Raw genomic sequence first — 57,671 nt, 5'->3', positions numbered from 1 at the left:
AAAATCATCATCCAGAAGTTTATACCCGTAATCATAAATGAATTTATATTCAGATCCGTTTTTATAAACTTTCAGGTTGGTAAAATAATCGAAATCAAAACCTAAGCCATCCAGTCTGGATTTTGGGACTTTTGTTTTACCGTCGGTATTTATTTCCATCAGGATACGGTAATTTTTGCGAAGCTTGTTATTAACATTCCGCATCAGATTACTGGAATCCTTATTCTGCTTATTGTTATAGGCGTTCCGACAGGCATCGTTGCAGAATTTTTTATCTGATCTTCCGATGATTTTCTCGCCACATTCCAGACAATTCATGATTTTTATTTTAAGTGATGGTTGTGTCTTTTTTTCAGCAGCCTTTTGAACATGCTGTGGGTAGGATAGCTTCTGTTGGGTGTAATATTATTAAAAAATAATGCAACAATCAAAAGAATAATGCATCCGGAAAGAACAGGGGAGAGAACATACCAGTATCCCAATTCCGGAATTTTACCTGTAGAACTTACTGCAATCAGAGCTGTAGCTCCACCCGGTGGATGCAAAGTTTTTGTATACTGCATCAATACTATAGAAAATGATACTGCCAAAGGTGCCGAAAGCCAGATGATATCCGGAACAAACTGATAAACAGTAACACCTACCAATGCCGACAGAACATGTCCGCCGATAAGATTTCTTGGTTGTGCCAGAGGACTCTGTATTGCTCCATAAATAAGAACACTTGATGCTCCAAAAGAACCGATCAGAAATATGTTTTCAGTTTCTGTAAGTGAGTGAGACTGGATAAATGCAATAATCCCAATCCCAAAAAATGCGCCTAAAAATGACCAGAAATGTTCCTTGTAATCAACAAGCGTCTCCTTATAGATCACATATTTTGAAACCCTGAATGTTCTTTTGATTGTCTTCTTCATTTACTCTTCTTTATTTTTTATAATTTGAATTAAGTTATCTACAAATGGACGGGTGTATATTCCGTTTTTATCATAATCAGGATCTAAAATGGTAATCTCTATTCCAAAGCACAAAGGGTTTGCGAACAAAGGTTCCAGCATTTCCCTGAGATCCTCATAACTGATTCCGTCTTCCATCCTGCTGTCTACGGCGGGCATGAATTCATCTTTCAGAATATCTACATCAAAATGAATGAAAAACCCGTCTAACCCTTTATCATTCACCATTTTCAAAAAGTCTTCAGCTGTTTTTCCGAAACCATTTTGTCTCAGACGGTATAAATCAAAATAATGAATCTCGGAGTTGGTAATCTGGTCAACATATTGTTCATCATCAATTTCTGCATTCCCACAGCAAAAGATATTTTCTTCTGACAGATAAGGTTTTAAACCATCAATATCAGTTAGTTTTTCATGTCCGGTACCGGTAATGATGGCGAGATCCATTCCTGCCGCCCCTCCCGTTTCAGAAAGTTCGGGTGGGATGAAGTCTGTGTGCCCGTCAAGATAAAAAAGCCCGAAATTTCCCACTTTTTTCAGAGCCATTGCGTTTCCTATAAGAATGCTGCAATCGCCTCCAAGAATAATATTGAATGAATTCTTTTCGTAATTCCGGAGAATACAATCGGCCTGTTGTTTAGCATATTCGATAATCTGAACTGCATTTCTGACTTTTGATTCCTCATCAAAGTCCATAGAATATTCAGGAGCTTTCAGTCTGAAAACGTTGGCAGGATTAATTCTGCTATGAAAACCAAATTTTCTGAGCCATTCCGGAAGCTTCCGAACTCCGGGTTCTGTCTCATATTCCTTTTTGGTAAGTCCCAAATTGAGAGGAAACTCAAAAATATTGATGTTCCTTTTCATAGATGAATTTTCACAAAGATAAGGATTTATCCGTTTGTAAATGGATAATTGGGAAAATGCCAATCAGTATTACAATATATTTTACAGAAAAGGGATGGTTCATTAACTAAATGAATTTTTAGAACACGACGTCTATGTTTGTTTAATTTTCTATGTTTTGGAAAATACAATATTCATCGGTATTTTAAAAGAAATTATTACTCATAAAGTTATATTGTTGAATATAACTGTCTTATTTTCATATAAATAAATTGATTTTTATTTCACAGTATTGTGTTTTTTTGTAATTTTGATATCAACATTCAAAAAAACAAACCATGAAAAAATCTAATTTATTACTCAGTTTTCTGTTTTGTCCTTTTATTTTTGGACAGGTAGGGATTAATACAACGTCTCCACAAGGAGTTCTAGACGTTACCTCAGCTAATTCAGCAGTTGTACTCTCCAGAAATGCCAATCCTCCAGCTAATGTAACTACACCCACTGCGGGAATGATCATCTATGATTCCACCAATAAAACTTTAAGATATTATAATGGAACCCAATGGAGTACCGTAATTTCTTCAGTAACATTAACAACAGCCAACGAAGGAGTCGTTAAATTAAATAGTGGAGCAGGTGTAAAGCCTTTCTTTGCATTCAAATCTTCAGGAGGAGTTCCTTTGATGACGTATCAGAATATTGTTTATCAGACACCGATGAACATTGTGACAGACTTTGCAGCACCACCTACCACCACATGGCCTGAAAATATTATCAGTCCGGTGCCTGGAGATATATATGATCCGGCAACGGGACGATTTCTGGAAAACCCTATTGCCGGGCAAGTTCATATGTGGAGGGTTATTGTAAGTTATGCCAATAAGAATAATGGTTCTGTGGCCTTTGTAACAGTGAATCTTTCAAATCCTGTTCCTCCTTCAACATTCTCCATAGATCAGACCGCGGTAGCTCCTAATGGGGTAACCTCAGGAGATCTTGTTTTTTATCTTGTGAGTGTTGCCGATCCTTTATCTATTGGTAGCGGATATCTTATTAAAATAAAATCTGATACTTCATTGGATGCCACTATCAATAGTATAACCAGGATTTCTCAAGCTAAAGATTAATCTCATTATTAAGGAGGCAAAAAACAGTATTGAATGTGAAAAAATATAAGTTTCAATTTTATTTTTAGTTGCATGATTAAGTAGGAGGTACTCAACAATTTTGTTGAGTGCCTTTTTTGTTGGATTTTTTTAGATGAAAGCCAGAACAGAAAATTTTCCACATAATTTAAAATTTATATTCTTATTTAATTACAATGAGAAATTGTATTTTATACATATTATATAACATTGCAATTTTTAAATGTGAATATTTTTTTAAAGAAGAAAAAAAAATTATCATAGGTTTTATCTTATTAAATTTTTAATTCATTGGTGGGAGTTAATGTCTTTTAATTCTTATAAATCCTATACAATAAAGAAATCTTTTTATTTTCATATCCGTTTACAAACGACTACAAATGGATTTAAATGGTTTATAACCGACTGTGAATAGAAACCATAGCAATCTTTGCAACAGAGATTTGAGAAAGCAGTGAACGTCTCTTATCTGAATTTAATAATCTTTAAAATATAAAAGTTATGTCACTAAGAAACAAAGTAACATTAATTGGTTACACAGGTAAAGAAGTTGAAATGGTAAACTTCGACAATGGAAACGTAAAAGCAATTGTATCTTTAGCTACCAGCGATCATTACACGAATGCTAAAGGAGAAAAGGTAGAAGAAACACAATGGCACAATTTGATTGCCTTTGGGAAAACAGCAGAAATCTTTGAAAAGTATGTTACCAAAGGAAAAGAAATAGCTGTTGAAGGAAAACTTACCTACAGATCTTATGATGATAAGGATGGGGTTAAGCGGTATATCACGGAAATTCGTGTAGATGAAATCCTTTTACTAGGAGGAAAATAACTTTAAAAACACAAATGATGAGAGTGAAAATTTTTAAAATCAGGCTGCCTGAAGAATTTCTCTACAAAGATCAGAAGATGCTGGATGATTTTCTGGAAGGTAATGAGATCATGAAAGTAGAAACAGCTTTTGTGAGTGAAGAAAAATATTGGTCTGTAATATTGTATTTTGAAGACTTAAAATTGACAAAAAATACAGTAAAAGAGCCTAAGGCAATTAAATATTCTGCAGAGAATGATCTTTTGAATACAGATGAAGAAAAGATTCTGGATGCTCTGAAACTCTGGAGATCAGAAAAAGCCAGAGAACAGAATCTGCCCACCTATTTCATTGCGAGTAATAAAGAATTGATATCTGTAGCCAAGTATAAACCTGCCAGGAAAGAGGAGTTGCTTGAAATCAAAGGGTTTGGAAAGCATAAGATTGAAAATTATGGCGAAGAAATTCTTGAAATTCTTGAAAGCGTATGATTTTTTGGAATAATTGATAATAGTAAAGGAAAAGCTGAGGGAAGTCTTTCTTCAGCTTTTTATACTATGTAAAATTCCTTTCAATTCCTTACTTTTGCATTTATCAAAATGACATACAACAAATGAAGCCAAGTTTAGCAAAAGGGACGAGAGATTTTACGGCACAGGAAGTTTCCAGAAGAAAATATATCATCAATATTTTACAGAATAATTTTGAATTATTCGGGTTTCAACCTTTGGAAACTCCAAGTTTTGAAAACCTTTCTACGTTGACAGGAAAATACGGAGAAGAAGGTGACCGCTTGATTTTTAAAATTTTAAATTCAAGTATCAATGAAGCGAAAGAAGAGAAAAAGAATCAGATGCTTCATGACTTTCAGAAAGCATTAGACAAACCTTTCAGTGCGGAAAGTCTTACAGATAAAGCCCTTCGTTATGACCTTACTGTACCTTTTGCAAGATTCGTAGCAATGCATCATGGTAAACTGACATTTCCCTTCAAACGTTCTCAGATCCAGCCGGTTTGGAGAGCAGACAGACCTCAGAAAGGAAGATTCAGAGAGTTTTATCAGTGTGATGCTGATGTTGTAGGAAGTGAGAGTTTATTACAGGAAGTGGAGCTGGTTCAGTTATATCTGAAGTCTTTTGCTGATCTGAAAGTTCCTGTAACCATTCATATGAACAACAGAAAGATTCTTTCCGGATTGGCAGAATATGCAGGAATCACAGATAAACTGATTGATTTTACTGTAGCATTGGATAAACTGGATAAAATTGGGAAAGACGGAGTGGTAAAAGAATTATTAGAAAGAGAAATCTCTCAGGAATCTATTGATAAACTGGATTTCTTATTCAGCCAGTCAGACGATGCTCTTGAAAACCTTCTTCAGTTGAAAGAAAAATTTGCAGGGAACGAAATCGGCCTGAAAGGAGTAGAAGAACTTGAATTTGTTCTTACACAATCTCTGAACCTTGGTGTTGATATTCAAAACCTGGTCTTCAATATTACCTTGGCAAGAGGCCTGGACTATTACACCGGAGCGATCTTCGAAGTGAAAGCAGATGAAGTTGCTATGGGATCCATCGGAGGCGGCGGTAGATATGATAACCTTACTGAAGTTTTTGGAGTGAAAAATATTCCTGGAATTGGAATTTCATTCGGATTAGACAGAATTTATCTGGTAATGGAAGAATTGAACCTTTTCCCTGAAGAAGCATCAGCTAAAATAGAATATCTGTTTGCTAACTTTGGAGGTGAAGAAATCACTGATGCATTAAAGCTGATCATGAAGCTAAGAGCTAAAGGGATTTCTGCAGAACTATACCCTGAAAATGCAAAGATCAACAAGCAGTTTACCTATGCAGAAAAGAAAGGCATAAAGAATCTGGTTTTCCTGGGTGAAGAAGAAATTAAAAATAATACCGTTACTTTTAAAGATATTGAAGCCGGAATACAGAAAACGGTTTCTTTAGAAGAGTTTTTAGGAGAATAATACGATACATCTATAAAAAATAAAACAACCGCAAAAGTAATTTTGTGGTTGTTTTGTTTGATGGATGCTAAGATTTAAATACTTTTGATCTTTACAATCGGTTCAGAATTTGTAATTTGGAGTCGACGTTAAGACAGGGTAAAAAATGATGCTCTGTATTCATAAAAACTTTTAAACATAAAAACCAGATGACTATTATTTGTGCATTGTGTGGAACACCGCTGACGCCTACCGACATGTCTGTAGACAAAAATAAACTTGCTGATGGCGGTTATTTGTGTGCAGAATGTTTTACTAAAGCCATTACCATCAATAGAGACCTTATCAATAATCTTGACCAATTCTATTTTGCAGAAATTACAGGAATGATTCTGAAAAGTAAAATTGATGCCAGCCAGAATTCGGGATCTCAATCTATGGCTAACAGCCGTTACCAATATGATGCACCTACCAGACTGGATGAAATAAAAGATCAGATCGTTGGCCTTAATGCAAGATTGAGCGTTTTTGCTAACGAAGAAGTGAATGAATTGGCTAATGTATTGGACAGAGATGAAAAATTATTGGCTATCGCAGAAGGCATAGACGTTCAGAGCAACAGAGAAGGAATTATATTTTCAACTCAAAAGAGAGTTGCTTTCATCGATAAAAAATTTCTGGGTGGCGTTGTAAAAAACGAATTTCTCATTCAGGATGTCTCTTCCATTGATCTTGATGAAAACCTTTTATACTCAATACTTAAAATCAATACTTACCGAGGTTCAGCGGAGTTTAAGCTGCATAATAAAAATGACGGACGAGCATTTTCCAGTGTTCAAAGCAGAAGTACCACTTATACTGAAAACGAATTCATGCAAAATTCAAGTCCATTTCAAGCATTTACTCAAAAGATTCCTGATCTGGTGCAGGAAAATGTCTATTCTAAGGATCAGGTTGATTCAGATGCAATTTTTGAGCAGCTGGAAAAATTGGGGAAACTTAGAGAGGTTGGAGTTCTAACTGATGAGGAATTTGCAGAACAAAAGAAAAAACTGCTTGATAAATTATAAAAGAAGAAGAAATGAACAATAATTGTGCATTGTGTACTACAGAGTTAACATCCATGGATACGCTTTTGGGAGCCAATAAGCTTTCAGACGGTAATGTTTTATGCAATAAATGTTTAAATAAAATAAGCGATATCAATGATGAGTTGCTTTATAATCTTAATGAATTCAGCATTGACGATATCAATAATATGCTGAATACAGAAGACACTGAAGCAGCTCAGACAGTCATGACGGTAGGAAAGACTCTTCCTGCAGCCATAGATTCCGGTTCTCATCAAATCTCAAAAGAGGTTTATAAGCGAAGACACCAAAAAATAAAGAATGAACTGGAAAGGCTTCATGCTAATCTCTCCGTCTTTACCAAAGGAGAAATCAAGGAACTTCCTTATCTTATCTCTGAAGAAGAACAGATCATTGCGATTACAGATGCTCAGTTTGTCAATACACTGGATGCCGGAGTATTGGTAGCAACGCCATTGAGGTTAATTTCTGTATCAAAAGGCATGTTTGGTGCAGCAAAAATCAATATTTACCCTAATGAAACCATAAAGTTGTTGAGCTTTGTAACCCATCCTAGATCTCCCATTATTAAGCTGCATCTGGAAGAAAGAACAGTTGAGTTTGAATGCTATATGGATAAGGAAGATGCTGAGAAGTTCTATGATACAATAAAAAACATTTATAATAATCCACAGGAACAATCTTCAAAACAAATCGGCTCTGCAAAGAGAAGTGTTTCAGTTTCATCAGAAGAAATTTTTAATCAGCTTGAAAAGTTAGGAAAACTGAGAGAAAATGGAATCTTAACCGATGCAGAATTTACAGAGCAAAAAAAGAAATTATTGGAGCAACTAAAATAAAATTTTTAACACCAAAACATGAAGGGTAAAGTATCTTCAAAAATTGTAGAAAGCTGGTTGAAAGGATGGTGCCTGTCAAGAGAAACATCTTTTCCTGTATCCTATAAATCCGGATTTCATGTGGTTGTAGGAGATGAAAAACAAAAAGAACGTTTTGTATTTCCTGAGCTTAATGATGATTTTTTCCAACTTACCAACTCAATTGATGAGCCCTGGATTTATCTGAAAGTATCAACTTCTCCTGATGAATTGATCAGTAAAATCCCTGAAAGATGGCAACTACAATCGCAGGGATATATGATGACCTGTTTTCATCCAATGGAATTTCCGGATACAAGTCTTGCAGAAGGATACCATCTGGAATTTTCTGATTACAATACAACCTTTGTTATCACGATTGTGGCGGAGAATGGTGAGCAGGCTTCTATAGGACGTATCTCTCTTATAGATGATGTTGCTGTGTATGACAGGATTATTACCGAAAAAAGTCATCAAAGGAAAGGGCTTGCCCGTTTTTTATTGAAAGAACTGGAGAAGATCGCTTTATCCAAAGGTTTTTACAAGAATATTTTAGTGGCAACGGAAGAAGGAAAGCTGTTGTATGAAACCTTAGGCTGGAAGCTATACTGTTTGCATACTTCCATTGTAATACCATTAGAAGACTAATATTTTTATTGAATTAAATTTAATTACTTATAAAGAGTAATTTAGACCCAAAAACTAACGCTATGAGTGAAAAATCAAGACTTGACGAAATAAAAGAAGAACTTAAAAAACTGGATATCAGCCCTACCATATTTGCCCGGAAAGAAATTCGTGAATTACCGGATATCCTTTCACCGGACGAACGAATTGTCTATCTCGTAGAAGGCAGAAATAAACTGAACCACCATCATATCATCCTGGTAGCCACAGACAGAAGACTGATTTTTGTGGATAAGGAGTTCATATACGGATTGAAAGTAGAAGACTTTTCTTACAGCAAAATAAGCTCCATACAATATGAAACAGAATTTTTATTAGCTTCCATAGATATTCAGGTGACTGATGACGTAGTAGAAATTGATGGAGTAGGAAAGTACCATGCTGAACTGTTCTGTGAAAAAGTAAGAGATTTCATGTCCCGTCCGGAACAACATTTTCAGAGTAAATCCGAACCTAGTATTTTAGATCAGCTGGAACAATTGGGAAGATTAAAGGAATCCGGAGTTCTAAGTGACGAAGAATTTCTGGATCAAAAGAAAAAATTAATGGAGAAATTGTAATCATTGTGTTGAATAATGAAATTACTTGATGGGTGGAACTCCCATTTTTAAACTAAAGCAATGGAAAATTATTTAGAAATTAATAAAAAATCATGGAATGCCAAAGTAGAACCTCATCTGAAATCGGATTTTTACTTTGTAGATGAGTTCTTAAAAGGCAGGACTTCGCTGAACTCCATAGAGCTGGAGCTTCTTGGAGATATAAAAGGAAAAAGTATTCTGCACTTGCAGTGCCATTTCGGACAGGATTCTATTTCCCTGTCAAGAATGGGAGCAAATGTGACCGGCATTGACCTTTCTGATAAAGCGATTGATACCGCCAGAGAGCTCGCACAGAAATGTAGTACAGATACAGAATTTATATGTTCAGACGTATATAATTTGCCGAACGTTCTGGATCAGAAATTTGATATTGTGTATACAAGCTACGGTACAATTGGATGGCTTCCCGATCTTGAAAAATGGGCTGGAATTATCAATCATTTTTTAAAACCGGAAGGTAAATTCATTATGGCAGAATTTCACCCTGTTGTCTGGATGTTTGATGACGACTTTACAAAAGTCGCTTACAATTATTTCAATGAGAAACCGATTGTAGAAACCTATGAAGGTACTTATGCAGATCAGTCTGCACCTATCGTGCAGGAATATGTCATGTGGAACCACTCCTTAGCAGAAGTTCTCGATAATTTAATAAAAAAAGATTTACAACTGAATGTTTTTCGGGAAATTGACTGGTCTCCATATCCTTGTTTCAGACATGTAGAAGAATTTGAAACAGGAAAATGGAGAATACCGCAGTTCGGAAATAAAATACCTCTTGTATATGCGCTTATAGCACAGAAAAAATAAAACATTCAGGGTTGCATTACAATAAAAAGTCACCGTAGTATTACTACGATGACTTTTTTCCTATATATGAATGTTAAAAAAACTGCTCTGTGTTGATTAGCTTAGGGAATCCTCAGCTTTTGTCTTTACTTCGTCTACTTTATTCTGAACCTGGGAAGCAACATCATTGGCTTTGCTCTTAAGGTCATTTCCCCATTTGTTAAGATTATCTTTAGCTGTATTGATCTTATCTTTTACCGCTTGTTGATCTTCAGGGCTTGAATTCTTATATTTCCAGTAAGCTAATGCACCTAATCCTAGTAAAGCTAATAAGCCTTTTGTCTTGTTTCCCATGATTTCTATTTTTTTAAGTATTAATATTAAAATTTGTTGTTATGAATAATGTAAAATACGTGCCAAAAAAATAAATGGACTTATAAATAAATGTTAAATTTAGGAAAAGACTTCAAGTTTTTCACCATCAAAACTGGCGAAAACCATAGTAGGATAGGAATCCTGATGATATATATTTCCCTCTTTATCAATTGCGATGGCTCCTGCAAACCCATCAATGACTGCAAGTTCATCAAATGTCTTACTGAAAGCCTGTTGAAGGCTCATTCCATCGGTAACTCTCGTTACAATTTTTGCTGCAGTAGCATTACTGACAATATCTTCACCTACACCGGTACAGCTTACTGCACAAAAAGCATTGGCATAATTTCCAGCCACAGTGGCAGAATCCGAAATTCTCCCGGGGATTTCAAAACCTTTTCCTCCAGTAGACGTGGCAACAGCTAGTTTTCCTTCCCGGTCAATCGCTACACAGCCTACAGTTCCTTTCCCTCCATTGGCCAGTTTGGCTTCGTATTCTTTTCTTCTCTGGGGAATTTCTGTAGAAAAACTTTCAAAACCATTTTCCGTAGCATAAATTTTAGCACCATTTCCTCCTAAAACCCTATCGTCTTCATTGATAAGATCTTTAGCCACAAAAATAGGGTTCTGTACATTTTGAATATTAATCACACCACTGAGTTTCTGAGTATTTCCGTTCATAATGGCAGCACTCATACGGATAACACCATCACTCTGGATCTGAGAACCGATTCCTGCATTGTATAAAGGATCATCTTCAAGTAATGAAACGGCATAAGCAACCGTATCAAAAGCCGAATGTGTCTTAAGATAATCGAATGCCTTTTGAGCAATTTGTTTTAATGACTCCTGTTTTGCTGTTTTTACTTCATGGCTTTGATCGCTTTCAGAGAAAAAACCGCCGTGGATAATAACTTTCATAAAATTAAAGATGATGGTTGATAAATGATTTCTTGTACGAAGTTAATTAATAAAAGATAAAAGATAAAAGATAAAAGATAAAAGATAAAAGATAAAAGATATTGTTGTTAAGCAACTATTATGCATCTGGATATCAACATCAAATGGGGGTGGGCTTTAGCCCGCCTTACAATAAACGTTTTAAATCCATTGGCTTTAGCCCAACTTGAAATATGTATACTAAATAAAAAAACGGAACCGAGGTCCCGTTTGTATAGCTGTATTTGTTGTTCTATTTATCCTGTGGAATAGGATTAAACTGCGAATTCTCAATTGTCAGTGTTTTTGTCGTAAGATCATAATGATCATTCATAGACATGACATGTACCGTTAAATTATCAATAGAAATAGGCTCTCCAAGGTTGATATTGGTAAGGTTGGTATCTTTGATAAACCTTCCGTCAACTAAGATCACAAGACCTGAACCTACAGCTGTCATAACGTCATTATGAATGAAAAGTCCTGTATCTTCACCCAATCCGATTCCCAGAGTTCTCGGATTGTTGACTACTGCCTGGAAAAGACGCCCGATTCTTCCCCGCTGTACAAAATGAGTGTCAATAATAACATTATCGATTAGCCCCAAGCCCTGAGTGGTTTTGATTTCTCCTTTCAATAAGGCTTCAGAGCTGCTTCCCTGGTAGATCATATTTTCAGAAGCTGCCGCTGCACCCGCAGAAGTTCCGGAATAAATAAAATCCTGCTCCTGGTATTTTAATAAAACGGTATCATGAAATCTTGTTCCACCAAGAATAGAAGTCAGTCTCAATTGATCTCCTCCGGTGAACATCATGACATCGGCAGCGTTGGCCCTTGCGACCATTGCATCAGAATTGGCTTCCTCACGATTGTGGATGTCCAGAACATTTACATTTTTAGCTCCAAGAAATTCGAATGCTTTTTTGTACTCGGAACCTACGATCTGAGGGATTTGAGAAGCGGTAGTAACAATTTCAATGACAGAATTCTCCTTTAGCTTCGATTCGTTGATAATCTTTCTTAAGATCCCACGCTCAAAAAAATTAAGATTCTTTTCGATATTCTGATCATAATCGGTTTCAGCAAAACTTCCTTTGTTTACAGCGCCTCCGATAACTATTAATTTTCCAACAGGTTTCGTCATGGTACAAAATTAAAAAATAATTAACATTCTTTGGCGAAATTCATGCCATCTTTAGTTGATTTTTAATGTTTTAAGAATGTTAATTAAAATTAATTTTTTTTTAACGAATCTTTAAATGTGGTATAGTTTCGTTTAGGGTTTTGCATTATCTTTGGCTTTGAAAGGAGTTATTGTTAACTGTTAAAATGCCAATAGACTATGAAAATCGAAAAGATTCAGGCACTAAGAGGTCCTAACATCTGGAGCATCAGAAGAAAGAAGCTGATACAGATGAGGTTGGACTTAGAAGAAATGGAGAATTATCCTACCAATAAAATCGAAGGATTTCGGGAAAGGATTGAAAAATTAATCCCATCATTGATGACGCACCGATGCTCGGAAGGAGTGGAAGGAGGTTTTTTCCATAGAGTGGAAACAGGAACCTGGATGGGACATGTCATTGAGCATATCGCTTTGGAAATACAGACCCTGGCAGGAATGGATGTAGGGTTTGGAAGAACCCGTGAAACAAAAACTCCCGGAGTATATAATGTAGTATTTAATTATATCGAAGAAAATGCAGGAATTTATGCTGCAGAAGAATCTGTAAAAATTGCAGAAGCACTGATTGAAGGCAAAGATTATGATTTGAATGCATGTATTCATAGATTAAAAGAAATCAGGGAGCGTGTACGTCTTGGACCTTCTACCGGAAGTATTGTAGAAGAAGCGGCATCCAGAAGAATTCCATGGATAAGACTGGGAACAAACTCATTGGTTCAGCTTGGTTATGGAGTGAACCAACAAAGATTTCAGGCTACAATTACCGGAAAAACAAGTTCTATTGCGGTAGATATTGCCTGTAATAAAGAATTAACCAAAAGAATGCTTCACGATGCAGCTATTCCTGTACCGATTGGAGATTTGGTAGTAGATGAAGAAGATTTAAACGCTGTGATCAGAAAAATCGGATATCCCATTGTTATTAAACCTCTGGATGGAAACCATGGAAAAGGATCTTCTATCAATGTCAACGACTGGGATGCCGCCAAGATAGGTCTTGAACATGCTCAGAAATATTCCAGAAAAGTAATTGTTGAGAAATATATCACAGGATATGATTTCCGTGTACTGGTGATCAATAATAAAATGGTAGCTGCAGCCAGAAGAGTTCCAGCCCATGTTGTGGGAGACGGAGAACTGAATCTTCAGCAGCTTATTGAAAAAGAAAACAAAGACCCGAGAAGAGGCTATGGCCATGAAAATGTTCTTACCGAAATTGAAGTTGATAAAGACACTTTAGAATTACTTGATAAACTTCAATATACTTTGGAAACAATTCCTCAAAGAGGAGAAGTGGTTTATCTTAAATCAACGGCCAATCTTTCAACCGGAGGAACTTCCATTGATGTAACAGATATGGTGCATCCGGAAAATATCACAATGGCTGAAAGAATTTCTAAAATTATCGGATTGGATGTTTGCGGTATTGATGTGATGGCAGAGAACCTTACCCAGCCTTTAAAGGAAAGTGGCGGAGCAATTATTGAAGTTAATGCTGCACCAGGGTTCAGAATGCATCTTGCCCCAAGTGAAGGATTACCAAGAAATGTGGCTGCTCCGGTGGTTGATATGCTCTATCCTCAGGGAAAACCTTTTACCATTCCCATCATTGCGGTAACAGGAACCAATGGAAAAACCACCACCACAAGGCTTATTTCTCACATTGTAAAAAGCAATGGGTACAGAGTAGGATTTACGACTTCGGACGGAATTTATATTCAAAATACCATGCTGTCAAAAGGAGATACAACTGGACCACTTTCCGCAGAGTTTATCTTAAAAGATCCTACCGTAGAATTTGCCGTTCTGGAGACAGCCAGAGGAGGAATTTTACGTTCCGGACTTGGTTTTTCACAATGTGATATCGGAGTTTTGACCAATATTGAAGAAGATCATCTGGGAATGAATGATATTCACAGTCTGAAGGATCTTACCAAAGTAAAGCGTGTAGTACTGGATAGCGTGAAAAAGAGCGGCTGGAGTGTTTTGAATGCCGATAATGAATATTCCATGAAGATTGTGAGTGATCTCGATTCTAATGTGGCTATTTTCAGTATGGATGAAAACAATCCTCATATTGTAAAATTTGCTAAAGAAGGAAAGATAACCTGTGTATATGAGGAAGGTTTTGTAACCATCAAAAAAGGTGACTGGAAAATCAGAATAGGAAAAGCCAAAGACTTCCCGATAACGATGGAAGGAAAGGCCAGGTTTATGATTGAAAACGTATTGGCAGCCAGTTTGGCGAGTTACCTTTACGGATTCGGGATTGAGGATATTTCCAATTCTTTGAGAACCTTTATTCCAAGTGCCCAGCTGACACCGGGAAGACTGAATGTTTTTAAATTCAAAAACTTTAAAGTTCTGATCGACTTTGCCCATAATCCTTCAGGATACGAAGCCATTGAAGATTATCTGAAAAACATAGAATCTACAAAGAAAATCGGTATTATATCCGGTGTCGGAGACCGAAGAGATAATGATATCAGAGAATGCGGAAAAATTGCCGGAAGAATGTTTGATTATATCATCATCCGAAATGAGAAACATCTTCGTGGAAGAACGGAAGAGGAAATCAACGGATTGATTATTGATGGGATTAATGCTGCAGGCAGAGACGTTAGTTATGAGATTATTCCTAAAGAGATTGAAGCTTTAAAGCATGCAATAGGTATGGCAGAAGAAGGAACATTTATCACGGCTTTAAGTGATGTTATTTCCAATGCCATTGATCTGGTTCAGGAATACCAGGCCAGGGAATTGCTGGAAGACGATAAAAACCTGTAAGACATCCTTATAAAACTTATTACAATTGCAATACGGAATAAAAAACGTATTGCAATTTTTTTATCTATTTTGCTATAGCAGATCGAAGTTTGTTTGATTAAAAATAGAGGCTATGTCTGCGATGACTACTGTACAAACAATTAAAAGTTAATCCTTACGGTTTCCCGTAGAGTATACCTACAGTCTCTCCGTATATTTACAGCGTTTGTATAAACTAAAAGTACAAGTCAAGTTTTTTTAATGTCCTCCTGTTTGGGAGGATTTTTTATTTGGTGTATTCAACAGTTATTTTTAAACCTTCTTTGTTACGGAAATCCGTAAAGATTATTTTTTTTATGTTAAATCTCCAAATGGAGAATATTTTATATATTTAATTTCTAAACTAAAATCAAAACCATGAAAAATTTAAAGAAAATCTCTAAGGAGAAATTAAGAGGTATTAACGGAAAAGGAGGATGTCCTCCAGGCTGGCATGATTGCCCGGTGCCATGGAATGAAAAAGTCTGCATTCCGCATGATAATGAAATGGCATGTCCCGATTTATAAAAAACGATCCCTCACTAAGAGGGATTTTTTGTTCTTATATTTCAAAATTTGAACATTTGCGCCCAAACTTTATGGACTTCTTCCTGAGATATATTGTTTTCTACATAATTTTTATCAGCTTTCCCTGGTTTTCAGCTGTCTTACCTGTCAATTTAAAATAGGGTGTTTTTCCTTCACTATTTTGGGAGTTACAAGTTTAATTTTGCTCAAAATAATAAAATGAAATCCATGAGAACAATCAATTACATCGTTATACATTGTACAGCCACACAACCAGATGTTACAATAGAGAGCATTAAAAGGTATTGGAAGGAAAACCTGAAATGGAAAAATCCAGGATATCACTATATGATAAAAGCTGATGGAAAAATAGTAAACACTTTGCCCATTGATCAGATATCCAATGGCGTTGCAGGGTGGAATTCTCAAATTATCAATATATCATACATCGGAGGCATTGATAAAAGCAACCATCCAAAAGATACAAGAACGGAAGAGCAAAAAAAATCTATGGTAAAGCTGTTAAGAGAATTAAAATCAATATTTCCTAAAGCTAAAATTCAGGGACATAGAGATTTTCCAAATGTTCAGAAAGCTTGTCCAAGTTTTGATGCTAAGAAAGAATATGCTGAGTTATCATAAGCTGAAGTACTACAAGATTGTTTTTAAATAGCTTTAAAGAAAGCCTAATATACAAACGATTCAAAATCAATCATTACGGTTTCCCGTAGGGTATACTTGCAGTCTATCCGTATATTTACAATGTTTGTAAAAAAACATAGCGTACATGTCAATTTTTTATCCTCCTTCTTGGGGGATTTTTTTATGTTTTGAGAGGTCTTCAGGAGTAAAAAATAAAACCTCCGATACTTCGGAGGTTTGTTTCTATAAGCTTTCCCAGGTTGTCTTTATACTCTGCATTTTTTTAAGATAAAAATACAAAGGAATAAGTTCTAATCTGAGGGTAAAGCTGATTGATGGGTACATAAACGGAATAATGGCCATCATAATAAGGCAAACAGCAATCCCGATAATGGCATCTGCTATGGCAGCCTGTGGTGCCCATTTTTGTTCAAACCAAAGTCCGTAGGCTACAATACCTTTGAACAGGAACAAAGAACAGATCAAAAGCCCTGTCATTGAGTACGGATGATTGGCATTCATCCCGTATAATGATAAAGAGGTTTGAGTGATCAGAGACCCTGCTATCAATAAACACGCAGCTACTGCGCCTCCGATTAAAAAGATCCATAGGAAAATTTTAATCCAGGTAGGTAATAAGTCTCTTCTTCGTGTTAAAACGTTGTTGTCAAATTCTGCGAAAGGTGTTGATCTTTCTTCCATGTAGTATTAGTTTTATAAGTTTTTTATCCGAAAAAAGCATTCGAACTACCAATCCAGATGGCATCTTTTTTATTGAAGTCTACATTCACCATGGCGGCTTTAGTCATTCTTCCCAGATTTTCCAATAGGATAGGGCGTTCGTCGTTTTCCCGCCAAATATACAACAAACGGATCTCCGCTTTTGCAAAATCTCCGTTGATATCTTCAAAAATTGGTTCATAGAACACTTTTCTCTGCAAAATATAGTTTTCCTTATCCTGAATAGAGTCGGTAATTTCTTTCGTAGGATTCAAATTAACTCCGCTTCCTGCGAATGAAAACAATGGTTTTAGTACAAAATTTTCAAGGTTTTCATGCTCCGGGAATTCATGCAGAAAATAACTCTTTGGAACAAACTCATGCTTCAGTAAAGGCAAAAGGAACTTTGAGATTTTGAAGAACCAATTCGGATGAGTGATCCATTGGACATCCACTTCCTCCCGGAAATCAAATTCTGTAGTAAGATCAGGAATATTATCCAGTTCATCAAATATAACCCGGTTGTAGATCCTTTTGATTTCGGTTAGCTTACCATTATTTTCATAGTATAGCTTTCGCCCTTCCTTCTTTACTTTCGTCAGACATACCGTTTTGATGCCAATTAATTTTTCTGTGAGAGCAAAATCAATAGCTGTTTTTTGTCTTTCCGGAAAGATTTCAAGCAGGATTACATTTTCAGGATGTTCATCACCTACAATCAGTTCCTTCAAATAGTTTTTAAAGGTATCATGGGACATAGGATTTCTGATCTCCGAAAGAAAAGGATAAACCTCACAATAGGTCTCTTCATATACTTTTTGAAAAGCATACAAAGAAGGAAATGCCTGAAGCTCTATCAGCTGAGGTTCTATTGTTCCGTTTTCACTTTTGCATACTCCAAAATCTATGGTGAAAAAATGGGGCTGATGGGTATCATTGGGAACTCTGCAGTTTTCAGGAATGGCTTTTTGAAGGAGTTCTGCCGGCATTGCTTTAATTTGGCTGATGATACTTTCACTGGCATCGATCAGTTTTTTCTCAAACTCTTTAGTCAGAAAAATCGGGCTTTCTGAAACTCTGAAACCAGGTGCTGTTCCACCTTTTTCAGTCAGTATATTTTTGAGTTGATGGTATTTTTCATCTGAAAACTCCTGATTGAACTGTTTTCTGTATTCTGGGATCATATTTTTTTTCTTTTGTGATGGTAAAAAAAACGGACGTTTATGTCCAATTTGATTTTACCACAAAAGGCACAAAAGTTTTAGAATATAAAAGTTTATAATACACTTTTATAAAATACCTATTTAATTGGGAAATCTTTGATTTTCAAGAAAGCTTATGTGTTCTTCTCAACAGCTTTTATGATTGTAATACCCAAATCCCTTTTGTGACTTTTGTGGTTTGTATTGATTAAACCAAAGATTCAGCTTCTTTCAAAATGTTTTTTTTTGCAAACTGAAGGAATCTCGGAAGAATCTGATGTCTGGTCAGAATGATTTTATCTTCATCGTCTATTCTGTCTATCGTTTCAAGATATTTTTCCATCCCGAAATTTTCGATCATGGCTTCCTTGTTCTTTTCATCCTTCAGGTTTTCGATCAGAGATTCAGGATTGGCTTCCGGGTGAAACTGTGTCCCGAATATTTCCTCCGAAAAACGAACGGCCATTACCGCTCTTTCCAGGTTGATATGAGGACGGAATTTTTCAATCGCCATGATGGTCATTCCCAATTTTTGGAAACGGTCGTGATCCGGTTCTATAAACTGGTAGGCCCTCGAATCTACCGCATAAAAAGGATCCTGAAGATTTTTGAATAAGAATTCTTCTTTACCTTCCTCTGTTTTATGAACAGGCATTACCCCGAAGGAATAAGACTTTCTTTTGCAGATATTTCCCAGATTCCAGTGGATACTTGCCAGCTGGAATGAATGGCAGATCAGGAAAAGGTACTTTTTATCTTCATGGTATTGATTATGCTCGAAAACAGCATCTAGGAAATGGGCAAATCTGTCTTCCCAGGCCAGACCTTCACGATGTGGATTGCCAGGCCCGCCTGAAGAAATGAAAATATCAAAGTCTTCTATTTCAGGTATTTCATCTTTATATCTTACATCAAACGTTTTGATCACCACATTTTCTTCAGAGTTCTGCTGAAAAGTTTCGGAAATTTCTTTAATATTTCTAAAACCTTGATTCACATGATTGTTGTTCATGTCCAGCAGAGCAATTCGAATATCTTTCATTACATCATATTTTTTGCAAAGTTACCAAAATATTATGAAGCAGGTTCACCATGGGTGATGCCATACTCCGTTTCAGAGATCATATAATCAACTACTTTCGTCAGATCACCTGTTTCCTTAAAGATCTGAAGCTGCCGGTCTGCACCGGTTCCGTTTTCAAGGATTTTCCAGGCGTATTCCACTTCGTTACGACATCCCAAATCATCTACCACATCATCAATAAACTCTAAAAGCTCTTTCAATAAATGAGGATAAGGAACGGATTCTTCTTTCCCAAAATCGATGAGATGGGCTTCGATACCACTTTTGGAGGCACGCCATTTATTTTCGTTCAGCAGTAATCTTCTATAGCTTCTGAAGCTGAGATTTTGCTGGTGCAGTTTATAGATTTTGGCAACAAGACTCTGCATTATGGCCGCAAGACAAACGGTTTCGTCAATTCTTAATGGCATGTCACAGATTCTGAATTCGATAGTTGGATAGAACGGATGTACGCGTAAATCCCACCATATTTTCTTGGCATTGTCGATGGTTCCTGTTTTTACCAGAAGATCTACATAGCTGTCAAATTCTGCCAGCGAGTTGAAATAACTTGGTATACCGGTTCTCGGGAATTTGACGAAAATTTCCTGTCTGTACGATTTAAAACCTGTATATCTTCCGATCCAGAAGGGTGAATTGGTCGAAAGAGCATAGACGTGAGGAAGGAAATATCTCATCACATTCTGAATTCTTACGCCTTCTTCACGATTAGGAATTCCAATATGAACATGCAGTCCGAAAATAAGATTTTCACGGGCCACATCTCCCATATCATCCACGATTTTAATGTATCTTTCTCCCTGAGTGATATTGTTTTCAGACCAGTGAGAGAATGGGTGAGTACCACCTCCGGAAACACGAAGTCCCTGTTCATGGGCGATATTGATGAGGTGACGCCTTAAATTCGTTAATTCAGTTCTGGCTTCCTGAATATTCTGGCAGATTCCTGTTTCCATTTCAATCATGGATTCGTGCATTTCGTGCTTTAAGTTTTCACTTAAAACCGCTTTGCCGCCTTCAATGATTTTTGAAACGTGAGAAACCAGATCTCTGCTTTCCACATCGATGATCTGATATTCTTCTTCAATCCCAATAGTAAACTGATGATGCATTTATTTTGTGTTTTTTAATTCTTTTTCAATGTTATTTAATGGAATCCTTCACGAATGTTCCCCAGGCAATGTTAGGTTTCCCCGGAACATATTCTTTAGCTTTTTCAATAGCCAGTTTGGCAGCATGTTCTATGATCCATGCAAAGTTTTCTTCTCCTACAGAATTGCGGTCTGCATCAGGAGCCGGGTTGCAGAAATCAATTGCATAAGGAATACCGTCTCTTACAGCAAATTCCACGGTGTTGAAATCGTATCCTAAAGCTTGATTCATTTTAATTGTATAATCATGAATAGTCTTCAGTAATTTTTCAAGTTCTTCACCTTGGGTCTGATGCGTGGTGGCATATCTTAAATGAGGCGCATTTCTCGGCTCATATGGCATGATATGGACATATTTTCTGCCCAGGCAGTACACTCTGTAGTAATCATCAAAGATAATTTCTTCCTGTACCATCATCACCAGCTGCTCGGTTTCTCCCAGTTTGTTCCAAATATCATCCGGATTTTCTACTCTGTACACATTTTTCCAGCCGCCGCCATCATGAGGCTTCATATAGGCAGGAAACCCTACATAATTGAAGATATATTCCCAGTCATGAGGAAATTTCAGGTTCCTGAATGAAGTTTCTGAAGTATTGTCCGGTCTTTCGTGTGATGGAAGTAAAACCGTTTTAGGAAGTGGAATTCCCAGTTTGGACATCAGGGCATTGTTGAAAAACTTCTCATCAGCACTCCACCAGAACGGATTGTTGATGACATAAGTGCCGTTAAGGGCAGCATTTTTTAAATAAGCTCTGTAAAAGGGAACGTCCTGTGAAATTCTGTCGATGATCACTGCATAACCATAATCTGCACCCTGTTCCAGTTTATCAATAGTAACGGGTTCAGCGATGATATCGCCACCTCCCATTTCATTTACTTTTTCTATAAATGCCCAGGGAAACGTGTCTTCCATACCGAAAAGAATTCCTACTTTTTTTGTCATAATTTTTGTTTTTAAGGTGGGTGTATATTTTTTCTATTTGTCTTTTTTTATTGTTTTTAAGAGAAAAATGCTCCTATGAAGGTAGGGAAGACCATTCTCCATAGCGGCCAGTCGTGACCTATCCATTTTCTTTCATCGTACCAGAAATCTATGCCTTTTATCCTGAGGATTTCAGCCATTTCAACATTTTTATCCCTGCAGATATCCTGATCAGAAGTGCTCAGTACAATATGCATGTGTTTATACTTCCAGGCTTCATCATTTCTTACAAACTCTCTCGGACAGTTGAAGTATACCAGATCATCAGAGTAGCCATCCATAAAATTCCTTATACTGAAGGCGCCGGAAAGACAAAACAGATGAGAAACCAAATCCGGAAATCTGAAAGCAAAATTAGCGGCATGATAGCCCCCGAAACTTGCTCCTGCAACGGCAACGCGGTGGGTTTTGTGAAGTTTTTGGATATAAGGAACGAATTCCTGGACCAGGAACTGTACATACCGTTCATAATTCCTTATTCTTTGCTGAGGCGAGATTTTTTCATCATAAAAACTCCAGCTGTCGATGGTCTGTACATTGTAAAGCTTTACTTTTCCCTGTTCTATAAACCAGTTGATACTTCCGTTAAGATGAAAATCATGATTCTGGGTATATTGTCCCTGGGAAGTTGGAAACATGATGATAGGATGGCCGTAATGCCCGGTCACTTCTACCTTGAGACTTGTTCCCAATATATTTGAATAATACTCTGTATGTTCTATGTGAGGCATTTTTCTTATTTGGTTTTATCTTTTCTAAATTACATTTTAGGAGGGAATCTTTGATCAGATTGTATATTATGAATTCGATAACATTTTGAATATCAATGTCAAGTTTCATTGTTAAGAACTCAATTTATTACCTTTCGGAGGCAGAATATTCAGCATATCCGCATGAATCATTTCAGCAGCAGAATCCAGCCTGTCCTGTACAACAGAGGCGTCTCCGGATTTATAGACAATTCCGACATGATAGTCTATCGGAAGAAATTTGACAACTTCTTCGCATTCAAAACTGCTGTAATTCGGTTCTTTATCTTTAATCAGGGCAACGATCAGACCTGAATAATAGCCTGTGGGGGGAGAAACGCTGTAATCATTTCCTCTAAGAAGAGCATCTTCAATTTTGGCCCATTCTCTCCAGATATTGATACCACTCGATGCTTCAACCAGGTCAGGAATATGAGCACCGCCAACCCTCGATGAAGTTTCAAGGAAATACCATTTTCCATCTTCTTTTCCACGGATAAATTCTGTATGGGTGGCTCCGTTGACAAGTCCGAAGTTGGAAAGAACTCTGGCATTTATATCTTCCAGTGCCTTAAACTCCTCGGAATATCTTCCTAATGTTTTGGATCTGAAAACCCCGCCTTCGTGAGAAACCTGCATAGGAGGAGCAAGATATTTTGAGGCAGAAGTGAATATTGTTTTTTTGTTAAAAGTAAGACTGTCCACATGGTAAACATCTCCGGGTTTAAAACTTTCCAGTAAAAAAAGATGACGCTCTTCTCCCAGTATTTCCAGGGCTTCAAGAAGCTGTTCTTTGGAAGTTATTTTTTTAATGCCCGATGCTGATGCTTCAGACCTTGGTTTCAGTACCCATGGAGCAGGAACGCGGTCTGTAAATTCATCCACTTCATGATCATTGAAAACAGCGGTGAATTCAGGAACGCTGATCCCGGAATCCTTTGCTTTTTGCCTCATGGCAAGTTTATCTCTGAAATACCGGTGGGTTGTCTGTCCCATACCGGGAATACGGAAGGTCTCTCTGATTAATGCGGCTTTTTCAACATCATAATCATCCAAAGCCACCACAGCATCTACTTTTCTGGTCTTCATCAGGTGGGAAAATCCCTGAATTAAATGTTCCAGATTCCATACGGAAGGCTTGAGCTCGGGCATATAAAATGTTTCATCAATCGCGTGCCAGGGCCAGTTTTTTTCTTTGAGGTTTTCGGAGGTTACAAGGATGATTTTATTGCCGAGCTTCTTCATTTCGTCCATAAAATCGTAGCCTTTGTAATAGCACGAAATACACACAATAGTTTTCTTCTCCATATAATGTTTTTTAAGATTTAGTGAATTTTCAAAAATAAAAGCATTTATATATTATTTTATTAATATCAAAAAATAAAATATTGTACGTTTTTGAAAATCCACTAATCAATTATACAGAGTTTTTTTGTAAAAAACTAATTTTTAGTGATAATTTTCAATTAAATTCACCAGGAGCTGAACACCAAAACCTGTTGCTGCTTTTTCTTTTGCATAGCCCACACTTCCAAAGGCTACTCCTGCAATGTCTAAGTGCGCCCATTTAGGATGGTTCTCAATGAATTGCTCTAAAAATTTTGCAGCAATAATACAGTCTCCCACAGGCTTTAGAGAGATGTTTTTTATATCGGCCACATCAGACTGGATATCATCTTTCCAAACATCCCATAAAGGAAGATTCCAAACCCTCTGATTGGTCTGGTCACCGGTTTTGATTAAGTTGTTTTTCAGTTCCTCGTTATTGGAGAACATAGCAGCACAGGTATCTCCGAACATTCTCACTGAGCTTCCCGTTAAGGTAGCCAGGTCAATAAGGAAATCAGTTTTGTAGTTTTTAGAAAGATAAGACAAACCATCTGCAAGAATTAATCTGCCTTCTGCATCAGTATCAAGTACTTCAATTGTTTTTCCGTTGTAGGCTGTAATCACATCACTTGGAAGCAGGGCCTTTTCAGAGACCGCATTATCAGTAATAGGGAGAACAGCGACGATGTTTACAGGAAGCTGCATTTCTGCGGCATAGATTAACGTTCCCAAAACAGCCGTTGCTCCGCCCATATCGGACTTCATATAATGCAGATTGGCAGAGCTTTTTATTGATATTCCTCCTGTGTCAAAGAGAATACATTTTCCTACCAGACCGAAAGTCTTGGCATTTTTCGCTGTCGTTTTATACTCTAAAATAGTGAAGGCTGCATCGTAAGCACTTCCCTGGTTCACAGAAAGATATGCGCCTAATCCAAGTTCTTCACATTTCTTTCTGTTAAAAGCAGTGTATTTTAAATCATATTTTTTAGCCAGATTTTTAAGGTATGCGCTTAAGATATCCGGTTTTTTAAGATTGGCTGGTTTGTTAAGCCAGTCCTGGCAGGCAGTTTGCCCGTTAACCAATGCTTCTGCTTTCTGGCTGATATGATCTAATTTTTTCTGGCTTAAATTTTCAAAGTGCAATTCAAATTTCGTATTCCAGAAAGCGTGTTTTTTATCAAAAGGGTAGTTGTAAGTTCCTGTTAAAAGTCCTTTTACAAACTCCTCGAACTGCTTTTCATTCAGGAAGTCAGCAAGGGCTAATGTAGGTACGGCCAGCAGTTTTTCTTTCTGTGTCTGTGAAAATTTAGCCGCCACCTGCTGGATCTCGAAATTTTGTAAGGCGGATTTTCCTAATCCAATGAAATACGTAATTCCTTCTTCATGAGCATTGACAAAAACTTCATATTTCTTTCCGGTGAAAAAATTGGAAATGTTTTTGTTGAAATTTTTACTGGTTTTCGTCCATTCTTCCTCCGTAAACAGTTGGAAAACCTGAGTGTAATTTTTGTTTTTTTTATTGATTAGTTTCATAAATAGATGTTATAATTTCTAAATTCATAAAGAGTGCCGCCTTCATTTTGTCCCTGTCCGGCTTACATTTTCTGCAGTAGTTTTTATGCATTTAGTTTCTGATGCTTTTTTGTTGTGGTTTTACTTCTACAGGATTTTCTGTGTTGTCATAGAACAGCCATTCTATAGCCCTTGGGAACTCCTGAGACCAGTAAAACTCATTGTGGGTGCCTTCAGGATTGATATTGGTTTTGAATTCAAAATCAAAAAGCTTTTTCTCTTCCCATCTTTTCAGATATTCTTCAAAAATATGAATTCTTTTGACCATTTTAGAACCTTCCTGGCCGCCGCCGTAGAGATAGATCTTCGTTTTAAACGGAACCCGGAAATTCATCATCGGAAAGTTGTTATTGGGTTCTACCCATAGAGAAGGTGAGAATATCAGTAGTTTGGAGTACACTTCAGGATAAAGAAATCCACTATAAATACTGATCAATGCTCCTAATGAACTGCCTCCGATTCCGGTGTTGTCACGGTCTTTTTTGGTTCTGTAATTTTCGTCCACAAAAGGCTTTAAAGTATCTGCAATAAAACGGATGTACTTTTTTCCTTCAGAACCGTTGGCTACATGATCATTATCAAAAATATATTCTTTAATTCTTTCCTCGCTGCCATGTTCTATCGCAATGATGATAAGATCGCCGCGCCCGTATTCAGCAAGGATGGATAATTTTTTGTCGATTTCCCAATTCCCGAAACCGCTTCCTTCATTGAAAAGATTTTGTGCGTCCTGAAGGTATAAAACTGGATATTGTTTATCCGTTGTATGATAATCATAAGGAAGCAGTGCCCAAATCTTGCGGTAACGGTCAAGCTGCGGAATGTAAAAATTTTCGGAAATAACTTCTGCTATAGGATAATATTCTTCTTTGAACGGTCCCCAGTTCAGTCTCCATTTGTCTACAGAGTCGGACGTTTTACCAGCAGATTTTTTCGCTTTCCGGTTGGGAGTGATATTTCCATATTGATCCAGTTCTACGTTTTCCCAGCCTCCTTTTGTGAATTTGTATTCAATATCATCAGGAAGAAGCTGATCTTCGATTTCTATAAAATAACCGGAAGGATCAATTTGTTTAAGCTGGAAATTATAATCTTTGGGATTCCAGCTATTGAAATTTCCCGTAATAAATACCGGTCTGTCGTCTTTTTCTGCTGTATAAAGTTCAAACCTCATCGTTGTGTTTAATAAAATATTGATGTTAAATTTATAAAAAAGATTGTTTTGAAATCATAAAAAATGTGAGTTAAAAAATGATATATTTGATAGATAGACAAAACATGAAATGATCTTGATAATTATTTGATGAATAATTCATCGCTATTGTCAGTATTTTTCGTAGTTTCAGGGAAAATATAAATATAAACTGATCTTGATGAATTCTGTTAAGACCTACACGCTTTTCACCGATCATGATGTGTATCTTTTTAAAGAAGGTAGGCATTATAAGCTGTATGGTAAATTTGGAGCACATTCTGCAGAAAAAGAGGGTGTAAAAGGCGTATATTTTTCCGTATGGGCTCCTAACGCAAAGAAAGTTTCCGTGATCGGAAATTTTAACAACTGGAATCATAAAGATCATATTTTGTTTCCACGATGGGATGAATCCGGGATTTGGGAAGGATTTATTGAAGGGTTAACCTGGGGAACATTATATAAATATGCTATTGAAACGCAAGGAGGCGAAATTCTGGAAAAAAGTGATCCCTATGCGTTGAGCTGGGAACAGAATATTCAGGCGGCTTCCCTGGTTTCCACCACCTGGTACGAATGGAATGATCAGGAGTGGATGGATAACCGCTGGAAAAAAAACAGGCTGGAAGCTCCGCTATCGGTATATGAATTACATCTGGGTTCCTGGGTAAGGGAAGAAGATCAGTCCCAGCGTTTTTTAAACTATAGAGATATTGCGAAAAAGCTCGTTCCTTACATCAAAGAAATGGGATTTACCCATGTAGAATTCATGCCCGTGATGGAATATCCTTACGAGCCGAGCTGGGGATATCAGATCACAGGTTTTTATGCAGCAACCTCGCGCTTTGGCTCACCACAGGATCTGATGTTTCTTATTGATGAACTTCATAACAATGACATAGGCGTTATTCTGGATTGGGTTCCGTCCCATTTTCCGGGAGATGCTAATGGACTTCACCGATTCGACGGTTCTTATCTGTATGAGCATGAAGATCCGAGAAAGGGTTTTCATCCGGATTGGAAATCGCATATTTTTAATTACGGAAGAAATGAAGTGAAATCCTTTCTGATTTCAAATGCCATGTTCTGGCTGGATCGTTATCATGCTGACGGATTGCGCGTGGATGCCGTGACTTCAATGCTTCATCTGGATTATTCAAGAAACGAAGGGGAGTGGGAACCTAATATATATGGAACCAATGTGAACCTGGAAGCGAAAGCCTTTCTACAGGAATTTAATACAGCTGTCTACAAAGAATTTGGAGATAATATCATCACCATCGCAGAAGAAAGTTCAGATTTTCCCATGCTTACAAAACCTGTTCATGACGGCGGTGTAGGATTCGGAATGAAATGGATGATGGGTTGGATGCATGATACACTGGATTATTTCAAAGAAGATTTTATTAACCGTAAATTTCATCATCATAAACTGACCTTCGCTTCCATGTATATGTATAATGAAAATTATATGATGCCTTTGTCACACGATGAAGTCGTACACGGAAAAGCAAGTCTTATTTATAAAATGAAAGGGGATGAATGGCAGAAATTTGCCAATCTCCGTACCCTGTATGTATATATGTATACCCATCCCGGAGCCAAGCTGCTTTTTATGGGCGATGAATTCGGGCAGACCAGTGAATGGAATTTTACAAGAAGCCTCGACTGGCATTTGCTGAAATATCCTGTTCATAAAGGAATGCAGGAAATGGTGAAGGAACTGAACCACTTGTACCGGTCAGAAACTGCCTTTTATGAAAATCAGTTTGATAGAAATGGTTTTGAATGGGTGGAAGCAGATGATCTGGAAAACTCGGTGTATGTCTACCTCAGAAAAGGAAAAAAGAAAGAAGATGTCTTGATGGTAGCTTTAAACCTGGCACCCAACGTCTTGGATTATAAAATCGGGATTCCTGCCGGCACCCACTGGGAAGTTGTTTTGAATTCCGATGATGAAAAGTACAGTGGAAGCGGAGTGGAGCCTGAAATCCTGGAAGAGAAGTATGAAGAATGGAGAGGATACACCAAAACAATGACCGTGAAGCTGCCGCCGTTGGCCGGAATAGTTTTACGTCAGAAAAGAGATAAAAAATATAAATTACACAGAATTAAACATAAGAGATAAAGAATGGTTATTTATCATTTAAGTACAGAATGTTATCCTGTCGCAAAAGTAGGCGGTCTGGCAGATGTGGTGGGAGCGTTACCAAAATATCAGAATAAAATAGCAGGAGTAGAAGCCAGGGTGGTAATGCCGTGGTACAACAAATCCTTTGTATATGATCATGAATTTGATCTGGTTTTTGACGGATTTATTCATCAGGCAGCCAATATGCTGCAGGTTCAGGTATTGAAAGAGAAGACCAATGTTCTGGGATTTGAGCTGTATATGGTAAGAATTCCGGGATTATTAGACAGGGACAACCCCTATGGGTACCAGGATGAAAGCTTCCAGTTTCTGGCTTTCCAACATGGCGTTCTGCATTGGCTTTCTGCGATGAAAATCCGTCCTGATGTACTGCATTGCCATGATTATCATACCGGTCTCGTTCCTTTTATGGTAGAAAACTGCTATGAATTTGAATTTTTAAAAGGAGTAAAAACAATAGGAACTATTCATAATGGCGAATATCAGGGCATGATGAGCTGGAGTATGGCACAGTATATGCCTTCTTTTGATGGGTACAAATGGGGACTGATGGATTGGAACGGACTGATGAATCCTCTGGCCAGCATGATTAAATGTGCTGATGCTTTTACCACTGTTTCGGAAGGATATCTTGAAGAACTCTTTATCAGCTTCCGCGGACTGGAAAGCCTCGTTCGTCAGGAATTTGGAAAGGCATACGGAATCATCAATGGTATTGACACAGAAGTCTGGAATCCTGAAACCGATCCGATGCTTGATTTTAATTTTAACAGTATCAATGCAGTCGCTCAAAAGAAAAAAAATAAAGAAAATCTCTGTAAAGAATATGGATTAAAACCCGAACTTCCTTTATTCGCATTTATCGGAAGATTCGCAACAGAGAAAGGAGCAGATCTGCTGCCGGATGTTGTATGGAGAAGCATTAAGCAGAGTTATGGCGCTTTAAATATTATGATTCTCGGATCAGGGAACACCTATATAGAAAATAAACTGAAAGAATACGATTATACGTACACCAATTTTGCATTGGATCTCGGATATAAAGAGCATCTTTCCCATAAGATATATGCCTCGGCAGATTTTCTGCTGATGCCTTCAAGAGTAGAGCCATGCGGACTGAACCAGATGTATTCCATGAGATATGGCACCGTTCCTGTGGTAAGATATACAGGAGGGCTCAGAGATACGGTGGAAGATATTTCAACCGGTGGAGCAGGACTGAACTTTACTTATCCGGGTGTAGATGATGTTGTACATGCGATGAACAGGGCATTGGCGATTTATAATCAAAAAGGGGTTATGGAAGATCTTATCCATGCCAATATGAATTTTGATTTTGCATGGGAGAAATCTGCAGAAAAATACATAGCTTTATATAATAGCTGATAGAGTGAAGATTTTCGGATTTCTTTCTGTGATAATGTTTATGCTGTTTTCATGTAAAGAAGACAGAGGAAGCTATCATGGAGGTTATTATTGGATCTATGGCTACGGTCTTCCGGCAACGGAAAGGTATGAAGCGATGGCTGCTATTTCCGAAAAATGGAAAATAAAGCATTACTCTGTAGGTGGTTGTCTGGTAGAGCCTGCCGAGATGAAGAGAATAGATGCTATTAATAAAAGGACTAATAATGCCATAGAAAGAAAATATGGGAAAGGCTGGAGAGAAAAGTATCGTAAAGATGTTGACGGCTTTGTAATGAAGAGTGCTGATGTGATGGATGTACTTATTACAAATCCGTTCTTCAGAAATGAACTTAAAAAATATAATATTGAAATCTATAACCTGGACAAAGAGGTTTTAGTATTGAATGATAAAGATGAGTTTCGGGTGACTGTTTATAAAAACGAACTCCAATATGAAAACAAAGAATGCTTTAAAGTAGCAGTAAACACTAAGAACAGAACAGTAAACTTAATAAAATAAAACGCAAGATATTTATGAATCGAAATGTAATCTCTATTGTTTTAGGAGGAGGCAGAGGAACAAGATTATTCCCGTTAACGTATACGAGATCCAAACCGGCTGTTCCTATTGCAGGAAAATACAGACTGGTAGATATTCCTATCTCAAACTGTCTGAACTCAGGATTGAATAAAATTCTGGTGTTAACGCAGTTTAATTCTGCTTCTCTCAATTCACATATTAAAAATTCTTATCACTTTGACATCTTCAGCAAAGGCTTCGTTGATATTCTTGCAGCCGAGCAGAATGTGGAAAATGACAGCTGGTATCAGGGAACAGCAGATGCTGTCCGCCAGTCGATGAAGCATCTTGAAAAATATGATTATGATTATATTCTGATTCTTTCAGGAGATCAGTTGTATCAGATGGATTTCAGGGAAATGCTCGACTTTCATATTGAAAACGGAGGTGATCTTACCATTGCTACCATTCCGGTTAATGCAAAAGATGCCACAGGTTTCGGGATCTTAAAATCTGATGATGAAGGAAATATCACTTCTTTTTATGAAAAACCGGATTTTGACACGCTGTCAGGCCTGAAATCTGAAGTTTCAGAAGAAAATAAACATACCGGAAAAGAGTTTCTGGCTTCCATGGGAATCTATATTTTCACTAAGAATATCCTTAAAAAGATGTTTGATGAAGGAGCTGGTGATGATTTCGGAAAAGATATCATTCCGAGTTCTATCGGAAAATACAAAACATTAAGCTATCAGTACGAAGGCTATTGGACGGATATCGGAACCATAGAGTCTTTCTACGAAGCGAATCTGGACCTTTGCCTGGATCTGCCACAGTTTAACCTTTTCTCTTCATCACCGATCTATACCAGAGCTAGGATGCTTCCTCCATCAAAAATTAATGGTTCATACGTAAGTAAAGCCGTTTTTGGGGACGGATGTATCATCATGGCAGATAAAATTGAAAATTCCGTGATTGGAAACAGAACCAGAATTGACAAAGGAAGTACCATCGTAAACTCCTACGTTATGGGAGCAGATTTCTACCAAAACACAACGGAAATTGTTCTGAACGACAGAGGTGGCCGTCCGAATATGGGAATTGGAAAATACTGCTATATAGAAAAAGCAATCCTTGATAAAAACTGTTATATTGGAGACAATGTGAAAATCATCGGTGGAAAACATATTCCGGATGGTGATTATGGGACGTATTCCGTACAGGATGGGATTGTCGTAGTTAAGAAAGGAGCTGTGATTGCTCCGGGAACACATATCGGGTAAGAGAAAGGAAGTTGGATGCTGGAAGATGGAAGTTATTGAAGGGCGGAGTAACGCTACGAATCTTATCATGTAAATTCAGGTTTATAAGGTAAGATGAAATGTTTTAAATCAGAAAACTACTAGTGATCATCCGCCAAATAGTGTCCTGCAGTTTCCCTCACCCCGCTTCCAGCCTTTAACAGGGTTAATTATTGTTAAACATACAACTAGAGTGATCAGCATATTGTTCACTCTTTTTATTTGTATTATTTTTGTGCGATGCGTATTTTTAAAATCTTAGCGGTAATCATTATTCTTTTGGGAGGAGCGTATGCTGCTTCCATGTATTATTTTGTAGATGAAAGTAAAAACTTTACGATTGAAAAAGAGATCGACTATCCTGTGGATAAAGTTTTTTCCCAGTTTAATAACCTTCAGAATTTTACAAGATGGAATAACTTTTTTACCAGTTCACCCTCTATAGACATTGATTATTATACGCCTTACGAAGGGCAGGGAAGTGCCATCAGCTATGTAGATCCTAAAAATGATACCGACGGAGAAATGTTCATCAGGTACGAGAACCTTAATAAAACGTTGAAATATCAGCTTTTTGAGGATGAAAATGAAAATCCGACATTGGTTGATGTTAAATTCAAACCTGTTTCCGCAGAAAAAACAAAAATCATATGGTACGTACACACTCCGAAACTGCCGGTCTGGAAAAGAGTGGAAAACTTCTGGACTGAAGACCGTTTTGCTGAAAATATCAATAAAAGTATGGTGAATCTTAAAAACTCTTTAGGTAATAAAGTGGAAAAAGATAACCAGATGGCAGCCATCAAATATGATAGTCTCATGGTAGAAAATGAAGAGGACAAATTGTTGTTGGGGATCAATGTAAGTACCTCAAACAAAAAAGATGCGCTGTACAAAAATATCGTGATGAATTATAACAAAGTCTATAATTTCGTAACGATGGATCTTGGTAAAAGAGATGATGAATTCGGATATCCGGTTCTCATTACTGATGCGGATAATTACAAAGACAAGGAGGTTTCTTATTTCCTCGGAATTCCACTTTCTAAGAAAATAGGAGTGTCTGATAATAATTTCAATTTTAGGTCCGTAAATCCGTCTCAAAATTACGTAATGTACTACAAAGGGAATTATGAGGGACGAATTCGGGCAATCCAGCAGCTCATTCAGAAAGCCAAAAAAGACGAGATGCGCTTCGGAGATATCCGTCAGACCTTTATTGAACGTCCGATGGAAGGTCAGGAGGTAAACGTTAAGCTCTCATTATCAGTGTATAAGTAATTTTTTTTTATTTTATTTTTTCTTAAGTTTTTTTAACGGTTTCAGACTGTTCTAACTCGGTTTTTTTTATTAAATTTGAAGATTAATTCTACAAATAAATTTTAATAAATAGATAAACTGTAATAATGGACAGATTTTCATTCCTAAACGCAGCTCATTCTCAGTTAATTGAGGATTTATACCAACAGTACTTAAAATTCCCGGACTCTCTAGAACCATCATGGAAAGCTTTCTTTCAAGGCTTCGATTTTGCATTGGAGAACTACGGAGATGACGATAACACTCAATTTATTCAGGCTTCAGCCAATGCTGCCCCGGCAGTACAACAACAGATTTCTCAGGCAGTATCCAATGGAGAAGTTCCTGAGCATATCAAGAAAGAATTTAAAGTAGTAAACCTTATTGAGGCTTACAGAACGAGAGGACACCTTTTTACAAAGACTAACCCGGTTAGAGAAAGAAGACACTATACCCCTACTTTAGACATTGAAAACTTCGGACTTTCTAAAGAAGATTTAAATACAAAATTCAACTGTGCGGTTGAAACCGGAATGAAAGAGCCTGCTACGCTGGCAGACCTTATCAAGCACCTTGAAAACATCTATTGTGATTCTATTGGGGTAGAATACATGCACATCAACAACGTTGAAGAAAAAGATTTCATCAAAAGATGGCTTCAGGTAAATGAAAACCACCCAAGTCTTTCTGCCAATGAAAAAACAGAAATCTTATTAAAATTAAATCAGGCGGTAGCTTTTGAAAACTACCTTCACACAAAATTTGTAGGACAAAAAAGATTCTCATTAGAAGGAGGTGAAACATTAATCCCTGCTTTAGATCAGCTGATCACAAGATCTTCTCAGTTAGGAGTAGATGAAGTAGTATTAGGGATGGCTCACAGAGGTAGACTAAATGTTCTTACCAACATTTTCGGAAAATCTTACAAGCAGATCTTCTCAGAATTTGAAGGAAAAGAATTTGAAGAAGATGTATTCTCCGGTGACGTTAAATATCACCTGGGTTCATCTAAAAAGATCAAAACAGCTTCCGGAGAAGAAGTTTGTATCAACCTTACTCCGAACCCGTCTCACCTTGAAACAGTAGCTGCTTTGGTAGAAGGAATCTGCCGTGCAAAAGTAGACGACAAATACAAAGACTATTCTAAAGTATTGCCAATCATCATCCACGGTGATGGTGCTATTGCAGGACAAGGCATCGCTTACGAAGTTGCTCAGATGATGACTTTGGAAGGATACAGAACAGGAGGTACTGTTCATATCGTTGTTAATAACCAGGTTTCATTTACAACCAACTACATGGACGCAAGATCTTCAACATACTGTACAGACATTGCGAAAGTTACAGAATCTCCTGTAATGCACGTTAATGCTGACGATGCTGAAGCGGTTGTTCATGCGATCCATTTTGCTGCTGACTTCAGAGCAAAATTTGGAAAAGATGTTTATATCGACCTTTTAGGATATAGAAAATATGGTCACAACGAAGGGGATGAGCCAAGATTTACTCAGCCTAACCTTTATAAAACCATTTCAAAACACCCGAATCCAAGAGAAATTTATAAAGATAAATTATTAAAAGACAGCGTTACTTCAAATGATGTAATTGCTAAAATGGAAACGGAATTCAAAGCTCTTCTGGATAAAGATTTTGACGCATCAAAAGAGATTGAGAAAAACGTAATGGATGTGTTCATGGCTGAAGATTGGGTAAACTATCCAATTGGTAAGAGAGGAGCAGTTCAGTTACCGGTAGATACAAAATATGATTTAGCGAAGCTGAAAGAACTGGCGCTTAAAATGTCTACACTTCCGGCAGATAAAAAGTTCATCAATAAAATTACAAGACTTTTTGAAAACCGTATCAAAGCTATTGAGGCAAACTCATTAGACTGGGCGTTAGGAGAGTGGTTAGCTTATGCAACACTTCTTGTAGAAGGTCACAATGTAAGAATCTCCGGAGAAGATGTGGAAAGAGGTACATTCTCTCACAGACATGCTGTAGTAAAAACAGAAGATACAGAAGAAGAATACATCCCGTTAAGACACGTTTCTGAAAACAGATTTGATGTATTCAACTCTCACCTTTCAGAATATGGTGTACTTGGTTTCGACTACGGATATGCAATGGCTTCTCCAAATACATTAACCATCTGGGAAGCTCAGTTCGGAGATTTCGTGAACGGTGCTCAGATTATTGTTGACCAGTATTTGGCAGCTGCAGAAGAAAAATGGAAAATTCAGGACGGATTGGTAATGTTATTGCCTCATGGTTCAGAAGGACAAGGAGCAGAGCACTCTTCAGCGAGATTGGAGAGATTCCTTACCCTTTGTGCTAATGAAAACATGGTAGTAGCCAATATTACTTCACCTGCCAACTATTTCCACTTATTGAGAAGACAGTTGAAATGGGCGTTCAGAAAACCATTGATCGTAATGAGCCCTAAATCTCTGTTGAGACACCCTAAAGTGGTTTCTCCGCTTGAAGATTTTGCAAACGGTGCATTCCAGCCGGTATTAGACGATCCTGCTGCAGATCCTAAAAAAGTAGAGAAATTAGTTCTTTGTTCAGGTAAACTGTACTTCGAATTATTAGCGAAGAAAGAAGAACTGAACTGTGAAAACATTGCTTTGGTAAGATTCGAGCAGTTATATCCGCTTCAAACAGATGCTATTGAAGCGATCTTCAACAAATATGAAAACAGAAAACAACTGGTGTGGGCTCAGGAAGAACCTGAAAACATGGGGGCATGGTCTTATATCCTGAGAAACTTCAGAGATACAGGAATTCAGGTAGTTGCGCCGGTACCAAGCGGTGCTCCGGCTCCGGGTAGCCACAAAATGTTTGAGAAAAACCAAAATGCAGTGATCAACAGAGTTTTCGACAGAGATGATGCTCCTGCAAAAAGACCAGTAACAGCTTAATTTAAATAATAATCAATTAAAAAATAAAAAATACTCGATATGTCAGTTTTAGAAATGAAAGTTCCTTCACCGGGCGAATCAATTACAGAAGTTGAAATTGCAACTTGGCTTGTAAAAGATGGTGATTATGTAGAAAAAGATCAACCTATCGCCGAAGTGGATTCAGATAAAGCAACTCTTGAATTGCCTGCAGAACAAAGTGGTGTTATCACTTTAAAAGCAGAAGAAGGTGATGTGGTACAAGTAGGTCAGGTAGTTTGTTTAATTGATATGGATGCTAAAAAGCCGGAAGGTGCTGCACCTGCTGCTGAGGCTCCAAAACAGGAAGAGGCTCCGAAAGCTGCTGAACCTGCTAAACAGGAAGCTCCAAAACCTGCTGCGCCGGTAGCTGCGCCACAAACTTATGCAACAGGAGCTCCATCTCCGGCTGCTAAGAAAATCCTTGACGAAAAAGGAATGGATGCTGCACAGGTTTCAGGAACAGGAAGAGACGGAAGAATTACTAAAACTGATGCTGAATTAGCAGCAGTACCTGCATTAGGAGGAAGCCCTCTTACTGCAACAGGTTCAAGATCTACTACAACGACTAAACTTTCAGTTTTAAGAAGAAAAATCGCTCAGAGATTAGTTTCTGTGAAGAATGAAACAGCGATGTTAACTACCTTCAACGAAGTTGACATGTCTGAAATCTTCAGATTGAGAAAACTGTATAAAGAAGAATTTGCTCAGAAACACGGAGTTGGACTTGGTTTCATGTCTTTCTTCACAAAGGCTGTTACAAGAGCATTACAAATGTATCCTGATGTAAACGCATCTATCGATGGTGATTTCAAAGTAAACTATGATTTCTGCGATATTTCAATTGCGGTTTCAGGGCCTAAAGGATTGATGGTTCCTGTATTAAGAAATGCAGAAAACATGTCTTTCAGCGCTGTTGAAGCAAACATCAAAGATCTTGCTACTAAAGTAAGAGACGGTAAAATTACAGTTGACGAAATGACGGGTGGTACTTTCACCATTACAAACGGTGGTACTTTCGGATCTATGATGTCTACACCAATCATCAACCCTCCTCAATCTGCAATTTTAGGAATGCACAACATCATCCAGAGACCGGTTGCTGTTGACGGGCAGGTAGTAATCAGACCAATGATGTATGTAGCAATGTCTTATGACCACAGAATTATCGACGGTAAAGAATCTGTAGGATTCCTTGTAGCGGTAAAAGAAGGTATCGACAACCCTGTTGAAATTTTAATGGGAGGTGACGAAAGAAAAGGCCTTGGATTATAGTTTTTAATAAAATTATAACATAATATATGATCTCGCCTTAAAAAAGGCGAGATTTTTGTATTTATTAAGAAAATACTACAATGATGTTTTCAAAAATGACTTCCAATATCAAAGTTTCAGTAATACCTGAATATGATAGTAAAAACAGTTATCCATCCGAAAACCGTTACGTTTTTAAATATAATATTACGATAGAAAATGACGGAAGCTTTCCTATCAAAGTATTGAAAAGAAAATGGTTGATTTTTGATGTGGGATTCGGGTACACAGAAATTATAGGCGACGGAGTGATCGGATTGACTCCCGAGATAGGAACCAATGAAAATTTTGCTTATTTTTCCAATGTGATGCTTCGTTCCGGAGTAGGTAATATGAGCGGAAAATACCTGGTTAAAAACATGGAGACACAGGAAACTTTTGAAATTGATATTCCAAAATTCAATCTGTTGTCTGAAGTGTTGAGTAATTAATAACAGATGTCCTGTCAGAAAGTACAGGTTTTTACAAAGAACCCGGGTTCTATTGTTTGTAAGATAACTAAAGCTTTTTAATTTCTGCTTTCATATACTCATTTACTTCATCATTACTGGTGAGGAAGAGTTTTTCAAATGCCAGTAAAGATATTTTGGCACATACCTCCGCATCAGCTCCTGCTCTGTGATGGGTAAAATCAATTTGATGATATTCTGCTAATGGCTTCAGCCCATATTTTGGAAGATAATTCCATGATTTCTTGGCAAGCTGAATACTGCAAAGATAGTTCAAGTTGGGAGTAAACATTCCATAATGCTGCAGGCATCCCCTTAAAACAGAGGCGTCAAACCCTGCATTATGAGCAATCATAAGACTTCCGTACATCATATCCTGAGCTTCATACCATATTTCATCAAAGGTAGGTGCATCTTTTACATCTTCCGGCTGAATTCCATGCACCGCAATGTTGAATTTACTGAAATAGGGAAAACTCGGAGGTTTGATCAGCCAGGTCTTTGTTTCTACAATTTTAGAATCCTGTACGATACAAATCCCCATCTCACACGCTGAACTTTTCTCGTGTGTTGCCGTTTCAAAATCTATTGCGCAGAAATCCATTGTCTTAAAATTATAATTAGTTGTGGGATTGCGGGTTGTTTTTTGTTGTTGGTTCTCTGGTTTAAGGTTTTGAACTTAAGATTGATTAAAGTTATAAATTTTTACTCTAATAAATCCTTAGTTCACAATAGGTAAGAAAGTCGTAATTTTTAATCAATCCCTAATCCCTAATCCCTATAACCTATAACCTCTCATCTGCCACCTAAAAAATGCTTAAAAATCAGCCATTTTGATTGATAAAAATCCTTCTTCTGATGGCTTTGACGAAGTTTCCAAGTTCCCGGAATGTGACTATAAAATGCAAAGTGAGCTCTCAATACAGCCCACAGATGGGAAATGCCATACTTAATTCCAAAATACACTCCGGCGATGCCATCTAAGCATAGTCTGATCAAAATTATCAAAATTACCTGTGGAAAGGGAAGGTTTTTAAGCATCATGGAAAGATTATTTCTCATGTTTAAATAAGTCTTCTGTGCACTTTGCTTGTTGAGTGTTCCACCGCCTACATGATAAACTTTGGAGTTTCCGGTATAATAAATCTTTTTCCCTGAATTAATAAGCCTCCAGCAAAGATCAATTTCCTCCTGGTGAGCAAAAAATCTGGCATCAAAACCATTCTGCTCCCAAAAATCTTTTGAGCGGATGAAAAAACAGCATCCTGATGCCCAGAAGATCTCTGTTTCATCATTATATTGGCCTTTATCTTCTTCCAGATCATCAAATACCCTTCCCCTGCAGTAAGGATATCCAAGATTATCTATCAAGCCGCCGGCAGCTCCGGCAAATTCGAAATAACTTCTGTTATGATAAGATAAAATTTTGGGCTGTACTGCAGATATAGCTGGGTTGTTTTCTAACAATTCCAACACAGGTTCTGTCCAGTTCTCAGTAACTTCTACGTCAGAATTGAGAAGACAGTAGTATTCATGTCTGATGGATTTTAATCCTTCATTATAGCCGCCTGCAAACCCATAGTTCTTATCATTTTTAATAATATGTACTGTGGGGAAATTCTTTTGTAGAAACTCAACAGAATCATCTGTAGAAAGATTGTCTATCACATAAATATCCGCATTCTGAGAAAATTGTACTACACCCGGAAGAAATTTCTCAAGCCAGTTTCTGCCGTTCCAGTTTAAGATGGCAACTGCCAGTTTTTTCTGCATGTCAACCTATTTTTTTTCGGAATCAAAATTTTTGATAGAGTCCTGATATTTCCATTTTCTATGTGACCAAAGGTAGTTGTCAGGATGTTTATGTAAAGTGTTTTCCAGTAATTTATGAAATTTTCTCACGACCTCATTTTCTGTAAACTTTTCACCATCCGGATATATTCTGTGATAATTAACCTGATAATAGCCGCGTTTTACCTTTTTCATTTCACAATAAATGAATACAAGATCCATTCTTGTGGCCAGCCTGTCATAGCCTATGAAAGCAGGAGTACGCTGATTTAGAAATTCTAATCCGTAAGTGACATGAGCATGGTGAGGTGTTTGGTCAGCGACAAACATATACGCTGAATCTCCATTATTTTTAGATCTGAAAATATTCAGAATAACCTCATTGGCTTCCAATGCTTCGTTTCCAAATTTGTTCCGGACTTTCTTCATCTGATTTTCCCAGAAATCACTGTTTACTTTTCTGTAAACGGGATGGCAGTGTGCCTGAGGAATAATTCTTGCCAGTGCATTGATCCATTCCCAATTGAAAACGTGGCCTGCCAAAAGAATAATATTTTTACCTTCTTCTTTAGCTTCGTGAAATAAATGCTGATTGATATGCTGCATTCTCACTCGGGATTCTGTTTCCGAAATGCTGAAAGATTTGATGGTTTCTACCAGATAATCTGAAAAATTGAGGTAGAATTTTTTTCGGATCTCTTTGATCTCTTCTTCAGATTTGTTGGGAAAAGAGTTTTTAAGGTTTTGAGTAATAACCTCTTTTCTGTATCCTACAATATAATAATTAAGGAAGAAGATGACATCCGAAAAAACATATAATATTTTCAGCGGAAGCTTGGAGATCAGATATAATATTTTGATTAGAAAATTCATAAAACACGCAAATTTAGTGATAATAAAATTATGGTTCTATTTTTGCAGAAGGATATATATTATTTTTTTTACTTTTATATTATGAAAAAATTGATAATATTCGCTTTCCTGGGATTAAGTACTTTCGCTTTTTCACAAAATGCAAAAAATTCGCCCGAAAAAGGAAAACAAAAAACAGCTCTTATAGTGCCTGCTGAGGAGGCTAAATTAGAAGCTCAGAAAAAGGCAGCTGAAGAAAAGGCTAAGCTTCCTAAACCTTACGATCCAAAAGCAGATGCTCAGGCAGATATTAATAAACTGGTTGCTCAAGCTAAGAAAGAAGGAAAGAATGTGATGATCCAGGCTGGTGGAAACTGGTGTATCTGGTGTCTTCGTTTTAACAATTATGTACAGACGACTCCTGAACTGAAGGAAATTGTAGATAAAAACTACGAATATTATCATTTGAATTATTCTCCTGAGAATAAGAATGAGACAGTTTTCGGGAAGTATATCAATGTAAAAGAGCAGCAATTTTATCCATTCTTTATTATTTTAGATAAAAATGGGAGAAAAGTTCATATTCAGCAAAGCGATGTTTTAGAAGAAGGAAAAGGGTATAGCTTGGAAAAAGTAAAAGAATTCTTAGAAAAATGGAAACCTAGTTAAAATATTAACCCCCTATCAAATTTTGAAAGGGGGTGTTTTTTAATTGCTTTCACATAATTCTACATGTATTGCTCCTCTTCCATTAGCATCATAACATGCCGCACCTCCGGAATAACTAATGCAAGAACTGCATGAACTAACATATACCATAGATCCATCGGAGCAAGAAGATGCGCATGATTTTCCACCTGAAATTGATCTCAATTTTTCACGGGATAATTTTTTGAAATTTTTCATAATGTTTTTATTTTGTTGATTAACAGAAATAAAAGTACAATATTATTTTTAAAATTCTCCATTTTGGGATTAATTACGTTAATTTCTTTATCCAGCTTAATTTTTTCTCTGAATAAGGCGGATATTTGATATTCGGTTCTCCCCAGGTTGCTTTTTCAAGAACTGCTTTTGGGTGTGAAAAGGTTTCGAAACCATATTTTCCATGATAATTCCCAATTCCTGAATTACCTACTCCTCCAAAAGGAAGATGATCATTGCTTAAATGCATCACGGTATCATTGATACAGCCTCCTCCAAACGACAATTTACGGGTGAAGTTTTCTTTTTCTTCAGAATCATTGGTGAAAAGATAAGCGGCCAGTGGTTTTTCAAGTTCTAGAACAGAATTAAGAGCTGCATTGTAACTTTGAAAACTGATGACAGGAAGGAGAGGTCCAAAAATTTCTTCCTGCATGATTTCGTCATTCCAGTCTATATGATTCAGAATTGTAGGCTCGATATAGAGTTTTTCTTCATCAAAATTTCCTCCTGAATAGATTTTTTCTTTATCAATTAGACGTACCAGGCGTTGAAAATTCCTTAGGTTAATAATTCTTGTATATTGTTCAGAGCCATTATCATATTTGAATTCTTTAATATATTTTCTGAGCATTTCCAGAAACTGCTCCTGAATGGTTTCTTCCACCAGTAGGTAATCGGGAGCTACACAAGTTTGCCCGGCATTGAGAAATTTTCCCCATACGATTCTTTTGGCTGCCATTTCGAGATTGGCATTTTTTGTAACAATAGCTGGAGATTTCCCACCGAGTTCCAGCGTTACAGGGGTAAGATGCTCTGCTGCTGCTTTGTATACAATTTTTCCGACTTTTGTACTTCCTGTAAAGAATATTTTATCAAACCTTAGTTTTAAAAGAGCGGTTGTCTCCTCAATACCTCCTTCATACACATACAGATATTCAGGCGGAAAGTTTTCATTGATGATTGCTGCCATTGCTTTCATTGTATTCTCTGCTATTTCACTAGGCTTCAGAATACAACAATTTCCGGCAGCTATTGCCGCAATAATTGGAGAAAGGGATAATTGATAAGGATAATTCCAGGCTCCGATGACGAGTATACAGCCAAGCGGGTCAGCGTAAATTTTACTGCTTCCCAGTTGGTTGACAAGATTGGTTCTGACTTTTTTAGGCTTTGAAAGGGATTTTAAATTTTTGATATAATAATTAATATCATTTAGAATAAAAGATAATTCTGTAGTGAAAGTATCAAATTTTGATTTTCCAAAATCTTTATTAATCGCTTCATACAGCCTATTTTCATTGGAAATAATAAGGTTTTTAAGCTTTTCAAGATACATTTTCCGGAAAGCTAAGCTTTTGGTTTGCTGTGTTGCAAAAAAATCTCTTTGCTTCAATAGAATACTCTCAATTTCCATCGGTGACTTTTATAATATTAAACGTTCTTATTTTCAGGATCGTATGGTTTAGAAATTTATTAATAATACTTAAATATTGATTTAAATAAAATCATTTTATATTATTTTTTAATTAATATAATGATAAATATTATAAAACTCATTATTTGGTGATAAAAATTTTGTAATTTTATTTATATAAAATTTAAGGATGAGAAAATTACTCTATTTATTCCCTTTATTCTTTTATTATTTCAGTTACGCACAATGTACAGGTTGTGATGTTCAAAATCCTACCGATCCCAATTATCATTTTCCTGATAATACAACAGTCTGCTTTACTTCCGACATGACATTCAATAATCCGACGTTCGGGACAAATGCTAAGATTTGCATTGCATCTGGTGTTACCTTGCAGTTTCAGAATAGTATAAGCGGAGCGGCCAATGCTCCTGCAAGACTTGAAGTACATGGAACACTCAATTTTAATCAGACCATAACGAGCGTTGCCAATCTCAATGTTCATGTTTTTGATACCGGGAATATAACAGTAGGCGGAGGGAATGGAAATCTCACCATTGACGGACAGATCAATGAAATTGTCAATGAGGGGCTTATAGAACTGGGCGTTTTGCAATTAGGAAATAATTCCAACAATAAGATTGATAATTTTGGAAATCTGAATATTAACGGAAACCTGAATATGAGCAGCTCTGCTACCACTTTATTCAGGAACGAAGGGGGCGGATTGATATTTATTGGCGGTAATTACGGGAATAACGAACAGAGTGTGTATGTCAATTGTGGAACCATTATCTCTCAGAACGGATTTAATATTAATGGCGGTAAAATTATCAATACTGGAATTTTTACAGTTGGGGGAGATATTAATTTGTCCGGAAGCAGCAGCGAAATTTACAATTTTGGACTTTTTACCTCTACGGGAAATATGAATAATGCCCCTTCTGATGCTGTTATTTATAATGAAGGAGAACTGGCGCTGAACCAGTATCAAGGTGGAAATGCTGCCATTCAGGGACCTTCTTCATCTACAAAAAAAGGATATATAGTGTTGCAAAATCCTATTCAGGTGGGAAATGTGGCTGTGGGGCCCAATCTTGATTTCAGAAGAACAACAGGTGTTTCTGACCCAGGCACGGTTTTCATGAACAGTAATCCAGGTTTTCTGACGAATGTTACCTATGATTGTGCTTCTACCAACAGCTGTAGTGCACCTTTGATCATTAATCCCGGATTTTGTCCTGCCATTAATGGAGATTTGCCGCCAATGGCGGTAGATGACACCTATACTATCGTTGCAGGAGGATCTTCTGCAGGAATTGTTCTGGATAACGATTTTGAAACGTATGGTGGAGCACAGGCAACCCTTTCCAATGTTATTTTATCTCAGGTATCCACCTCAAATTCCAATATTTCATTGAATACTACGGATGGACATATTCTGGCAGCTCCGGGAACTCCTCCAGGTAATTATACTTTAGTTTATCAAATCTGTCAGACCGCTTCCCCGTCAAATTGTGATACAGCAACTGTAACCGTTACGATTCAGGGGACTGTAACTTGCTATAAACCTGCTGCTACAGCAGGAACTGTTCTTACTCCGAATTTTGGAATTACTTCATTAAGCAGGGCTGATAAAGGAGGAAACAACTGGCCTGGTGTAAGAAAAGGAGCTTGGGCTGTACTGGAATCAAAGAATAAAGGCTTTGTTCTTAACAGACTTACCGATGTTCAGGTAGCAGCTATCCCACAGGCAGACCTTAAAGAAGGAATGATCATTTATAATACGACACAAAATTGTCTGCAGGTTAATATTGACGGAACTGCCACAGGCTGGAAATGTTTCAATACCCAAACCTGTCCGGATTAATAAAAACCTAATTCGTTATGAAAAAAATAGTCTCAATCATTATAATAACAGCATCCGGAATCTTTAATGCTCAGGTTGCTTTAGGAAAAACGACATTAGAATCAGCTTCATCATCTATTGAGTTTGGAAATGAAAACCGTGGTATTGTTCTTCCTTGGGTAACTAATACCTCGGACATTCAGAATCCTGTGAATGGTACTCTGGTTTTTGATACTTCGGATATGAAGGTGAAAGTGTATCAGAATAACCTTTGGAAAGATCTTTCAGTAGACACAACTGGTACTGCTGACACCAGTCTTCAGGATAGTTTGACAGATCAGCCTGAAGCAAAGGTTTCTGTAGGAACACCGTCATCCGTTTCCGGAATTCTGGTGCTTGAAGATAGTAATAAAGCCATGATTTTACCAAAAGTAACTTCTCCTCACCTTAATATTATCTCACCTGCTGCCGGTATGATGGTTTATGATACTCAGAAAAAGCAACTGGCTGTTTTCAACGGAACAGTATGGTCTTTTTGGGGAGAGTAATTCTACATAATATTTCGTACTGCTATTTTTACAGGATGATACAATAGTAGCCCAATTGCAGTAAGAAGAGCCAGCCAGAACAGGCCCGTGAAAATTTCCATATTGGAAAGTAGAATAGACTGAGCTGTTATTTTAGCTTTAAAAGCGCCTGTTGTCATGGATAAAGAATCATTAACCGATAGTTTGGAAATATTGGCTCCAAAGATTTGACTCCACTGATTGTAGAAGACAGGATTCGTATCTGTTAGATTAGCGCTGAGTGCATCGGAATGTTTTAGTGTTAAAAATAGCATCAGGTTTTGCATCAGAGCATATCCGATAGCGGTTGTCCAGAAACGGGTTGTTGTACCCAACGCAGTAGCATTGGATACATATTCTTCCGGAGTTCCTGAAATCAGAAAGAAAACAAGAGGTGTAAATAAGAATCCCTGAGCAACACCCTGCAGAAATAAGGGAGGACAGATGGTAGAAAGGGTAGTGTCAGGATAAAAAGTATAGGTAAACCATGCACAATCTATGGCCAGTAAAAGAAATCCGGTGAAGAAAACAATCCTTGAGGAAATTCCCCTAACCAGACAGATTCCTGACAACAAAATACCCAGAAGAGTTCCTGCTACATTCCAGTACTGGATGTTCACAATATAATCCCAGGGCCATTTCCATACGGTAGCCATGATGCTGTAGACATTATTCAGTCCGGAACGGATCAGATAAAAGATGAAAAACAGGATCATTCCTGCAATGACATTTTTAGAACTGAAAACTTCGAAATGGAACAACGGTCTCTTGGAATTTCTTTGTTTCAACATAAATAAGCCTCCGGAAAGAAGAAATATAAACAGACACATGATAATGGTATCAGACTCGAACCACATCAGTCTTTTACCATAAATAATGGCATAGCCGCCAGCCTGCAGGCATACCCAAAGAAGAAACCAGCTTGTAATATCCAATTGATACAAAGGTTTTTTAGGAAAAAATCTGTTTCTGTTGAACAGAGCAATACCGATGATCAGTACAAACACATGGAAGTAGACCATCATCAGAACCATATGTTGGAAATCGTAATCTTCAATACTTGATTTTAACAAGGAAGTCGTAATAGTTCCTCCAGTCAGCATAATCGTATACATAAAAAGATATGCTAAGACTTTGGCGTGCTTTGTTTTTAATTCTGCGATAATTAAAGGCAGGAAAATGGCACCTTCCAGCAAACCGAAAATTCCTTCCAAAAACCGGATCACCAATATCACATGATAATCATTGGTGACTGATAAAATATAAAGAATAATCACCGAAATAGAGGCCATCAGCAAAACATAGTATTTCACGCTGAAATAAGCCATAAATCTCTGTAATACTAAAAGGGTAACCACAAATGTCCCGTACATCAAAATCATTAAATACTGGATGTCATCTGAATCTACATCCATAAAAGAAGATGTGAAGGCGCTGTTAGAATGTAAAAGCGACAACAACATCAGGTGGGGAAACAATGCCAGTATAAGAAGAGGCAGTTTCAGCCATTGTGGTACCCATTTATGATAAACTGTATTATGTTGCATAATTTTTATGGTGATAAAAAGCAAAAAATCGTTTTTCTGCTGTTTAATCTGAATGAAAAATGCGAAAAGACAAAGGGCAAAAGGGGGTAAAAGTAAAAGGTAAAACGGCAAATATGCTTGAAGAAAAAATTGGCAGATTTGCTATTTTGCGGTTTGCCTTTTCGCTAAAAAAATAATTTAATTTGAAAATTTGAAATTGGGAGAATTTGAAAGTTAAATTAAACCGAATATTTTATACTCTAATACTCTCAAACACTCCCACTTTCAAACTTAAATCTTCTTCGCGCTCACCAGAACATTCATTCCGGAAAGCAGCTTTTCATTGTTTTTGTTATTATCCAGAATAATTTTTACGGGAAATCTCTGTTCTATTTTTACAAAATTTCCGGTAGCATTATCCGGTTTTACCAAAGAAAACTGAGAACCTGATGCAGGAGAAACGGAAAGAATTTTTCCTTTAAACTCAACATCGGGATAAGCATCCGCAGTAATAATTACTTCCTTGCTCTGATCAATCTGTCCAAGTTGTGTTTCTTTGTAATTGGCAATGATCCATTTCTCTTTGCTCACGATTTGTACCAAAGCCTGTCCTTCTTTAATCAACTGTCCTTCCTGAATGGTCTTCTTTCCTACCCATCCGTCATAAGGAGCCGTAATTATCGTATAAGAAAGATAAAGCTTCGCATTGTTAAGACTGGCAGAACTCTGCTGGATCTGGCTTTTTACAGGGGCTACTTTGGTTTGTTGTTCGTTCGCTCCGGCTTTTACTGCATTTTTCTGCTGTTCCAATGCCAAAAGATTGGCTTTTGACTGTTCATAAGAAGCCTTTACATTTTCAAATTCCTGTTCTGTGGCCGCATCTTCTGTTAACAGATTTTTATATCTTTTGTAATCCTGTTCTGTTCTCCAGATGTCAATTTTTGCTGAAGCAATTTTAGCATCAATAATCTTTGTGTCACTTTCTTTGGTGCTGACACCGCTTTGAATGGTGCTGATGGTTGCTGTATTGGCATGAAGATTCGCTTCAGCCATATGTACCTGATTCACAAACTCTCTGTTGTCAATGACGATTAATGTATCACCTTTATGTACAAACTGGTTTTCGTTAAACTTTATCGTTTTGATAAACCCTGAAACCTTACTGGATACAGGCGTAATATATTGCTCGATCTGCGCATCATTCGTCGTCACATTTTTTCTCGAAAAAAGATAAAAGCTTACCATTCCTGTGATTCCACTGATGATCAGGATCCAGGCCAGTAAAGTAATGGACTTGTTGATTCTTTTTTCTTTTTGTGTCAATTGTTTCTGTGCCATAGTTTTTATAAGTTCCCAATTGTATATTGGAGTTGGTAATATTTAAGTTGTCGGTTAATTTTTACGGAAATAAGATTAGATTCAGCTTCCAGATACGTATTGTCTGCATCTATCAGTTCAGTAATAAGGCTAAGCTTATTGGCATACTTTGTTCTTACAATACGATAATTTTCTTTAGCCTGATTAATTGCTTCTTCAGCAATTTTTACCTTCTGGTCTGTCTCTTCAAACTTTTTATAAGCCTCATAAACATTGTGTCTTACATTTTCCTCGTTTTCTTCAATCTGAAGTTTGGCAAGGTCAATATTTTCCCGTGCTTCCTGCATTCTGTATTTATTTTTGTACAGATTTTCGATAGGATAAGTAAGATTTACCCCTACCATTCCCAGACGATATGCATAGGGTTCGGGAGGAAAGAACATCATATTCGGATATTTTAAAAAATATTCACCGCCAGCTGTAATTTTAGGTAAATAATTAGCTTTGGTAATCTTTTGATCCAATTCTTTCAGGGAAAGATTCTTATGGGTAATTTCAACAGACTCATTTTTGTTTAAAGCAGTTTCTGTAAGCTCATCAACATAAGGAATGGCAACATTGTCTGAAATAAGATCTTCTGTGTTGACATGTATTTCCTGATTTTCAGGAAGCGAAAGAATTGTTTTCAGTTTGTGTTCTGCGATCTGAATATCATTATCCAGTTCCGTCCAGCTCATTTTGTGATTGGACAACTGAAGTGATGTTCTTAAGACTTCATTGACCGTTACAACACCATTAGCTTTCAAAGCTTTTACCTGCTTGATGTTTACAGAATCTTCCTTCATTTTATCATTAATCAGACTCTGTTGCTCTTTTAAATGATGGATCTGTAGAAAAGCAGTAATAATGGTCATTTTAAGCTGTCTCTCATCGAGATGGGTTTTTAAAGCAGAAATTTCAGTGTCAATAGCCGCTTTCTTTTCTGTATTTTTAATTTTTCCTCCCATATAAACCGGGATCGATGCTGATAATGTAAAATCATACATTCCATTGATTACATCATACTTGGTGGCTTTATTAAATACACCATTCTGATGCTGGAAAAGGTTGGTGACCTGATTATAGCTTGTATGAAATTCAATATCCGGAAGTTTCTCCATCTTGAGGTCTTTCTCTTTGGTAACGGACATTTCCTGTTTCAGATGACTGATCTGTATGTTTTTATTATTTTTCAAACCAATCTCTATAGCTTGCTGTAAGCCGAGATGCTGGTAATCGATCATCTGTGAATGTAAAAAACTGCTCAATAATAAGCACAACGCAATGCACATATACCGGCATGCGTTCAATATGATATTCATAAATTAATTAAAGGATTTTTGCTAAAATGATTTTGATGCAGCAAAGTTACGGTGAGAAGCCACAGACCCTATTTGTGAAAACAGAAAAAGATTTTCTCATTTACGCCAATTTGGAAATTCTTCTTACCTTTATGGAATGAACAACAGCCATTTTAAAGCGGTAGAAGAAGATGATGCCGAATTTTACGTTTATCATGTCCTTACCGGAAATGTAACCACAGAGATTCATTATCACAGTTCAGCACAATTAGTCTATGCAGAAGGCGGTATTGTGCATGTTTTTACGGATCAGAAACACTGGTATCTTCCTGCCAGATGCTTTATGTGGATTCCTGCCGGTACACCACATTATATTTTTTCTACCAGTCCAAAGGTTGATTTGTATAACTTTTATTTTAAGAAAGAAGAAAATGAAAGTGGCTTTTTTGATGAAATCAATATTTATTCCGTCAATAATCTCCTTAGGGAAATGATTTTCTATACTAAAGACTGGGATGGGAAAATCACAAAAAATGATACCTCAAAATATTATTTTCTCAAAGCTCTTAAAGGAGTTTTACAGGAAAAGAAACATAAACATCTGGCATTTCCGATACAGCATCCTTTCCCAAAAGATGAAACATTGCTGAAGATTGCAAGATATATTCATGCTAACCTTGAGAAGCCTCTTACGATTGAATCTACGGCAAAAGAATTTGGGATGAGTACAAGAACCCTTTCCAGGAAATTTAAAGAGATTCTGGGCATGAATTACGTTCGCTTTCTGAGAGCGTTGAGAATTACCCGTTCCCTTGAGCTGATGCTGGAAGGAAAATACAATATGTATGAGATTGCCATGATGGTAGGGTACAACAGCCTCTCGTCTTTCAGTAATATCTTCAAAAAGGTAATTGGAATGGCCCCTACGGAATATCAGCATAAATTGAGAGGGGATAAGTAGTGAGTTGGAGGGGTTGAGAGTTTGAGATTCGGGTTACGGGGTGTGAGGTAACGGTTTATAGTGTGGAATAGATTTTCCTACCTGTTCTTCTTACAGGTTGTTAAAAATATAATTTAACGAGTAATAGCTGTTAAGATTTCCTATATTCCCCTTCCCTGAAGGGGTGGATTTTTGCAAGGCAAAAAGACGGGGTAGTTAATATCAATCTTACTTCAAAGTCACCCTATACAAAAGAAAAACCACCTCAATAAATTGAAGTGGTCTTGTATTGTGAGAAATTCTCAGTTGCTTATTAAGCTTCTTCAGTTTTAGCTTCTTCTTTTTTAGGAGCTGCTTCCACTGGAGCATCAGATACGATATCAAACTCGTAGTTGTACTCAACATTTCTGTGAAGTCTGATAAGAGCTGCGAATTTACCAGTTCTCTTGATCGTGTTACCAGGAATTTTGATGTATTTTTTCTCTACAGAAACACCAGCTTTTTCTAAAGCAGCAGATAGATCAGCATTGTTGATAGATCCGAATAATTTGTCACCAGCACCTACTTTTGCAGGGATCGTGATAGAAGTTTTCTTCAATTGCTCAACTACAGCGTTAGCAGCAGCGATTAATTTAGCTTCTTCTTCTTTTCTAGCTTCTAATGTAGCTTCTAAAGCAGCTTTGTTTTTAGGCGTAGCTAAAAGAGCAATTCCTTGAGGAATTAAGAAGTTTCTAGCATAACCTGGCTTTACGTTTACTGTATCAAACTCAAGTCCTAAGTTTTCTACGTCTTTTTTTAGGATAATTTCCATTGTTGTTGTCCTTTTTAAGATTTTAGGTTGTATCTAAAATCAAGTTAGAATTAATGATGTATTCAGCAACAAAAGAAGAGGAAAAACCTCTTCTCTTATTTATTTTTGTCTTATTTCAATAAGTCAGCTACGTATGGTAGTAAAGCAAGGTGTCTTGCTCTTTTGATAGCAGCAGAAACTTTTCTTTGGTATTTTAAAGATGTTCCAGTGTATCTTCTTGGTAAAATTTTACCTTGCTCGTTTACAAATTGTAATAAGAAATCAGCATCTTTGTAATCAACGTGCTTAATTCCGTATTTTTTGAATCTACAATATTTCTTTTCAGATTTTGTATTGATATCAAGTGGAGTAAGGAATTTTACTTCTGATTCTCCTCCTGCTGAGGCTTGTTTAGCCATTTCATCTATTGCCATGTCTTGTCTTTTTTAAAAAATAGGGTTAATAATTAAGCTGTAGCTGCTTTTACTTTAGCTCTTCTTGTTACAGCGTACTCTACAGCGTGCTTGTCAAGTTTTGTAGTAAGGTAACGGATTACTCTTTCGTCACGCTTAAATGCTAATTCTAAATCAGCAACTACAGTACCTTCTCCTTTAAATTCGATTAAAGTATAGAACCCATTCTTTTTCAATTGAATCGGGTAAGCTAATTTTTTTAATCCCCAGTTTTCTTTAGCAACGATTTCGCAGTTCTTTTCTTTGATTAGATCTACATACTTGTTCACTGCTTCCTCTACCTGTGCCTCAGATAGAACGGGAGTTAAAATGAAAACAGTTTCGTAATTGTTCATAATGTTAAAAAATTTGTTAATTATTTCGAGGTGCAAAAGTAGAAAATATATTTCTTATATGCAAGAGATCTGTGAAATAGTTGATGATTCCTGAGATTAATTATTCCCCTTTGCTATGAATTCCTGCATTCTGTTCATCCTGGCTTCTTATTTCCGTCAGAAAATTCACCTTCAAAACATCATACAAAGAATGTCTGCTTACCAGGATGGAAGCAATAGAAGAGATCATTCCGGCAAGCATCAGATGGAATATCAGGGAATGTCTGTCCGTCATTTCCAGTACAATAATGGCTGAAGTAAACGGAGCCCTTGTTATGCCGGTAAGAAAAGCAACCATTCCTGCCAGAATCACCACATTGGTTTCGTTGGGTGTTAAATGAATAATTCCTGAAATAACAGAACCTATACTTGCTCCCGCAGTAAGAGCCGGAGCAAAAATTCCGCCGGCACCTCCGGAAGTAAAGGAAAGGGCAGGACCCAGCATTCTGAGGATAGGAACATACCAGTCTTCGTGCTTATCTTTGGTAAAAAGGACACGCTCCATAATTTCTTTTCCGGAGCCCAGTACTTCTCTGTTGATAAAATAAGCAATCGAGGCAATAATTAATGCACAAATTACCAGGAATATCACATTGGCCTTATCTGTTTTCAGTTTTTTCTTCTTCCAGCTATTGATTTTAAGCATGGTAACAGCTAGCTGGCTGGCCATAATGCCAGCAGTAGCAGCAACTAGTATGATCGGAAGCATAACCATTAAGGAAACATCATTGGTCTTCGGATATCCCAGATATAAATAAGATCCTGCCAATGTTTGTGCTGTAAGACCTGCAATGATTACCGCCGTAAACAAAGCTGTTTTGAAGTAATTGATATGGGTTTTTGACAGCTCTTCCACAGCGAAAACAATTCCTCCCAACGGAGTATTGAACGCTGCAGCAAGTCCTGCTGCCGCTCCCGTCATAATCATATTTTTTTTGGAAATCTTTGGCCACCATTCGGGAAGGTATTCATTCACTTTTCTGAAAACTGAACCCGCAATCTGAATGGTAGGGCCTTCACGTCCTACAGCGCCTCCTCCGATTACGAGGATCACGGAAGAAAGTATTTTGAAAAAAATAATCTTAATACTTAAAAGATTCCGGATTTTCCTATGTTCTTTCGGGTTAGCCAGTTCTACAGCTGCCATCACTTGCGGAATACCACTTCCTTTGGCATTGGGAGCAAATTCTTTCACCAGCCACCACGATAATACAAATCCTATGGGAGCAATAATGAAAATCATCCATGCATGCCAGTCAAAAATAAAATTCATGAGATGTTCACCCCATGCAAATACCTGTGCGTACATGACAGCAAAAAAGCCTGTTATGACAGATCCTATCCAAAAGGGAATGGCCTGAAGCAGATTATGCTTAAGCTGTTCATTCCGGATATTGTCGAAAGAATTTTTGAGGGATCTTTTTATGAGGGCAAAAATTTTCAGCATCTGCAGGTTTTGAGGGATGAAATTACGGTAAATTTTGGAAATTATATTTCGTTTAAAAACTTTGAGGTGATTTCAGCATTTTCAACCGTAAGAATATCAGGTATACCAAAACTTAAAATGCTGTTTCTGACTTCAAGCTTAAAGCCTTCATCAGAGAAGCTTTTTATTGTTTCTTTTCTTTTTTGGGTTAAAAAGCTCATGGTTTTAAACGAATCACTTCCCACGACATAAAAATCTTTAAAGTCAGGATCTTTAAAATTAATAGAGAAACTGTTGAAGATTCCTGCAATCTTATCCATTAGCTTCTTTTTATTAATGGAAATATACCCAAAATCTTCTTCAAGCTTTTTTAATCCCCAAAGCTGGATAGTGTCATATTTACGATCTAAACGTCCGCCTTTGGAATTTATTCCCACTTTACTGACGATAAAAAGATAGAAAGAGTTATTGCTGTTATTCATATCCTTCACCAGGTAACAGATACGTGGAATAAATAACGGATACATATCAAAAGAGCTGAACTGTTCATATGGGGACTCTTTGACATCAATGACAGTAATATCGTACGATAGAGAAAGCAGATCATAGATTTCAGTAATGAGTTTTTCATCCTGTTCTGTGAAATCAAAAAACCTTGTGACATCATATTTCCTGTAATCCGGATCCATTTTTCTCAATAATATTTTGTTTAAAAATAATGCTAATCAATCTAATTTCCAAAAAAGTTAGTACAGTATATAAATATTTAAATAATTGATGATTTGATAGGTAATTATTAATTTTGTTGAATATTTGGTATTTATTCAATGAGATATTTAGTGTTTAGGACGTTGTTAAGCTTAAGTAGTAAAAAAACAAAAAACCTTCGATTTAACCGAAGGTTTTCATTTTATGTGATCAACAATAAGTAAAATTACTTATTACTGATTATTTCATTACTTATATTTCTGTGTTCAGATCCCAGTTTTCAAGGTAGTCGTGAACATGCTTCAGCATCATTCCTCCTAGGGAACCGTCTACCACTCTGTGGTCATAAGAGTGAGACATGAACATTAAGTTTCTGATTGCAATTACATCTCCGTCAGCTGTTTCAAGAACTGCAGGCTTCTTAACGATTGCTCCGATTGCTAAAATAGCTACCTGAGGCTGAGGAATGATCGGTGTTCCCATAAGGTTACCGAAGCTTCCTACGTTAGAAATTGTATATGTTGCCCCTTGAGTATCCTCTGGTCTCAATTTCTTGTTTCTTGCTCTGTAAGCTAAATCATTGATTGCTTTTGCAAGCCCTGAAAGAGATAACTGATCTGCATTTTTGATAACTGGAACAATAAGGTTTCCGTCCGGAAGGGCAGTAGCCATACCGATGTTGATGTTTTTCTTTTTGATGATGTTTTCACCATTTACAGAAACATTGATCATTGGGAAATCCTGGATTGCCTTCACTACCGCTTTTACGAAAATAGGCATGAAAGTCAGTTTTTCACCTTCACGTTTTTCGAATACAGCTTTGTTTTTATTTCTCCATTTTACCACGTTGGTAACGTCAGTTTCAATGAAAGAAGTAACGTGTGGAGCAATTTGTTTTGCTTTCACCATGTTTTCAGCGATGATCTTTCTCATTCTGTCCATTGGAATGATCTCATCACCTGTACTTACCGGAATAGTAGCTGCCGGAGCTGATACTGCCGGTTGTGGAGCTGAAGCTGTCTGTACCGGAGCAGCCTGCTGAGCTGGCTTGCTTCCTCTGTTAGCAACATACGCTAATATATCTTCTTTGGTAATTCTTCCTTCTAAACCGCTTCCTTTGATAGATTTCAGTTCAGTTTCAGAAATATTTTCCTGTTGTGCGATAGATTTTACAAGTGGAGACAGATAAAGATCTCCTGAGAATTCTACGTTTGAAGCAGCTACTGTTTGTAGAGGCTCTTCAATCGTTTTTAAAGTTTCAGCATCCGGAGTAGCCGCCGGAGTTTCAGTTTTTACTTCTTCTGAAGCTGCGCCTTCTCCTTCAATTTCTAAAATAGCAATGGCTTCACCTACTTTTGCAACTTCATCTTTTTGCTTTAAAATTTTTACAATTTTCCCCGAAACTGGTGTCGGTACGTCTGAATCTACTTTATCTGTTGCAATTTCTACTACGGAGTCATCCTCCTTTACGTTATCACCTTCATTGAATAACCAAGTGATAATTGTCGCTTCCATAACACCTTCTCCCATGGAAGGAAGCAATAATTTGTATTCTGCCATTTTTGATTTTTAGATTTTGACAAATATATAAAAAAAATCGGTTTTTTTAAGAAATATATAATCTTAGCTGAATTCGATATAAATATTTTCTCCCACATTCAGTCCAAACAGGCTTTTAGCACCGTTTTTCTTGCTTCCTTTGTAGATGGTAAGCTCCAATAACTGACTATCATTGAATATTGCCGCAGACTGTCCGTGGAATTCGGTCTCCCTTTTCCAGTCTGAAACAACTTCTGTATGGCTGGAAAATATTCTTGAAAGGCTTAAATTTCTGAATTTTATGGTAAAACTGTTGTAACCTTTACTGATGTTCTCAAAAAAATCTTTATTGATATTTGATATTATATTTCCGAAATTATCAATATAAGTCACTTCACCAATAATCATCCCTTCCGATTCATTATAAACCGCTCGTGGAAACATAAGTTGTTTTGCGGTGCTTATTTTCCTTCCTATGACTTCAGGAAGTCCGCCATTGGCAAGATGCACTGCTGCAGGAACAAAAATGTCTGTAGAAGTAAAGTTGATAACGTCATCAAAACGATTGTTCAGCGTAAGTTCGTAGATGGCTTCCGGTTTAATATCAAAAAATATAAGGCTCAAAAGGCCGTTGTCTGCCGCCAGGAAGTAAGATCCGTCTGCTTTATAGAGGATATTCTTTCTTGATTTGCTGTAAAAACTGTCTACAGAAAGAATGTGAATGCTTCCTTTAGGGAAATATTTATAAGCATTTCTTACAATATATGAAGTCTGTATAAGATTGAATGCCTGGATTTCGTGGGTGATATCAATAATATTAACCTCAGGGTTTAGAGACAGAATTTTGCCTTTTACAGCAGCAACTCTGTAATCTAAATTTCCGAAATCCGAAGTAAGGGTAATAATTGACATGAGCAATTTATAGAATAGTGTAGTATTGCAAAGTTATTTAAAATAAAAAGAAAGCCCGAAAGATTGTTGAAAAGAATTTGATATAAATTTGAAAAAAAGCTTTAATTTTAAAATCTAAAAATAAAAATACTGCATGTTTGAATTAACATATGATTTGGAAGATATCGATGCGAAAATCTTCTATGGAGTTAATAACCAATATTTCAACTTAATAAAATCAAGCTTTCCAACCATTAAAATTACAGGAAGAGATCATTTTATCTTTGCCATGGGAAATCAGGAAGCTTTAGACATACTGAAACAAAAACTGGATGATATTGTAAGTTTTATCTCCAAAAACAATTCAATAGGGCTGAAAGATGTTGAAAATATATTGAATATTAAAGACGAAAATGAGAAGCAACTGGTATTCGATCAGGATATCATTGTAAAAGGAGTCAACGGAAAAGTTATTAAAGCTAAGACGACCAATCTTAAAAAGCTTGTAAAGGAAACGGAGAAAAAGGACATGGTTTTCGCCATTGGACCTGCAGGTACAGGAAAAACATATACCAGCGTTGCGTTGGCAGCAAGAGCTTTGAGAGATAAAGAAGTAAAAAGAATTATCCTGACAAGACCGGCTGTAGAAGCAGGGGAGAGTCTGGGATTTCTTCCAGGTGATCTTAAAGAAAAGCTGGATCCATATTTACAACCTTTGTATGATGCGCTTCGTGATATGATTCCGCATGAGAAACTGGAAGGTTTCATGGAGAAGAAAGTAATTGAAGTGGCACCATTGGCCTTCATGAGAGGGCGTACACTGGATGATGCTTTTGTGATTCTTGATGAAGCACAGAACACCACCCATGCTCAGATGAAAATGTTCCTTACCAGAATGGGAATGAATGCCAAGTTCATTATCACAGGAGATCCAAGCCAGATTGACCTTCCGAAAAATCAACAATCCGGATTGAAAGAGGCCATGAGAATTTTAAATGGGGTAAAAGAAATCGGATTTGTACATCTTACAGAAGAAGATGTGGTAAGACACCCTGTAGTAAGAAAGATTATCCTTGCTTATAACGACGAAGAGAAAAGACTAAGAAACGACTAATAAAAATGAGTAAAAGTTTCCATTAACCTTTTATTAACCTTAAATAAGTTGGTTAAAATTTGTTAATTTGAAAAAAATAGTTAGTTTTGCACACCTTAAATGTAAAACTAACTAAACATGAAAAAACTTTTACTTGTTGCAGCGGTCGCTGCTATGGGAATTTGTGCCAACGCACAGGAATTTCGATTTGGTCCAAAAGCCGGTTTCGCAATGTCTACTATTAAACTAGACGATAA

The 57,671-nt window shown here is 36.9% G+C and carries 56 protein-coding genes (2 of these 56 cut by a window edge); 26 read left to right on the top strand and 30 right to left on the bottom strand.

Annotated features, from left to right (window positions below; all coding sequences use genetic code 11):
• The 3 genes in view from RHP76_RS04995 to RHP76_RS04985 are tightly spaced (at most 5 nt apart) and all read right to left on the bottom strand, a layout consistent with a single transcriptional unit that may run on beyond the window.
• Positions 1–318: the 5' portion of a hypothetical protein gene (locus tag RHP76_RS04995; RefSeq protein WP_062675090.1), read on the bottom strand. It extends 27 nt beyond the left edge of the window; only the first 318 of its 345 coding nucleotides appear in the window; it begins with the start codon at positions 316–318; its stop codon lies off the left edge, out of view.
• A 5-nt stretch (positions 319–323) separates the two neighbouring features.
• The gene (locus RHP76_RS04990) at positions 324–917 is read right to left on the bottom strand and encodes an HPP family protein (protein WP_062675089.1); all 594 of its coding nucleotides are present in this window, start codon (positions 915–917) and stop codon (positions 324–326) included.
• The gene (locus RHP76_RS04985) at positions 918–1,823 is read right to left on the bottom strand and encodes an arginase family protein (RefSeq protein ID WP_311229625.1); all 906 of its coding nucleotides are present in this window, start codon (positions 1,821–1,823) and stop codon (positions 918–920) included.
• Between the two features lie 317 nt (positions 1,824–2,140).
• Between RHP76_RS04985 and RHP76_RS04980 the strand changes: the two genes are divergently transcribed.
• From RHP76_RS04980 to RHP76_RS04940, 9 genes are all read left to right on the top strand, one after another.
• The gene (locus RHP76_RS04980; protein WP_123279886.1) at positions 2,141–2,932 is read left to right on the top strand and encodes a phage tail-like protein; all 792 of its coding nucleotides are present in this window, start codon (positions 2,141–2,143) and stop codon (positions 2,930–2,932) included.
• A gap of 519 nt (positions 2,933–3,451) precedes the next feature.
• Positions 3,452–3,784 (top strand): single-stranded DNA-binding protein, encoded by a 333-nt coding sequence (locus tag RHP76_RS04975; RefSeq protein ID WP_123279885.1) that lies wholly within the window; start codon positions 3,452–3,454, stop codon positions 3,782–3,784.
• A 17-nt stretch (positions 3,785–3,801) separates the two neighbouring features.
• Complete coding sequence (locus RHP76_RS04970; protein WP_277695597.1) at positions 3,802–4,254, top strand: HRDC domain-containing protein; 453 nt, start codon at positions 3,802–3,804, stop codon at positions 4,252–4,254.
• Positions 4,255–4,376: 122 nt separating this feature from the next.
• The gene (gene hisS / locus RHP76_RS04965) at positions 4,377–5,747 is read left to right on the top strand and encodes a histidine--tRNA ligase (RefSeq protein ID WP_311229624.1); all 1,371 of its coding nucleotides are present in this window, start codon (positions 4,377–4,379) and stop codon (positions 5,745–5,747) included.
• A gap of 188 nt (positions 5,748–5,935) precedes the next feature.
• Positions 5,936–6,796 (top strand): SHOCT domain-containing protein, encoded by an 861-nt coding sequence (locus RHP76_RS04960; protein ID WP_120232213.1) that lies wholly within the window; start codon positions 5,936–5,938, stop codon positions 6,794–6,796.
• A gap of 11 nt (positions 6,797–6,807) precedes the next feature.
• The gene (locus tag RHP76_RS04955; protein ID WP_311229623.1) at positions 6,808–7,656 is read left to right on the top strand and encodes a PH domain-containing protein; all 849 of its coding nucleotides are present in this window, start codon (positions 6,808–6,810) and stop codon (positions 7,654–7,656) included.
• Between the two features lie 18 nt (positions 7,657–7,674).
• Positions 7,675–8,322, top strand: coding sequence for a GNAT family N-acetyltransferase (locus RHP76_RS04950; RefSeq protein WP_311229622.1), 648 nt, complete (start codon positions 7,675–7,677; stop codon positions 8,320–8,322).
• A gap of 62 nt (positions 8,323–8,384) precedes the next feature.
• The gene (locus tag RHP76_RS04945) at positions 8,385–8,921 is read left to right on the top strand and encodes a PH domain-containing protein (protein WP_311229621.1); all 537 of its coding nucleotides are present in this window, start codon (positions 8,385–8,387) and stop codon (positions 8,919–8,921) included.
• 60 nt (positions 8,922–8,981) lie between these two features.
• Positions 8,982–9,773 (top strand): class I SAM-dependent methyltransferase, encoded by a 792-nt coding sequence (locus RHP76_RS04940; protein ID WP_311229620.1) that lies wholly within the window; start codon positions 8,982–8,984, stop codon positions 9,771–9,773.
• A gap of 96 nt (positions 9,774–9,869) precedes the next feature.
• Here the strand turns inward: RHP76_RS04940 and RHP76_RS04935 are convergent, their stop codons facing one another.
• From RHP76_RS04935 to RHP76_RS04925, 3 genes are all read right to left on the bottom strand, one after another.
• Positions 9,870–10,106 carry a YtxH domain-containing protein gene (locus RHP76_RS04935; RefSeq protein WP_034695510.1) on the bottom strand — a complete coding sequence of 79 codons (237 nt, stop codon included), beginning with the start codon at positions 10,104–10,106 and terminating at the stop codon, positions 9,870–9,872.
• Between the two features lie 99 nt (positions 10,107–10,205).
• Positions 10,206–11,048 (bottom strand): isoaspartyl peptidase/L-asparaginase, encoded by an 843-nt coding sequence (locus RHP76_RS04930; protein WP_062675080.1) that lies wholly within the window; start codon positions 11,046–11,048, stop codon positions 10,206–10,208.
• A gap of 271 nt (positions 11,049–11,319) precedes the next feature.
• On the bottom strand, positions 11,320–12,210 hold the full coding sequence (locus tag RHP76_RS04925; RefSeq protein ID WP_034695508.1) for a cyanophycinase: 891 nt from the start codon (positions 12,208–12,210) through the stop codon (positions 11,320–11,322).
• Positions 12,211–12,408: 198 nt separating this feature from the next.
• Here RHP76_RS04925 and cphA point away from each other — a divergent pair, with 198 nt between their 5' ends.
• The 3 genes from cphA to RHP76_RS04910 all read left to right on the top strand — a co-directional run bounded on the left by cphA (position 12,409) and on the right by RHP76_RS04910 (position 16,227).
• Entirely contained in the window at positions 12,409–15,039 is a 2,631-nt protein-coding gene (cphA, locus tag RHP76_RS04920; protein WP_123279878.1) for a cyanophycin synthetase, read from the top strand.
• A gap of 396 nt (positions 15,040–15,435) precedes the next feature.
• Positions 15,436–15,585: a hypothetical protein gene (locus RHP76_RS04915; protein WP_157885777.1), complete on the top strand. Its 150-nt coding sequence runs from the start codon at positions 15,436–15,438 to the stop codon at positions 15,583–15,585.
• A gap of 228 nt (positions 15,586–15,813) precedes the next feature.
• Positions 15,814–16,227: an N-acetylmuramoyl-L-alanine amidase gene (locus RHP76_RS04910; RefSeq protein ID WP_311229619.1), complete on the top strand. Its 414-nt coding sequence runs from the start codon at positions 15,814–15,816 to the stop codon at positions 16,225–16,227.
• Between the two features lie 243 nt (positions 16,228–16,470).
• On the opposite strand, the gene RHP76_RS04905 is transcribed toward RHP76_RS04910, so the two are convergent.
• From RHP76_RS04905 to RHP76_RS04865, 9 genes are all read right to left on the bottom strand, one after another.
• Positions 16,471–16,929 (bottom strand): hypothetical protein, encoded by a 459-nt coding sequence (locus tag RHP76_RS04905; RefSeq protein WP_311229618.1) that lies wholly within the window; start codon positions 16,927–16,929, stop codon positions 16,471–16,473.
• A gap of 23 nt (positions 16,930–16,952) precedes the next feature.
• Complete coding sequence (locus RHP76_RS04900; RefSeq protein ID WP_311229617.1) at positions 16,953–18,131, bottom strand: hypothetical protein; 1,179 nt, start codon at positions 18,129–18,131, stop codon at positions 16,953–16,955.
• Between the two features lie 226 nt (positions 18,132–18,357).
• Entirely contained in the window at positions 18,358–19,191 is an 834-nt protein-coding gene (locus tag RHP76_RS04895) for a type 1 glutamine amidotransferase (RefSeq protein ID WP_311229616.1), read from the bottom strand.
• Positions 19,192–19,223: 32 nt separating this feature from the next.
• Positions 19,224–20,345 carry a carboxylate-amine ligase gene (locus tag RHP76_RS04890; protein ID WP_110010304.1) on the bottom strand — a complete coding sequence of 374 codons (1,122 nt, stop codon included), beginning with the start codon at positions 20,343–20,345 and terminating at the stop codon, positions 19,224–19,226.
• Between the two features lie 31 nt (positions 20,346–20,376).
• Complete coding sequence (locus RHP76_RS04885) at positions 20,377–21,330, bottom strand: ATP-grasp domain-containing protein (protein ID WP_311229615.1); 954 nt, start codon at positions 21,328–21,330, stop codon at positions 20,377–20,379.
• A gap of 56 nt (positions 21,331–21,386) precedes the next feature.
• Positions 21,387–22,100, bottom strand: coding sequence for an alpha/beta hydrolase-fold protein (locus RHP76_RS04880; RefSeq protein WP_120231385.1), 714 nt, complete (start codon positions 22,098–22,100; stop codon positions 21,387–21,389).
• Between the two features lie 111 nt (positions 22,101–22,211).
• A complete protein-coding gene (locus RHP76_RS04875; RefSeq protein ID WP_062675071.1) occupies positions 22,212–23,426 on the bottom strand; it encodes an ATP-grasp domain-containing protein in 1,215 nt (404 codons plus the stop codon).
• 141 nt (positions 23,427–23,567) lie between these two features.
• The gene (locus tag RHP76_RS04870; RefSeq protein ID WP_062675070.1) at positions 23,568–24,983 is read right to left on the bottom strand and encodes a M17 family metallopeptidase; all 1,416 of its coding nucleotides are present in this window, start codon (positions 24,981–24,983) and stop codon (positions 23,568–23,570) included.
• Positions 24,984–25,074: 91 nt separating this feature from the next.
• On the bottom strand, positions 25,075–26,196 hold the full coding sequence (locus RHP76_RS04865) for an alpha/beta hydrolase (protein ID WP_120231383.1): 1,122 nt from the start codon (positions 26,194–26,196) through the stop codon (positions 25,075–25,077).
• A 199-nt stretch (positions 26,197–26,395) separates the two neighbouring features.
• On the opposite strand from RHP76_RS04865, the gene glgB reads away from it, so the two are divergent.
• From glgB to apaG, 8 genes are all read left to right on the top strand, one after another.
• Positions 26,396–28,342, top strand: coding sequence for a 1,4-alpha-glucan branching protein GlgB (gene glgB, locus RHP76_RS04860; protein ID WP_311229614.1), 1,947 nt, complete (start codon positions 26,396–26,398; stop codon positions 28,340–28,342).
• Between the two features lie 3 nt (positions 28,343–28,345).
• Positions 28,346–29,752, top strand: coding sequence for a glycogen synthase (locus RHP76_RS04855; RefSeq protein WP_311229613.1), 1,407 nt, complete (start codon positions 28,346–28,348; stop codon positions 29,750–29,752).
• A gap of 4 nt (positions 29,753–29,756) precedes the next feature.
• Positions 29,757–30,293, top strand: coding sequence for an FEKKY domain-containing protein (locus RHP76_RS04850; protein ID WP_148045415.1), 537 nt, complete (start codon positions 29,757–29,759; stop codon positions 30,291–30,293).
• Between the two features lie 14 nt (positions 30,294–30,307).
• Positions 30,308–31,576 (top strand): glucose-1-phosphate adenylyltransferase, encoded by a 1,269-nt coding sequence (locus RHP76_RS04845; protein ID WP_062675062.1) that lies wholly within the window; start codon positions 30,308–30,310, stop codon positions 31,574–31,576.
• A 258-nt stretch (positions 31,577–31,834) separates the two neighbouring features.
• Positions 31,835–32,875, top strand: a complete 1,041-nt coding sequence (locus tag RHP76_RS04840; RefSeq protein ID WP_120231379.1) for an SRPBCC domain-containing protein — start codon at positions 31,835–31,837, stop codon at positions 32,873–32,875.
• Between the two features lie 125 nt (positions 32,876–33,000).
• Positions 33,001–35,817: a 2-oxoglutarate dehydrogenase E1 component gene (locus RHP76_RS04835; protein WP_311229612.1), complete on the top strand. Its 2,817-nt coding sequence runs from the start codon at positions 33,001–33,003 to the stop codon at positions 35,815–35,817.
• Between the two features lie 39 nt (positions 35,818–35,856).
• Complete coding sequence (gene odhB / locus RHP76_RS04830) at positions 35,857–37,110, top strand: 2-oxoglutarate dehydrogenase complex dihydrolipoyllysine-residue succinyltransferase (RefSeq protein ID WP_110010291.1); 1,254 nt, start codon at positions 35,857–35,859, stop codon at positions 37,108–37,110.
• Positions 37,111–37,190: 80 nt separating this feature from the next.
• Entirely contained in the window at positions 37,191–37,580 is a 390-nt protein-coding gene (apaG, locus tag RHP76_RS04825; RefSeq protein WP_062675055.1) for a Co2+/Mg2+ efflux facilitator ApaG/CorD, read from the top strand.
• A gap of 67 nt (positions 37,581–37,647) precedes the next feature.
• Here the strand turns inward: apaG and RHP76_RS04820 are convergent, their stop codons facing one another.
• The 3 genes from RHP76_RS04820 to RHP76_RS04810 form a co-directional block, all read right to left on the bottom strand.
• Positions 37,648–38,202: a 3'-5' exonuclease gene (locus tag RHP76_RS04820; protein WP_311229611.1), complete on the bottom strand. Its 555-nt coding sequence runs from the start codon at positions 38,200–38,202 to the stop codon at positions 37,648–37,650.
• Between the two features lie 191 nt (positions 38,203–38,393).
• The gene (locus RHP76_RS04815) at positions 38,394–39,371 is read right to left on the bottom strand and encodes a glycosyltransferase family 2 protein (RefSeq protein WP_311229610.1); all 978 of its coding nucleotides are present in this window, start codon (positions 39,369–39,371) and stop codon (positions 38,394–38,396) included.
• Positions 39,372–39,377: 6 nt separating this feature from the next.
• Positions 39,378–40,262 (bottom strand): lysophospholipid acyltransferase family protein, encoded by an 885-nt coding sequence (locus RHP76_RS04810; protein ID WP_277694922.1) that lies wholly within the window; start codon positions 40,260–40,262, stop codon positions 39,378–39,380.
• A gap of 81 nt (positions 40,263–40,343) precedes the next feature.
• Here RHP76_RS04810 and RHP76_RS04805 point away from each other — a divergent pair, with 81 nt between their 5' ends.
• Complete coding sequence (locus tag RHP76_RS04805; protein WP_311229609.1) at positions 40,344–40,910, top strand: thioredoxin family protein; 567 nt, start codon at positions 40,344–40,346, stop codon at positions 40,908–40,910.
• A 39-nt stretch (positions 40,911–40,949) separates the two neighbouring features.
• Here the strand turns inward: RHP76_RS04805 and RHP76_RS23425 are convergent, their stop codons facing one another.
• On the bottom strand, positions 40,950–41,147 hold the full coding sequence (locus tag RHP76_RS23425; protein ID WP_409193520.1) for a bacteriocin-like protein: 198 nt from the start codon (positions 41,145–41,147) through the stop codon (positions 40,950–40,952).
• Positions 41,148–41,220: 73 nt separating this feature from the next.
• Positions 41,221–42,582, bottom strand: coding sequence for an aldehyde dehydrogenase (locus RHP76_RS04800; protein ID WP_311229608.1), 1,362 nt, complete (start codon positions 42,580–42,582; stop codon positions 41,221–41,223).
• Between the two features lie 190 nt (positions 42,583–42,772).
• On the opposite strand from RHP76_RS04800, the gene RHP76_RS04795 reads away from it, so the two are divergent.
• Positions 42,773–44,452: a phage tail-like protein gene (locus tag RHP76_RS04795; protein WP_311229607.1), complete on the top strand. Its 1,680-nt coding sequence runs from the start codon at positions 42,773–42,775 to the stop codon at positions 44,450–44,452.
• A gap of 17 nt (positions 44,453–44,469) precedes the next feature.
• Positions 44,470–44,979, top strand: a complete 510-nt coding sequence (locus RHP76_RS04790; RefSeq protein ID WP_311229606.1) for a phage tail-like protein — start codon at positions 44,470–44,472, stop codon at positions 44,977–44,979.
• Between the two features lie 2 nt (positions 44,980–44,981).
• On the opposite strand, the gene RHP76_RS04785 is transcribed toward RHP76_RS04790, so the two are convergent.
• The 3 genes from RHP76_RS04785 to RHP76_RS04775 all read right to left on the bottom strand — a co-directional run bounded on the left by RHP76_RS04785 (position 44,982) and on the right by RHP76_RS04775 (position 49,123).
• The gene (locus RHP76_RS04785; protein WP_311229605.1) at positions 44,982–46,544 is read right to left on the bottom strand and encodes an MFS transporter; all 1,563 of its coding nucleotides are present in this window, start codon (positions 46,542–46,544) and stop codon (positions 44,982–44,984) included.
• 270 nt (positions 46,545–46,814) lie between these two features.
• On the bottom strand, positions 46,815–47,861 hold the full coding sequence (locus tag RHP76_RS04780) for an HlyD family secretion protein (RefSeq protein ID WP_311229604.1): 1,047 nt from the start codon (positions 47,859–47,861) through the stop codon (positions 46,815–46,817).
• Positions 47,862–47,866: 5 nt separating this feature from the next.
• Positions 47,867–49,123 (bottom strand): TolC family protein, encoded by a 1,257-nt coding sequence (locus RHP76_RS04775; RefSeq protein WP_311229603.1) that lies wholly within the window; start codon positions 49,121–49,123, stop codon positions 47,867–47,869.
• Positions 49,124–49,337: 214 nt separating this feature from the next.
• On the opposite strand from RHP76_RS04775, the gene RHP76_RS04770 reads away from it, so the two are divergent.
• Positions 49,338–50,141, top strand: a complete 804-nt coding sequence (locus tag RHP76_RS04770) for a helix-turn-helix domain-containing protein (protein WP_120231370.1) — start codon at positions 49,338–49,340, stop codon at positions 50,139–50,141.
• 292 nt (positions 50,142–50,433) lie between these two features.
• On the opposite strand, the gene rplI is transcribed toward RHP76_RS04770, so the two are convergent.
• The 7 genes from rplI to RHP76_RS04735 form a co-directional block, all read right to left on the bottom strand.
• Positions 50,434–50,931: a 50S ribosomal protein L9 gene (gene rplI / locus RHP76_RS04765; protein ID WP_047429787.1), complete on the bottom strand. Its 498-nt coding sequence runs from the start codon at positions 50,929–50,931 to the stop codon at positions 50,434–50,436.
• 110 nt (positions 50,932–51,041) lie between these two features.
• A complete protein-coding gene (rpsR, locus tag RHP76_RS04760) occupies positions 51,042–51,344 on the bottom strand; it encodes a 30S ribosomal protein S18 (protein WP_002979091.1) in 303 nt (100 codons plus the stop codon).
• 32 nt (positions 51,345–51,376) lie between these two features.
• Entirely contained in the window at positions 51,377–51,718 is a 342-nt protein-coding gene (gene rpsF, locus RHP76_RS04755) for a 30S ribosomal protein S6 (protein WP_311229602.1), read from the bottom strand.
• 100 nt (positions 51,719–51,818) lie between these two features.
• Positions 51,819–53,204 (bottom strand): chloride channel protein, encoded by a 1,386-nt coding sequence (locus RHP76_RS04750; RefSeq protein ID WP_311229601.1) that lies wholly within the window; start codon positions 53,202–53,204, stop codon positions 51,819–51,821.
• Positions 53,205–53,245: 41 nt separating this feature from the next.
• A complete protein-coding gene (locus tag RHP76_RS04745; RefSeq protein WP_131797521.1) occupies positions 53,246–53,881 on the bottom strand; it encodes a hypothetical protein in 636 nt (211 codons plus the stop codon).
• 262 nt (positions 53,882–54,143) lie between these two features.
• Complete coding sequence (locus RHP76_RS04740; RefSeq protein WP_311229600.1) at positions 54,144–55,451, bottom strand: dihydrolipoamide acetyltransferase family protein; 1,308 nt, start codon at positions 55,449–55,451, stop codon at positions 54,144–54,146.
• A gap of 63 nt (positions 55,452–55,514) precedes the next feature.
• A complete protein-coding gene (locus RHP76_RS04735; protein WP_062675025.1) occupies positions 55,515–56,342 on the bottom strand; it encodes an SAM hydrolase/SAM-dependent halogenase family protein in 828 nt (275 codons plus the stop codon).
• A 133-nt stretch (positions 56,343–56,475) separates the two neighbouring features.
• On the opposite strand from RHP76_RS04735, the gene RHP76_RS04730 reads away from it, so the two are divergent.
• Positions 56,476–57,435 (top strand): PhoH family protein, encoded by a 960-nt coding sequence (locus RHP76_RS04730; protein WP_002979097.1) that lies wholly within the window; start codon positions 56,476–56,478, stop codon positions 57,433–57,435.
• A gap of 117 nt (positions 57,436–57,552) precedes the next feature.
• On the top strand, positions 57,553–57,671 hold the start of the coding sequence (locus RHP76_RS04725) for a porin family protein (RefSeq protein WP_120231366.1). Its footprint extends 544 nt past the window's final position; 119 of the gene's 663 nt are visible here — the first part of the coding sequence; it begins with the start codon at positions 57,553–57,555; the stop codon falls past the right edge of the window.

This window comes from Chryseobacterium sp. SG20098, from assembly GCF_031844745.1.
Taxonomy (GTDB): Bacteria; Bacteroidota; Bacteroidia; order Flavobacteriales; family Weeksellaceae; genus Chryseobacterium; species Chryseobacterium cucumeris.
Note: the sequence above shows the minus strand (reverse complement) of the source record. Positions and strands in the feature narration are given on the sequence as shown.

Bases quoted from the DNA above. Each gene is read 5' to 3' on its own strand.
- RHP76_RS04910 (WP_311229619.1), top strand. From the start codon at position 15,814: ATGAGAACAATCAATTACATCGTTATACATTGTACAGCCACACAACCA.
- RHP76_RS04730 (WP_002979097.1), top strand. From the start codon at position 56,476: ATGTTTGAATTAACATATGATTTGGAAGATATCGATGCGAAAATCTTC.
- RHP76_RS04865 (WP_120231383.1), bottom strand. From the start codon at position 26,196: ATGAGGTTTGAACTTTATACAGCAGAAAAAGACGACAGACCGGTATTT.
- RHP76_RS04895 (WP_311229616.1), bottom strand. From the start codon at position 19,191: ATGAAAGATATTCGAATTGCTCTGCTGGACATGAACAACAATCATGTG.
- odhB (WP_110010291.1), top strand. From the start codon at position 35,857: ATGTCAGTTTTAGAAATGAAAGTTCCTTCACCGGGCGAATCAATTACA.
- RHP76_RS04935 (WP_034695510.1), bottom strand. From the start codon at position 10,106: ATGGGAAACAAGACAAAAGGCTTATTAGCTTTACTAGGATTAGGTGCA.
- RHP76_RS04985 (WP_311229625.1), bottom strand. From the start codon at position 1,823: ATGAAAAGGAACATCAATATTTTTGAGTTTCCTCTCAATTTGGGACTT.
- RHP76_RS04785 (WP_311229605.1), bottom strand. From the start codon at position 46,544: ATGCAACATAATACAGTTTATCATAAATGGGTACCACAATGGCTGAAA.
- RHP76_RS04810 (WP_277694922.1), bottom strand. From the start codon at position 40,262: ATGAATTTTCTAATCAAAATATTATATCTGATCTCCAAGCTTCCGCTG.
- RHP76_RS04840 (WP_120231379.1), top strand. From the start codon at position 31,835: ATGCGTATTTTTAAAATCTTAGCGGTAATCATTATTCTTTTGGGAGGA.
- RHP76_RS04805 (WP_311229609.1), top strand. From the start codon at position 40,344: ATGAAAAAATTGATAATATTCGCTTTCCTGGGATTAAGTACTTTCGCT.
- RHP76_RS04975 (WP_123279885.1), top strand. From the start codon at position 3,452: ATGTCACTAAGAAACAAAGTAACATTAATTGGTTACACAGGTAAAGAA.
- RHP76_RS04845 (WP_062675062.1), top strand. From the start codon at position 30,308: ATGAATCGAAATGTAATCTCTATTGTTTTAGGAGGAGGCAGAGGAACA.
- apaG (WP_062675055.1), top strand. From the start codon at position 37,191: ATGATGTTTTCAAAAATGACTTCCAATATCAAAGTTTCAGTAATACCT.
- RHP76_RS04940 (WP_311229620.1), top strand. From the start codon at position 8,982: ATGGAAAATTATTTAGAAATTAATAAAAAATCATGGAATGCCAAAGTA.
- RHP76_RS04880 (WP_120231385.1), bottom strand. From the start codon at position 22,100: ATGCCTCACATAGAACATACAGAGTATTATTCAAATATATTGGGAACA.
- RHP76_RS04970 (WP_277695597.1), top strand. From the start codon at position 3,802: ATGAGAGTGAAAATTTTTAAAATCAGGCTGCCTGAAGAATTTCTCTAC.
- RHP76_RS04775 (WP_311229603.1), bottom strand. From the start codon at position 49,123: ATGATCGATTACCAGCATCTCGGCTTACAGCAAGCTATAGAGATTGGT.
- RHP76_RS04925 (WP_034695508.1), bottom strand. From the start codon at position 12,210: ATGACGAAACCTGTTGGAAAATTAATAGTTATCGGAGGCGCTGTAAAC.
- cphA (WP_123279878.1), top strand. From the start codon at position 12,409: ATGAAAATCGAAAAGATTCAGGCACTAAGAGGTCCTAACATCTGGAGC.
- RHP76_RS04770 (WP_120231370.1), top strand. From the start codon at position 49,338: ATGAACAACAGCCATTTTAAAGCGGTAGAAGAAGATGATGCCGAATTT.
- RHP76_RS04960 (WP_120232213.1), top strand. From the start codon at position 5,936: ATGACTATTATTTGTGCATTGTGTGGAACACCGCTGACGCCTACCGAC.
- RHP76_RS04945 (WP_311229621.1), top strand. From the start codon at position 8,385: ATGAGTGAAAAATCAAGACTTGACGAAATAAAAGAAGAACTTAAAAAA.
- RHP76_RS04800 (WP_311229608.1), bottom strand. From the start codon at position 42,582: ATGGAAATTGAGAGTATTCTATTGAAGCAAAGAGATTTTTTTGCAACA.
- RHP76_RS04735 (WP_062675025.1), bottom strand. From the start codon at position 56,342: ATGTCAATTATTACCCTTACTTCGGATTTCGGAAATTTAGATTACAGA.
- RHP76_RS23425 (WP_409193520.1), bottom strand. From the start codon at position 41,147: ATGAAAAATTTCAAAAAATTATCCCGTGAAAAATTGAGATCAATTTCA.
- RHP76_RS04870 (WP_062675070.1), bottom strand. From the start codon at position 24,983: ATGAAACTAATCAATAAAAAAAACAAAAATTACACTCAGGTTTTCCAA.
- RHP76_RS04890 (WP_110010304.1), bottom strand. From the start codon at position 20,345: ATGCATCATCAGTTTACTATTGGGATTGAAGAAGAATATCAGATCATC.
- RHP76_RS04905 (WP_311229618.1), bottom strand. From the start codon at position 16,929: ATGGAAGAAAGATCAACACCTTTCGCAGAATTTGACAACAACGTTTTA.
- RHP76_RS04855 (WP_311229613.1), top strand. From the start codon at position 28,346: ATGGTTATTTATCATTTAAGTACAGAATGTTATCCTGTCGCAAAAGTA.
- RHP76_RS04885 (WP_311229615.1), bottom strand. From the start codon at position 21,330: ATGACAAAAAAAGTAGGAATTCTTTTCGGTATGGAAGACACGTTTCCC.
- RHP76_RS04900 (WP_311229617.1), bottom strand. From the start codon at position 18,131: ATGATCCCAGAATACAGAAAACAGTTCAATCAGGAGTTTTCAGATGAA.
- RHP76_RS04750 (WP_311229601.1), bottom strand. From the start codon at position 53,204: ATGCTGAAAATTTTTGCCCTCATAAAAAGATCCCTCAAAAATTCTTTC.
- RHP76_RS04820 (WP_311229611.1), bottom strand. From the start codon at position 38,202: ATGGATTTCTGCGCAATAGATTTTGAAACGGCAACACACGAGAAAAGT.
- RHP76_RS04835 (WP_311229612.1), top strand. From the start codon at position 33,001: ATGGACAGATTTTCATTCCTAAACGCAGCTCATTCTCAGTTAATTGAG.
- RHP76_RS04950 (WP_311229622.1), top strand. From the start codon at position 7,675: ATGAAGGGTAAAGTATCTTCAAAAATTGTAGAAAGCTGGTTGAAAGGA.
- RHP76_RS04780 (WP_311229604.1), bottom strand. From the start codon at position 47,861: ATGGCACAGAAACAATTGACACAAAAAGAAAAAAGAATCAACAAGTCC.
- RHP76_RS04915 (WP_157885777.1), top strand. From the start codon at position 15,436: ATGAAAAATTTAAAGAAAATCTCTAAGGAGAAATTAAGAGGTATTAAC.
- RHP76_RS04955 (WP_311229623.1), top strand. From the start codon at position 6,808: ATGAACAATAATTGTGCATTGTGTACTACAGAGTTAACATCCATGGAT.
- hisS (WP_311229624.1), top strand. From the start codon at position 4,377: ATGAAGCCAAGTTTAGCAAAAGGGACGAGAGATTTTACGGCACAGGAA.
- RHP76_RS04930 (WP_062675080.1), bottom strand. From the start codon at position 11,048: ATGAAAGTTATTATCCACGGCGGTTTTTTCTCTGAAAGCGATCAAAGC.
- RHP76_RS04980 (WP_123279886.1), top strand. From the start codon at position 2,141: ATGAAAAAATCTAATTTATTACTCAGTTTTCTGTTTTGTCCTTTTATT.
- rplI (WP_047429787.1), bottom strand. From the start codon at position 50,931: ATGGAAATTATCCTAAAAAAAGACGTAGAAAACTTAGGACTTGAGTTT.
- RHP76_RS04815 (WP_311229610.1), bottom strand. From the start codon at position 39,371: ATGCAGAAAAAACTGGCAGTTGCCATCTTAAACTGGAACGGCAGAAAC.
- RHP76_RS04875 (WP_062675071.1), bottom strand. From the start codon at position 23,426: ATGGAGAAGAAAACTATTGTGTGTATTTCGTGCTATTACAAAGGCTAC.
- rpsF (WP_311229602.1), bottom strand. From the start codon at position 51,718: ATGAACAATTACGAAACTGTTTTCATTTTAACTCCCGTTCTATCTGAG.
- RHP76_RS04790 (WP_311229606.1), top strand. From the start codon at position 44,470: ATGAAAAAAATAGTCTCAATCATTATAATAACAGCATCCGGAATCTTT.
- glgB (WP_311229614.1), top strand. From the start codon at position 26,396: ATGAATTCTGTTAAGACCTACACGCTTTTCACCGATCATGATGTGTAT.
- rpsR (WP_002979091.1), bottom strand. From the start codon at position 51,344: ATGGCAATAGATGAAATGGCTAAACAAGCCTCAGCAGGAGGAGAATCA.
- RHP76_RS04740 (WP_311229600.1), bottom strand. From the start codon at position 55,451: ATGGCAGAATACAAATTATTGCTTCCTTCCATGGGAGAAGGTGTTATG.
- RHP76_RS04795 (WP_311229607.1), top strand. From the start codon at position 42,773: ATGAGAAAATTACTCTATTTATTCCCTTTATTCTTTTATTATTTCAGT.
- RHP76_RS04990 (WP_062675089.1), bottom strand. From the start codon at position 917: ATGAAGAAGACAATCAAAAGAACATTCAGGGTTTCAAAATATGTGATC.